This window comes from Treponema sp. OMZ 788 (genome assembly GCF_024181245.1).
Lineage (GTDB): Bacteria > Spirochaetota > Spirochaetia > Treponematales > Treponemataceae > Treponema_B.
The window spans coordinates 115,343-173,013 of sequence record NZ_CP051199.1 but is presented as its reverse complement, the minus strand read 5'-3'; the positions used below and the strand labels follow the sequence as shown (position 1 = coordinate 173,013).

50 protein-coding genes and 4 pseudogenes (2 of these 54 running past the window's edge) are annotated in these 57,671 nt (G+C 37.5%); 23 read left to right on the top strand and 31 right to left on the bottom strand.

Annotated features, from left to right (window positions below; genetic code table 11):
• Positions 1-1,474 carry the 3' portion of a urocanate hydratase gene (locus E4O00_RS00750; protein ID WP_253678096.1) on the top strand. 551 nt of this gene lie to the left of the window's left edge, so 1,474 of the gene's 2,025 nt are visible here — the last part of the coding sequence; the start codon falls outside the window, past its left edge; the stop codon is at positions 1,472-1,474.
• Between the two features lie 96 nt (positions 1,475-1,570).
• Here E4O00_RS00750 and E4O00_RS00745 read toward each other — a convergent pair whose 3' ends face one another.
• Both E4O00_RS00745 and E4O00_RS00740 read right to left on the bottom strand, forming a co-directional pair.
• Positions 1,571-3,730, bottom strand: coding sequence for a methyl-accepting chemotaxis protein (locus E4O00_RS00745; RefSeq protein ID WP_253678095.1), 2,160 nt, complete (start codon positions 3,728-3,730; stop codon positions 1,571-1,573).
• A 55-nt stretch (positions 3,731-3,785) separates the two neighbouring features.
• Positions 3,786-5,948 (bottom strand): methyl-accepting chemotaxis protein, encoded by a 2,163-nt coding sequence (locus tag E4O00_RS00740; protein ID WP_253678094.1) that lies wholly within the window; start codon positions 5,946-5,948, stop codon positions 3,786-3,788.
• A 171-nt stretch (positions 5,949-6,119) separates the two neighbouring features.
• Here E4O00_RS00740 and E4O00_RS00735 point away from each other — a divergent pair, with 171 nt between their 5' ends.
• The 6 genes and pseudogenes from E4O00_RS00735 (at position 6,120) to E4O00_RS00705 (ending at position 13,281) form a co-directional block, all read left to right on the top strand.
• A complete protein-coding gene (locus tag E4O00_RS00735) occupies positions 6,120-6,788 on the top strand; it encodes a LolA family protein (protein WP_253678093.1) in 669 nt (222 codons plus the stop codon).
• A gap of 34 nt (positions 6,789-6,822) precedes the next feature.
• Positions 6,823-7,942: pseudogene (locus tag E4O00_RS00730) on the top strand (helix-turn-helix domain-containing protein).
• A 26-nt stretch (positions 7,943-7,968) separates the two neighbouring features.
• Positions 7,969-9,411 carry a MiaB/RimO family radical SAM methylthiotransferase gene (locus tag E4O00_RS00720; protein WP_253679762.1) on the top strand — a complete coding sequence of 481 codons (1,443 nt, stop codon included), beginning with the start codon at positions 7,969-7,971 and terminating at the stop codon, positions 9,409-9,411.
• 148 nt (positions 9,412-9,559) lie between these two features.
• The gene (locus E4O00_RS00715) at positions 9,560-11,686 is read left to right on the top strand and encodes a hypothetical protein (protein ID WP_253678090.1); all 2,127 of its coding nucleotides are present in this window, start codon (positions 9,560-9,562) and stop codon (positions 11,684-11,686) included.
• On the top strand, positions 11,667-12,884 hold the full coding sequence (locus tag E4O00_RS00710) for a M15 family metallopeptidase (protein WP_371922701.1): 1,218 nt from the start codon (positions 11,667-11,669) through the stop codon (positions 12,882-12,884). Before E4O00_RS00715 ends, E4O00_RS00710 begins: the two co-directional genes overlap by 20 nt.
• Positions 12,877-13,281, top strand: coding sequence for a Holliday junction resolvase-like protein (locus E4O00_RS00705; RefSeq protein ID WP_253678088.1), 405 nt, complete (start codon positions 12,877-12,879; stop codon positions 13,279-13,281). Before E4O00_RS00710 ends, E4O00_RS00705 begins: the two co-directional genes overlap by 8 nt.
• Before the next feature lie 190 nt (positions 13,282-13,471).
• Here the strand turns inward: E4O00_RS00705 and E4O00_RS00700 are convergent, their stop codons facing one another.
• From E4O00_RS00700 to E4O00_RS00685, 4 genes are read right to left on the bottom strand one after another with little or no spacing between them, the layout of a single operon-like run.
• A complete protein-coding gene (locus tag E4O00_RS00700; protein WP_253678087.1) occupies positions 13,472-14,581 on the bottom strand; it encodes an FAD:protein FMN transferase in 1,110 nt (369 codons plus the stop codon).
• Between the two features lie 16 nt (positions 14,582-14,597).
• Positions 14,598-15,119, bottom strand: a complete 522-nt coding sequence (gene lspA, locus E4O00_RS00695) for a signal peptidase II (protein ID WP_253678086.1) — start codon at positions 15,117-15,119, stop codon at positions 14,598-14,600.
• Between the two features lie 11 nt (positions 15,120-15,130).
• Positions 15,131-15,790: a Crp/Fnr family transcriptional regulator gene (locus E4O00_RS00690; RefSeq protein WP_253678085.1), complete on the bottom strand. Its 660-nt coding sequence runs from the start codon at positions 15,788-15,790 to the stop codon at positions 15,131-15,133.
• Between the two features lie 3 nt (positions 15,791-15,793).
• A complete protein-coding gene (locus E4O00_RS00685) occupies positions 15,794-16,795 on the bottom strand; it encodes a cyclic nucleotide-binding domain-containing protein (RefSeq protein ID WP_253678084.1) in 1,002 nt (333 codons plus the stop codon).
• A 95-nt stretch (positions 16,796-16,890) separates the two neighbouring features.
• On the opposite strand from E4O00_RS00685, the pseudogene E4O00_RS00680 reads away from it, so the two are divergent.
• The 8 genes and pseudogenes from E4O00_RS00680 to E4O00_RS14020 all read left to right on the top strand — a co-directional run bounded on the left by E4O00_RS00680 (position 16,891) and on the right by E4O00_RS14020 (position 23,141).
• Positions 16,891-17,761 (top strand): annotated as a pseudogene (locus E4O00_RS00680) (PHP domain-containing protein).
• A 23-nt stretch (positions 17,762-17,784) separates the two neighbouring features.
• Positions 17,785-18,969 carry a class I SAM-dependent RNA methyltransferase gene (locus tag E4O00_RS00675; protein WP_253678083.1) on the top strand — a complete coding sequence of 395 codons (1,185 nt, stop codon included), beginning with the start codon at positions 17,785-17,787 and terminating at the stop codon, positions 18,967-18,969.
• 55 nt (positions 18,970-19,024) lie between these two features.
• The gene (locus tag E4O00_RS00670) at positions 19,025-19,228 is read left to right on the top strand and encodes a type II toxin-antitoxin system VapB family antitoxin (RefSeq protein WP_253678082.1); all 204 of its coding nucleotides are present in this window, start codon (positions 19,025-19,027) and stop codon (positions 19,226-19,228) included.
• Entirely contained in the window at positions 19,225-19,626 is a 402-nt protein-coding gene (locus tag E4O00_RS00665; protein WP_253678081.1) for a type II toxin-antitoxin system VapC family toxin, read from the top strand. The genes E4O00_RS00670 and E4O00_RS00665 overlap by 4 nt, the downstream gene beginning before the upstream one ends.
• A gap of 125 nt (positions 19,627-19,751) precedes the next feature.
• Positions 19,752-20,681, top strand: a complete 930-nt coding sequence (locus E4O00_RS00660) for an SPFH domain-containing protein (RefSeq protein WP_253678080.1) — start codon at positions 19,752-19,754, stop codon at positions 20,679-20,681.
• Entirely contained in the window at positions 20,674-21,591 is a 918-nt protein-coding gene (locus tag E4O00_RS00655) for an SPFH domain-containing protein (RefSeq protein WP_253678079.1), read from the top strand. The genes E4O00_RS00660 and E4O00_RS00655 overlap by 8 nt, the downstream gene beginning before the upstream one ends.
• Before the next feature lie 79 nt (positions 21,592-21,670).
• Complete coding sequence (locus tag E4O00_RS00650; protein ID WP_253678078.1) at positions 21,671-22,723, top strand: hypothetical protein; 1,053 nt, start codon at positions 21,671-21,673, stop codon at positions 22,721-22,723.
• Positions 22,724-22,859: 136 nt separating this feature from the next.
• On the top strand, positions 22,860-23,141 hold the full coding sequence (locus tag E4O00_RS14020) for a CC/Se motif family (seleno)protein (protein ID WP_305880171.1): 282 nt from the start codon (positions 22,860-22,862) through the stop codon (positions 23,139-23,141).
• Positions 23,142-23,180: 39 nt separating this feature from the next.
• Here E4O00_RS14020 and E4O00_RS14065 read toward each other — a convergent pair.
• The 9 genes and pseudogenes from E4O00_RS14065 to E4O00_RS00600 all read right to left on the bottom strand — a co-directional run bounded on the left by E4O00_RS14065 (position 23,181) and on the right by E4O00_RS00600 (position 32,747).
• Positions 23,181-24,348, bottom strand: a pseudogene (locus E4O00_RS14065) (ABC transporter permease).
• Positions 24,335-25,390: an ABC transporter permease gene (locus tag E4O00_RS00635; protein ID WP_253678075.1), complete on the bottom strand. Its 1,056-nt coding sequence runs from the start codon at positions 25,388-25,390 to the stop codon at positions 24,335-24,337. The pseudogene E4O00_RS14065 and the gene E4O00_RS00635 overlap by 14 nt, the downstream one beginning before the upstream one ends.
• Entirely contained in the window at positions 25,390-26,322 is a 933-nt protein-coding gene (locus E4O00_RS00630) for an ABC transporter ATP-binding protein (protein WP_253678073.1), read from the bottom strand. The genes E4O00_RS00635 and E4O00_RS00630 overlap by 1 nt, the downstream gene beginning before the upstream one ends.
• Positions 26,323-26,530: 208 nt before the next feature.
• Positions 26,531-27,340 (bottom strand): bifunctional hydroxymethylpyrimidine kinase/phosphomethylpyrimidine kinase, encoded by an 810-nt coding sequence (thiD, locus tag E4O00_RS00625; RefSeq protein ID WP_253678072.1) that lies wholly within the window; start codon positions 27,338-27,340, stop codon positions 26,531-26,533.
• 79 nt (positions 27,341-27,419) lie between these two features.
• A complete protein-coding gene (gene mnmA / locus E4O00_RS00620) occupies positions 27,420-28,517 on the bottom strand; it encodes a tRNA 2-thiouridine(34) synthase MnmA (RefSeq protein WP_253678071.1) in 1,098 nt (365 codons plus the stop codon).
• Complete coding sequence (mtnK, locus tag E4O00_RS00615; RefSeq protein WP_253678065.1) at positions 28,517-29,725, bottom strand: S-methyl-5-thioribose kinase; 1,209 nt, start codon at positions 29,723-29,725, stop codon at positions 28,517-28,519. The genes mnmA and mtnK overlap by 1 nt, the downstream gene beginning before the upstream one ends.
• A gap of 27 nt (positions 29,726-29,752) precedes the next feature.
• Positions 29,753-31,150 carry a hypothetical protein gene (locus E4O00_RS00610; protein WP_253678063.1) on the bottom strand — a complete coding sequence of 466 codons (1,398 nt, stop codon included), beginning with the start codon at positions 31,148-31,150 and terminating at the stop codon, positions 29,753-29,755.
• A gap of 170 nt (positions 31,151-31,320) precedes the next feature.
• Positions 31,321-31,800: a phosphoribosylaminoimidazole carboxylase gene (gene purE, locus E4O00_RS00605; protein WP_253678062.1), complete on the bottom strand. Its 480-nt coding sequence runs from the start codon at positions 31,798-31,800 to the stop codon at positions 31,321-31,323.
• On the bottom strand, positions 31,797-32,747 hold the full coding sequence (locus E4O00_RS00600) for a phosphoribosylaminoimidazolesuccinocarboxamide synthase (protein WP_253678061.1): 951 nt from the start codon (positions 32,745-32,747) through the stop codon (positions 31,797-31,799). Before E4O00_RS00600 ends, purE begins: the two co-directional genes overlap by 4 nt.
• Positions 32,748-32,902: 155 nt before the next feature.
• On the opposite strand from E4O00_RS00600, the gene E4O00_RS00595 reads away from it, so the two are divergent.
• Positions 32,903-33,703: an SDR family NAD(P)-dependent oxidoreductase gene (locus E4O00_RS00595; protein WP_253678060.1), complete on the top strand. Its 801-nt coding sequence runs from the start codon at positions 32,903-32,905 to the stop codon at positions 33,701-33,703.
• Positions 33,704-33,753: 50 nt separating this feature from the next.
• Here E4O00_RS00595 and E4O00_RS00590 read toward each other — a convergent pair whose 3' ends face one another.
• Positions 33,754-34,149 carry a single-stranded DNA-binding protein gene (locus tag E4O00_RS00590; protein WP_253678058.1) on the bottom strand — a complete coding sequence of 132 codons (396 nt, stop codon included), beginning with the start codon at positions 34,147-34,149 and terminating at the stop codon, positions 33,754-33,756.
• Positions 34,150-34,373: 224 nt separating this feature from the next.
• On the opposite strand from E4O00_RS00590, the gene E4O00_RS00585 reads away from it, so the two are divergent.
• The 4 genes from E4O00_RS00585 to secF all read left to right on the top strand — a co-directional run bounded on the left by E4O00_RS00585 (position 34,374) and on the right by secF (position 39,062).
• Positions 34,374-35,474 carry an ISAs1 family transposase gene (locus E4O00_RS00585; protein WP_253677274.1) on the top strand — a complete coding sequence of 367 codons (1,101 nt, stop codon included), beginning with the start codon at positions 34,374-34,376 and terminating at the stop codon, positions 35,472-35,474.
• 116 nt (positions 35,475-35,590) lie between these two features.
• Positions 35,591-36,004, top strand: coding sequence for a preprotein translocase subunit YajC (gene yajC / locus E4O00_RS00580; RefSeq protein ID WP_253678056.1), 414 nt, complete (start codon positions 35,591-35,593; stop codon positions 36,002-36,004).
• Positions 36,005-36,055: 51 nt separating this feature from the next.
• Entirely contained in the window at positions 36,056-37,837 is a 1,782-nt protein-coding gene (gene secD, locus E4O00_RS00575) for a protein translocase subunit SecD (RefSeq protein ID WP_253678054.1), read from the top strand.
• Positions 37,821-39,062, top strand: a complete 1,242-nt coding sequence (gene secF, locus E4O00_RS00570) for a protein translocase subunit SecF (protein ID WP_253678048.1) — start codon at positions 37,821-37,823, stop codon at positions 39,060-39,062. Before secD ends, secF begins: the two co-directional genes overlap by 17 nt.
• A 68-nt stretch (positions 39,063-39,130) precedes the next feature.
• On the opposite strand, the gene E4O00_RS00565 is transcribed toward secF, so the two are convergent.
• The 3 genes and pseudogenes from E4O00_RS00565 to yedF form a co-directional block, all read right to left on the bottom strand.
• Positions 39,131-40,282, bottom strand: a complete 1,152-nt coding sequence (locus tag E4O00_RS00565; protein ID WP_253678047.1) for an aminotransferase class V-fold PLP-dependent enzyme — start codon at positions 40,280-40,282, stop codon at positions 39,131-39,133.
• On the bottom strand, positions 40,269-40,538 hold the full coding sequence (locus E4O00_RS00560; protein WP_253678045.1) for a putative Se/S carrier protein: 270 nt from the start codon (positions 40,536-40,538) through the stop codon (positions 40,269-40,271). The genes E4O00_RS00565 and E4O00_RS00560 overlap by 14 nt, the downstream gene beginning before the upstream one ends.
• 42 nt (positions 40,539-40,580) lie before the next feature.
• Positions 40,581-41,175, bottom strand: a pseudogene (yedF, locus tag E4O00_RS00555) (sulfurtransferase-like selenium metabolism protein YedF).
• A 119-nt stretch (positions 41,176-41,294) separates the two neighbouring features.
• On the opposite strand from yedF, the gene E4O00_RS00550 reads away from it, so the two are divergent.
• Positions 41,295-42,395: an ISAs1 family transposase gene (locus tag E4O00_RS00550; protein WP_253678042.1), complete on the top strand. Its 1,101-nt coding sequence runs from the start codon at positions 41,295-41,297 to the stop codon at positions 42,393-42,395.
• An 84-nt stretch (positions 42,396-42,479) separates the two neighbouring features.
• Here E4O00_RS00550 and E4O00_RS00545 read toward each other — a convergent pair whose 3' ends face one another.
• The 12 genes from E4O00_RS00545 to sufC all read right to left on the bottom strand — a co-directional run bounded on the left by E4O00_RS00545 (position 42,480) and on the right by sufC (position 55,226).
• Entirely contained in the window at positions 42,480-43,523 is a 1,044-nt protein-coding gene (locus tag E4O00_RS00545) for a DMT family transporter (RefSeq protein ID WP_253678041.1), read from the bottom strand.
• Between the two features lie 153 nt (positions 43,524-43,676).
• Positions 43,677-44,081, bottom strand: a complete 405-nt coding sequence (locus E4O00_RS00540; protein WP_253678040.1) for a type II toxin-antitoxin system HicB family antitoxin — start codon at positions 44,079-44,081, stop codon at positions 43,677-43,679.
• A 102-nt stretch (positions 44,082-44,183) separates the two neighbouring features.
• On the bottom strand, positions 44,184-44,657 hold the full coding sequence (locus E4O00_RS00535; RefSeq protein ID WP_253678039.1) for a hypothetical protein: 474 nt from the start codon (positions 44,655-44,657) through the stop codon (positions 44,184-44,186).
• 173 nt (positions 44,658-44,830) lie between these two features.
• Positions 44,831-45,556, bottom strand: coding sequence for a hypothetical protein (locus tag E4O00_RS00530; RefSeq protein ID WP_253678038.1), 726 nt, complete (start codon positions 45,554-45,556; stop codon positions 44,831-44,833).
• A gap of 46 nt (positions 45,557-45,602) precedes the next feature.
• Positions 45,603-46,643, bottom strand: a complete 1,041-nt coding sequence (locus E4O00_RS00525; RefSeq protein ID WP_253678037.1) for a C45 family autoproteolytic acyltransferase/hydrolase — start codon at positions 46,641-46,643, stop codon at positions 45,603-45,605.
• Between the two features lie 157 nt (positions 46,644-46,800).
• Positions 46,801-48,216: a HEPN domain-containing protein gene (locus E4O00_RS00520; RefSeq protein WP_253678036.1), complete on the bottom strand. Its 1,416-nt coding sequence runs from the start codon at positions 48,214-48,216 to the stop codon at positions 46,801-46,803.
• A gap of 110 nt (positions 48,217-48,326) precedes the next feature.
• Positions 48,327-48,557 carry a tautomerase family protein gene (locus tag E4O00_RS00515; protein ID WP_253678035.1) on the bottom strand — a complete coding sequence of 77 codons (231 nt, stop codon included), beginning with the start codon at positions 48,555-48,557 and terminating at the stop codon, positions 48,327-48,329.
• Between the two features lie 54 nt (positions 48,558-48,611).
• On the bottom strand, positions 48,612-49,301 hold the full coding sequence (locus E4O00_RS00510) for a dihydrofolate reductase family protein (RefSeq protein ID WP_253678034.1): 690 nt from the start codon (positions 49,299-49,301) through the stop codon (positions 48,612-48,614).
• 180 nt (positions 49,302-49,481) lie between these two features.
• On the bottom strand, positions 49,482-51,857 hold the full coding sequence (gene lon, locus E4O00_RS00505) for an endopeptidase La (RefSeq protein WP_253678033.1): 2,376 nt from the start codon (positions 51,855-51,857) through the stop codon (positions 49,482-49,484).
• A gap of 47 nt (positions 51,858-51,904) precedes the next feature.
• On the bottom strand, positions 51,905-53,020 hold the full coding sequence (gene sufD, locus E4O00_RS00500) for a Fe-S cluster assembly protein SufD (protein WP_253678032.1): 1,116 nt from the start codon (positions 53,018-53,020) through the stop codon (positions 51,905-51,907).
• 2 nt (positions 53,021-53,022) lie between these two features.
• The gene (gene sufB / locus E4O00_RS00495; protein ID WP_253678031.1) at positions 53,023-54,489 is read right to left on the bottom strand and encodes a Fe-S cluster assembly protein SufB; all 1,467 of its coding nucleotides are present in this window, start codon (positions 54,487-54,489) and stop codon (positions 53,023-53,025) included.
• Positions 54,486-55,226 carry a Fe-S cluster assembly ATPase SufC gene (sufC, locus tag E4O00_RS00490; RefSeq protein WP_253678030.1) on the bottom strand — a complete coding sequence of 247 codons (741 nt, stop codon included), beginning with the start codon at positions 55,224-55,226 and terminating at the stop codon, positions 54,486-54,488. Before sufC ends, sufB begins: the two co-directional genes overlap by 4 nt.
• Positions 55,227-55,378: 152 nt before the next feature.
• Between sufC and E4O00_RS00485 the strand changes: the two genes are divergently transcribed.
• Positions 55,379-56,563 carry a dicarboxylate/amino acid:cation symporter gene (locus tag E4O00_RS00485; protein ID WP_253678029.1) on the top strand — a complete coding sequence of 395 codons (1,185 nt, stop codon included), beginning with the start codon at positions 55,379-55,381 and terminating at the stop codon, positions 56,561-56,563.
• Between the two features lie 163 nt (positions 56,564-56,726).
• A protein-coding gene (locus E4O00_RS00480) for an MFS transporter (protein ID WP_253678028.1) crosses the window boundary here: on the top strand, positions 56,727-57,671 show its 5' end (the start). It continues 954 nt past the right edge of the window; 945 of the gene's 1,899 nt are visible here — the first part of the coding sequence; it begins with the start codon at positions 56,727-56,729; its stop codon lies off the right edge, out of view.

Sequence of the window (57,671 nt, the reverse complement as noted above, 5' to 3'; positions counted from 1 at the left end):
GATAGGTATGTTCGATAATTACAAGGACTGGGAAATTGCAGAAGAAATGGGAGTTGCAAACTACGGCCAGATGACAGCCGGAGGATGGATGTATATCGGCCCTCAGGGTATCGTTCACGGAACATTTAATACAATCCTCACAGCCGGCCGCAAAGAACTCGGCGTTGCAAGCGACGGCGACTTAAAGGGAAAACTCTTTATTTCTTCCGGCTTGGGCGGAATGTCCGGTGCCCAGCCCAAGGCTTGCGAAATAGCTAATGCCGTCGGTGTTTTTGCCGAAGTCGATAAATCGAGAATCAACACCCGTCTTGAACAAGGCTGGGTTCACGAAATGTCCGATAACCTTGATGAAATCTTCAAAAAGGTTGACGAGTACATCAAAAAGAAGGAGCCCATCTCAATCGCCTATCACGGCAACATTGTAGACCTTCTTCAATATTGTGTAGACAAAAATGTTCACATCGACCTCCTTTCGGATCAAACCTCCTGCCATGCCCCCTATGAAGGAGGTTACTGCCCCGAAAAGATGACCTTCGAAGAAAGAACAAAGCTCCTCTACGAAAACCGCGAAGAATTCTGCAAGAGGGTAGATTCTACATTAAAGCACCACTTTGAACTTATCAAAATTCTTTCTTCAAGAGGAACCTATTTCTTCGACTACGGAAACTCCTTCCTCAAAGCCGTATTTGATGCAGGAGCAAAGGATGTTTCCAAAAACGGAATCGACGAAAAAGACGGATTTATCTTCCCCTCTTACGTAGAAGATCTTATGGGCCCCGAACTTTTCGATTACGGTTACGGCCCCTTCCGCTGGGTATGCTTGTCGGGAAAACCTGAAGACTTGGATAAGACTGACGCTGCCGCAATGAGCTGCATCAATCCCGACCGCCGCGGACAAGACAGAGACAACTACTACTGGGTACGCGATGCCAAAAAGAACAAGCTCGTTGTAGGAACTCAGGCCCGAATTCTTTATCAGGATGCCGAGGGAAGAAGAGACATAGCCTTAAAGTTTAACGAGATGGTCCGCAAGGGCGAAATCGGCCCTGTTATGATGGGACGCGACCACCACGACGTAAGCGGTACGGACTCTCCCTTTAGGGAAACCTCCAATATCAAGGACGGAAGTAACGTAATGGCAGACATGGCCGTACAGTGCTATGCCGGAAACGCAGCCCGAGGAATGAGCCTTGTAGCTCTCCACAACGGCGGCGGTGTAGGTATCGGAAAATCCATCAACGGAGGCTTCGGCCTCGTGCTTGACGGAAGTGAAAGAGTTGACGAGATTATCAAGTCAGCAATTATGTGGGACGTAATGGGAGGAGTCGCCCGCCGAAACTGGGCCCGCAACGAAAACTCCATCACCACCAGTATCGAATACAACAAAAACTATTCTAACGGCCACATCACTATTCCCTATGTTGCTAAAGATGAGTTCGTAAAAAAACTTGTAGAACAAAAATATAAAAAATAAAAACATATAATACGAAAAAACGCAGGACTTTTTAATAAGCCCTGCGTTTTTTTTGCCGATACAGTTTTCTGTCTATATCTGCGAATAATTAAATTCTTATACCTTGAATTTACGCATTTCTTCTGCAAGACTGTTTATACTGTCTTGATGGGTTTTGCTCATAGAATCAATTTCGTGAACGGCCTTATTTATTTCATCAGCATCAACTGCCATATTGTTTATTCCGGTTGTAATAACTTCGCTTATTTTTGATATAGTCTGCATTTCTTTCGATACAGTATTACTACTCATAAGCATTTCGCCGGAGCTTTCTTTTACGGATGATGTAACTTGAATAAAGTCAGAAATAGCTTTTAATACTTCCTCACCTCTGGATATTTGCTCCCTCATAGCCTGCATTATTAAACCTTCCTGTGTTTTTACGGCTGAAGTAAGTCTGAAATTTTCCATAAATATTTCTTGAGACTTAACTGCATCAGATGCAATCTTATCGATTTTTGCTTTAAGATTTTGCAGGACTGTTGTTATGGTTTTTCCTTGTGTACTTGACTCTTCAGAAAGTTTCCTTATTTCGTCGGCAACAACAGCAAACCCCTTTCCCGATTCTCCGGCATGAGCTGCCTCAATAGCGGCATTCATGGCAAGAAGGTTTGTCTGGCTTGCGATATGCTGAATAATCTTTCCGGCATTTAATAAGCCTTCAGATTCTTCGCTCATTTCTGCCGTAAGTTTTGCAGAATCAACTGATGATTGTTTTACATAACCGGAGGCTTCTTCCAATTGTGTAATTAAGTTTCCATTCTTTTCTAAAATATCGCCTACACTGCGGATATCCAATATGAGCTGCTCCATTGCCGAAGATGAAACAGTCATGCTGGCAGCCTGATGTTCAATATGGGAATCCAGATTTGTTATATTTTCAAGGAGTGTCTCGATTGATGAACCTGTTTGATCTATACTTGAAAACTGCTTTGAAATTTTATCTTTTATTTCTTCAATGTTAGCGGTAATTTGATTTACCGAGCCTACTGTCTGAGCTATACTTCCTACAAGCTCTTCACTGAAATTCCGCATTATATCAGTATTTTCTGATGCCGTCTTAATGGAAGAACCTATCTTTGATATTGTCTTGTTAAAATAGGCTGATAGTTTTGCCGTTTCGTCTTTCCCCTTTATAGGCAGCCTGACCGTCAAATCACCTTCACCTTCAGAAATATCTTTTAGTACATAAAGCAATTTTTTTATCGGATCGGTAATTCTAAGAACGATTATTATAAAAGCAATAAGGAATATCGACAACACAACTAAACTGATACTAAGTATCGAACTTATAACGGAATAGTATTCTGCATAAACCTCATCTTCTTGAAGCAATCCTACAATCTGCCAATCCAAACCTTCGATAACCTTAGTGTAAGTCAGCCAATATTTATCATCCATAAAGATTTTCTTATTTGCCGGATTTTTCAGTTTTGCAAAATCGGGAATTGAAACTTTAGAAATATTTTTAAAATTAAAATCCGTATGCTTAGGATCGGCCAATATGGTTCCATCGCCTTGGATGAGCATAAAGTAGCCGGTTGTCCCCAATTTAGACTTCGAGATCATGTCGGTCAAAGTTTTAAGGGTAACTTCGATACCTGTAACGCCTAAAAAATCATTCTCTTGTGAAAAAAAGCTCTTATAAAGACCGATAACGGTATCTCCGACAGTAGATTCAAAGGCTTCTGCTATGATTATTTCCCCATTAGCGGCTGCTGCTCTTTCATACCATTTTCGTTTACGGGGATCAAAAAAGGAAGGCATTTCTCCGTCATAGCTCGTGACTGAACCGCCCCATTTTGTTCCCATATACACTTCAACATATTCCGGAAAACTCGAAAATAAGCTTCTAAAAACATCAACTATGTTTTTTTCAATTGTACTTCTGCTTACGGTTTTTAAGTTTGTCTTAGTTTCAGATAGGGCAAACGAATTTATTGAATCATCAGCTGCCCGAACATCCTTATTCTGTGAAACAGACGATAGAACAGATTTTGCATTGTCAAAAAATATCTTAAAAGAATTGGATATATATTCCAAATCCCGAGGTACTATCCTGTCTACCCTCTTTATATTTTCACCCTTAATCTTTTTTCCGACAATATATACAGTCAAACTTGCAAAAACTAAAATAGTAAATACAAAGAACAGTATTATCTTATACCGAATCGAAAAAAGCTTCTCTTTCTTTTCTGTGCTGCTAAAGCTTATCATAATATTTCTCCCTAAATATTTTCAATATATATTAATAACTATATAAAATCAATCTCTAAACCTTAAACTGTTTCATTTCTTCTGCGAGATCATTTATGCTGTCTTGATGGGTTTGACTCATAGAATCGATTTCGGTAATCGCCTTATTTATTTCATCCGCATCAACAGCCATATCATTCATTCCATGTGTAATAACTTCGCTGATTTTTGAAATGTTCTGCATTTCTTTCGATACCGTGTTGCTGCTAATAAGCATTTCGGTTGAGCTTTCTTTAACCGAAGCCGTAACCTCGATAAAGTTTGAGATAGCTTTCAATACTTCCTCGCCCCTTGAAATTTCCTGCCTCATTGCCTGCATTATCATATTTTCTTGATCTTTTACTGCTGCGGTAAGCCTGAAATTTTCCATAAATAGTTCTTCAGATTTTACAGTCTCGGATGCAATTTTATCTATCTTCAACTTAAGATTTTGAAGAACTGTAGTTATGGTTTTACCCTGCGTGCTGGACTCTTCAGACAGCTTTCTTATTTCGTCGGCAACGACAGCAAAACCCTTTCCTGCTTCTCCGGCATGGGCAGCTTCAATAGCTGCATTCATTGCCAAGAGGTTTGTCTGGCTTGCGATATGCTGAATAATCTTTCCGGCATTTAATAAGCCCTCCGATTCCTCGCTCATTTCTGCAGTAATTCTAGAAGAGTCTACAGCCGATTGTTTGACATATCCTGAAGCTTCTTCAAGTTTAGCTATAAGCTCCTTATTTTTTTCAAGAATATCACCAACGCTCTTTATGTCCATTATTAACTGTTCCATAGCCGAAGATGAAACAGCCATACTAGCCGACTGAGCCTCTATGTGTTCATCCAACTTGGAAATATTTTGGAGAAGAATCTTTATCGATGCAGCCGTTTCATCAATACTTAAAAACTGGCTTGATACTTTTCCTTTTACGCTCTCAATGTTCGAAGTTATTTGATTTATAGAGCTTGCTGTTTGAGTAATATTTCCTGCCAAATTTTGTCCGATTCTACGCATTGCTTCAGCATTATGTGAAGCGGTTTTTATGGATGAACCTATTTTTGCAATGGTTTTATTAAAGTATTCAGACAGCTTCGAAGTTTCGTCCCTTCCTTTTACAGGAAGCCTAACAGTGAGATCCCCCTCTCCTTCCGAAATATCCTTTAAAACACTTAAAACCTTCTTTATCGGATTCGTAATTCTAAGAATAATTATGGTCGACAGGGCTATAAAAATCAACAAAACAATAATACTTAAAGTCAAAATATATTTTATAAGAGAACGGTATTCTTCAAAAACTTCATTTTCTTCAACAAGACCTATGATTGACCATCCAAGGCCATCGATTACATGAGTTTTTGTAAGCCAGTATTTATCGTCAAAAAACACTCTTTCCATTTTATCGGAGTGAATTTTAGTAAAATCAGGAATACCTACTTCAGAAATGTTTTTAAAATTAAAATTACCATGCTTTGGATCGGCCAAAATAGTGCCGTCCCCCTGTATAAGCATAAAATATCCGGTAGTACCCAATTTCGACTTTACAAGCATATCTGTTAGTGTATTTAGAGTAACTTCAATACTGATATTACCGATAAATTCGTTATTTTCAGAAAAAACACTCTTCGAAAGCCCTACAACTGTATCTCCAACCGTAGACAAAAAGGCATTAGTTATTATCGTTTCGCCCTTTGCCTCAGAAGCCATTTTATACCACATACGCTTGCGGGGATCATAGCCAACCGGCATTTCATCATCAAAACTCGTGGCATATCCGCCCCATTTGGTTCCCAGATAAACCTCTACATACTCAGGAAAATTAGACAAGGTATTTTTAAACTTTTTGACCAGTTTTTTTTCCGTTTCACTTTTAATAGTATCGGAGGCTTTTATCTTTTCTGTGGATGAAGCATAAGAATAAATAGTATCATCTGCATTTCTAACATCTTCATCTTGAGCCAAAGTACTTAAAACAGCCTTCGAACTATCGAAAAAAAGCTGAAAAGAATTCGCTATATAGGCAAGGTCTCTAGGTACAATCCTATTAAACCTTTTAATACTGTTTCTATTAAGAGTACTGCCTATAAAAGCGATTGTTACTCCGCTAAAAACAACCGTTATAACCACCAAAATTAAAATTATCTTCCATCTTATAGAAAATATCTTATCATCTTTATTGGATTTTAAAACCTTATCTTCCATAATGATTCTCCTTCAGAATATCAATCTATAATAATTTATCTATATACTTACAGATAAAACACACCTTTCATAACAACAAAAAAGTAGGTATCATGTTACAATATACTAGGTATATTTTTTAAAAAGACTCTACTTGACTTTATACTTTTTTTTTGCTTTACTGTAAGGTAAATGAAAAAAAATATAGGTATTATTTTATTTATTCTAGTAGGTTCGCTTTGTTTTTCTCAAAATATAACCACCGCCGGAGACCTTTTTTCTTCAGTTTCTGAACGGTATGCTCAAATACAGGATTATCTTGTGGATATGAATATAACCGTCGGAACTTCGACACAGCAGGCTACTGCAATGTTTAAAAGACCGGACAAGCTGCGTTTGGACTTTAAGGCTCCTGAAGAACAATGTATAGTCTTTAACGGAAGCACTCTTTCAATTTATTTACCTCAATATAGAACAATTTTGACTCAGGATGTAGAGCAAAGCAATGCAGGAGGCTCTTCACTGGCAACCCCGCAAGGCCTTTCACTTATGAAAAGAGGCTACACAATTCAATACGATGCAACATCTGCACCTCAACCGCTGGAAGAAGGCTCATCTGAGAATGTTATAATCTTGCTTATGAATAGAAAATCGGCGACAGAGACATTTAAAACCCTCCGGGTTATGATTTATCCTGAAGGTAAATTAATACGCCGAATTGAAGCAGTACCTGTTTCAGGCGGTAAAATTATATTCGATTTTTATAATTACAGAATAAATGCAGGAGTAGGAAGCAAAAACTTTGTTTTTGATGCCCCCTCTACAGCAAAATCCTTTAACGATTTTCTTTTTGTCGATTAATTTAGTGCAGATTATTTAATATGGGAGATAAATAATGAACGAAATCGGAAAATTACTCACCGAAACAAGAATAAAAAAAGATCTTGAACTTGATCAGGTTGCAAGAGAAACAAATATAGCCAAAAGATATTTGGAAGCCCTGGAAAATGACGATTACAGTGTTTTCCCTGCCGAGCCTTATGTTGTAGGCTTTTTAAGAAACTATTGCGAATATCTGGATCTTGATCCGGACGAAATAGCCAATCTTTATAAGCAGATTAAAATACAGGAAACCTCTTTACCGCCGGATGCCCTATTGGAAAGACGGGGCTTTGCCTTATCAAAGCCTCTTATAATAGGATTTGGAGTCATCGCTGCCGTTGCCGTAATAATTGTTGCCGTATTTTTTGCATTTAAAAGTATTATACCGGCCATACAGCAAAAACGGACTGAGGCAAATGTCAAAACCGAAATAAAGGAAGCCCGTGAAGCAAAGATACATGAAATAAACAAGGAAAAATATGAGCAAAGAATATTTGAAGGCGATACTTTAAAACTAAACATAAAAGAGAAAGAATTCACTCTCGAAGTTGAAAAAATCAGTCCTAAATTAAGCCTAAAAACAGCTCTTGGAAGTCAAATAATAAGCCTTGGACAAACCGTGAAAATAGATCTCGACAATGATTTAACTCCCGATATAGAAATTACTTTAGAAGATATAGATAAAAACAATGCGGATTCAGGAGCCCTGGTATCCATAGTTAGCGGAACCGGTATTGCACAGGGCTCACATTCTGCAGAAACAGATGTAGTTGTTTCCGAAGAAGATTCTCAAGCCTCGGCAGCCTACAAGGTTTTATTTGAAAGCGGTTCTGCCTATCCTGTAACATTGAATGCAACATTTAGGGGTTACTGTCTTTTTTAGACATGAAGCAGACAGGGCAAACCGGGAAGAAAGATATTATCAAAAAGCGGAACAGCTTACCGTTCAGGCCAACAACGGCTTAAGAATTTGGGCATCAAACGGAAATGCCGTAAAACTTCAAGTAGTTGCAGGCGGTAAAACAGTCGATTTGGAAGTCAGCCGTCCGGGAGAAGTTATCGTAAAAGACTTAAAATGGATACGCGATGATGAAACCAAACGCTTTAAATTCATTGTTGTAGATGTCGATTAACATAAATGCTTCAAAATAAATTTTTTATAGACTTGCACGGCTGTGCAAAAAACCAGGTAGATGCAGAGCTTATAATAGGGATAATGGAAAATTTGTCATGGAAAAACACATCCAATCCCGGCGAAGCGGATTTGATAATAGTCAATTCATGCGGATTTATAAATTCTGCAAAAGAAGAATCTATAAATGCAGTTCTGCAGGCCAAGGCCGCCCACCCAAAGGCCAAAATTCTATTGGCAGGATGCTTGGCAGAGCGCTATGCCGAAGTTCTTAAAAACGATTTGCCTGAAGCAGACGGTATTTTTGGAAACGGAAACCTTTCTCTTTTACCTCAGCTAATAGAAACCATGTTTCCTCAAAAGCCGTCAAACGGAAAAAATATAGACCGAATCCTTCTTGCCCCGCAAGTAGGTGTCTGCGGAGGAGAAAGGCCTACAATCCTTAACTTTCCGCGGTCGGCCTACATAAAAATAACCGAAGGCTGTGATAATTTTTGCAGTTTTTGTGCAATCCCGCTTATAAGAGGCCGCTTAAGAAGCCGATCGGTAAAAGATATCTGTGATGAAATAAAATCTTTTTTAAAAAAAGGATTTTATGAGTTCAACCTGATAGGGCAAGACTTGGCAGCCTATCAAACAGGAAAAGATGACTTAAAAGAAGCGGAGCAAAATAAAGAAAAAAGTTCCGGTCTAGCCCTTCTTTTAAAAAGTATTTCGGAAATAAGCGGAAACTTTAAAATCAGATTACTTTACATTCATCCTGATCACTTTCCTCTGGATATTTTGCCAATAATGACGGCAGATAAAAGATTTTTGCCCTACTTCGATATTCCCTTTCAATCGGGTGCAAAAAAAATCATAAACGCAATGAACCGAAAAGGCTCAGCAGACTTTTACCTTCATATTGTAAAGAATATAAGGGAAGCTTTTAAAAAAGCAAATAGTCCTTATGGTGAGCCGCAAATACGAACAACATTTTTGGTAGGTTTTCCCGGCGAAACGGATGAAGACTTCAATGAAACTATTAACTTTTTAAAAGAGTTAAAACCTCTTTGGTCAGGAGGCTTTACATATTCACGGGAGGAGGATACCCCTTCATACTCCTTTAAGGGAAGAGTTCCGAAAAAAACAGCGGAGCTCCGCCTTGCCGAAATACAAAAAACTCAAACTTCAATCACCGAAAAAAAACTTGATTCCTTCATGGGAAGAGAGACCGAGGTCTTGGTAGAAGAGCTTATTCCTACGGATCAATTCATTACAGAAAATGAAGATGGAGAGCTTGAAGAGGATAAAACATTCTTAGCTCTTGGGCGGGCCTGGTTTCAAGCCCCGGAAGTTGACGGAGCTGTTGTTTTAAGTTTTAACTCCGGCACAAAAGACTCGGACGGAAATCCTATAGCCCCCGGCTCCATTGTAAAAGCAAAAATTTTAGCCAGAAACGGTTTTGATTTGGAAGCCCTAGCCCTTTAAAACTTCTTTATAAAACCTGTCATAATTTATAAAGCCTTATAAAAATATGCCGATATTGTAATGAGGTATAATTAATTCCGTCTTAGAATATTATAGAGGGTTTACTAATCCTTAATAAATATGATAAAATAGGTATTGGAGATTTGAATTGCGTACGGGTTTAAAAGTTCTTATAAGTTTAGTTATCTCTTTGGCTGTATTTGCCGGGCTTTTTTTATTAACGGCCTCGGATTATGAGTCTTTTACGGAAACAAAAATATATAAGCCTGCCATCGTAAGGCACATCAATGACAATCTCTCAGAAATTGAAAGAGTTTTTATCTCATGGAATGACACAAATACCGAATTATTTAAAAATTTTATCCGTGAAGAATCATTAATGTCAGCAGTAAAACAAGAGCAAGACCGCTCAGACATAGAAAATAGAAATAATCTTATTTCAAAAATAATATCTACTGTCCCGGGATTTTCAGGCTTAAGGATAATCGGTTCACAATACCAAAAAATTCACTTTAGTACCTTTCCTGAAGACATTCTAAACAAAACAGACTCAATGCTCTCATATAAAAGGTACAATGATGCCGGTAATTCAATTCCATTTCAACATATAGAAGCAGAAGACAAGTCTGAAGTAAAAATTACGGCTTCAACAGATCTTAATATGATTTTATATTGTCTGCCTTTTTACGATAACTATGAGGTATATAGGGGAACAGCCGTTTTTTATATTTCAGGCAACAGCTTTTTATACCATTTGGTTTCGCAAAATATCCTTTCAATAAGTGACGGCCTGGCCCTTTTATCCGATCAGGCACATACGATTATGGGAATTTTAACGGGTACTCACAATGTAGCTTCTCCCGAATTAAAAGATGCTGTCCTAAGCGACTGGGAAAGACTCCCTCAAAATTTGCGTATAATAGGTCTTGAAGGCGAGGACCGCTGGGTTCTTATTACAAAAAAATCCGACTTTGGCTATATAGGCAGAATCACCGAAAAAAGCGTTTTTATGTTCCCTTCAGCTGTCAAATATTTTTTGGTATTTACAGTTTTTATAACGATGTTTTTGGCATCATTTTTATTGTTAAATTTAAAGAGAAATAAGCTGTTTATTGCACAAAATAAAATTCAGCAGCTCCATTGGTCCATCCTAAAAAGCTATTTAAAAACATCCCAAAAAGAAAACTGGGCAGAATTACAAAAAGAGCTTGAATATCATAGACATGAAGTAAATGCCGAAATAAAAAGCGGCCTAGGAAAAAAACTTCTTGAAACTAAGGGAAAAGAAATAGATGATTTCTTACAAAATAGCTGGCAGGAAATATTTGACATTATAAACAAGACTGCAATAAATAAGTCTTTAAACCATGACCTAAAAGGAGTAAATGCAGAAGAACTTATAAGCCTTTTGATGGAAGCTGTAAAAGATCAAAAGAATGTTGCAGATAAACCCAAGTCAACGCCAAAAACTCAAACTTCAACCGAAGAAGCCGAAGCCGTCGAAGAACTCGATGAGATAGAAGAAGCCGAGGCCGTCGAAGAACTTGATGAAGTAGAAGAAGCCGAGGCCGTCGAAGAACTCGATGAGGTAGAAGAAGCCGAGGCCGTCGAAGAGCTTGATGAAGTAGAAGAAGCCGAAGCCGTCGAAGAACTCGATGAGATAGAAGAAGCCGAGGCCGTCGAAGAGCTTGATGAAGTAGAAGAAGCCGAGGCCGTCGACGAGCTTGATGAAGTTGAAGAAGCCGAGGCCGTCGAAGAACTCGATGAAGTTGAAGAAGCCGAGGCCGTCGAAGAGCTTGATGAAGTTGAAGAAGCCGAGGCCATTGAAGAAGATAAAAATTATGAAGAGATTTACGAAGCAGAAGCGGCAGCAGTTTTTGACAAGATAGAAGAAGAACAAGACGAAGAAATTATCGATGAAGAAAATATCGATGATCCTATGCTCCGCTTAAATGATTTAGGATATACTATTTCAGGCTTGGATTTTTCTGAACTCGATGTTCCTATTTCAGAATTGGAAAAGGTTGAAGCCAAAAAGGTTGAATACATTACTGACGATTATAGCCCAATACGCTCAATGTGGGGAAAATATGATGACAGCCCCATCTTGGGAACTCTGGATGTAGTAGGAGAAAGCGACCCTGTTCCTTTACTGGATTTAAATGAAGAACAAACAATTGTAAACGAGGATGGAGTATTTATTATCCGTAAGACAGAAACGGTGAAACCTGAAAATAAAGATTTTAAGGCTCTTGTTGACTCGGTACTTCGATAGCACCAAAATGCAAACAATTTTAGAAAATTTCAAAAAACTTTTTTTGATTTTATTTTTTTTTATAGCAAACTTAAATTTTTCTCCATGTCAGGCAAAAGATAAATTTGATCCGTTTAATTTTAATCTTGATAATCCGTGGCTTAGTTTAAAAGCCATTCAAACAGCCTACCCCGATCTTATAAAAAACATATCTTTTGATTCGGAAGTAAATGATTGGTTTATAACTATAAGAAATCAAAATTTATATTGGGCAGAAGGAAGGCTTTTACTAAGAAAAGATCTTAAAAACCGGCAAAATTGGGCACCCATAATTTCTTACTTTTACTCCGATGAAATCCAAAATCCTAAACATTTTTCTGAAGATCATATAAGAGCATTAAAACCCGAAAACCTAATCAAGAACAGAAAAAAAGCTCCGCCGCCAAATTACACATTTTTTATGCTTTTATTTAATGGAAAAAACCGCAGCGAAATTATAAAGCAGCTTCGCCGGTCGCACTTTTTGGGTTATGAAGTATGGGTGCACCAGCGTGTTGTCGAACCCTTACGGAGAGTTCAAACAAAAATATATCAAGCACAAAAAACAAATAAAGAAGTTAAAAAATTTTTAAAAGAGCTAAGCCAATGCTGGAGTTTTAACTGGAGGGTTATCGCAGATTCCGGTAAACTAAGTAATCACAGTTGGGGCTCTGCGATTGATCTTTTACCTAAAAACTACAGAAATAAAAAAATTTATTGGTTTTGGGAAGCTGTCCGGGATGACTATTGGATGAAAATAATGCCCTACCGCCGATGGATACCTCCTAAGGCCATAATAGACGCTTTTGAAAGTGAAGGATTTATCTGGGGAGGCAACTGGACCCTATGGGACAATATGCACTTTGAATACCGTCCCGAAATTCTATACATTAGAAATTTTGTTATGTATCCCGAATTTAACGCCTTTATAGCAAAGTATTCCGAAAAAATATACCAACAGAAGAATACCGAAATAGTTCAAGCAGGAAAAAAAAGACCTCAACGGCTTGAAGATATCTTCAGAATTGCAGAATTACTCAAATTCACTTCATTTTTCGCAAAGAATGTGATGCCTTTTTACGGCATAAGCGATAAAAACATATTTGAAATGAATGAGTATGAGGAAGAAAATATAGAAACACCTCAAGAACCTAAGTATCTGGAGGAAATGATTGATTAAGATTGCCATAGGAATATTTGTCATTGTAATAGCTTTTTTACTCGGGATTATTATCGGTAAGTATAAAGAAAGGAGCTTAAATCTAAAAAAATTAAAAGAGGCAAGAAAGGACGCCGTAAAACGCTCAAGAGCCGTTTTAAACGGACAGCTTTCAGAGCAGCTCGCTCCATTCCTTCCCGATTTTCCGGCCGATCCGACAGAAATTCAGTTTATAGGAAAACCTGTAGACTACATAGCTTTTAATGGAGCATCTCAAGGAACAATCAAAGATATAAGTTTTATCGAAATAAAAACAGGCTCATCAACTTTGAGTCCTGTGGAAAAAACATTAAAAGATGTAATCGAAAAAAAGAAGATAAGGTATATCGAATATCGGGTAGATTTCGGCAAAAAATAGAGTTTTTAGATTAAACCGCATAAAAATACAATAAAAATCATAAAAATACATATTTTTCGCAAAAACTATTGACACTTTTTATTTAATTTGATAAATTATTGTCACACACAGAAAAGATACACATACTACTTCAAAAGAACCCCCGTATCCTCCTTTCGGGGGTTCTTTTCTTTTTTAGAAGAAAATTAATCTACTTTTTTATAAAAAAATCGGAATCCAGAACTTCAACAGAAGCGGAATCCTTCCCAAAAACGGATATGGAATTATCTTTATAAAACAAAAAATAGGCAGGCCTTCCGGGGTTTCCGATGAGGGGAAAATCCTCCGTTATCAAACTTTGCAAAAGAGTCCGTGCTTTTTCTTCTCCCAGAACATAGCAAGATGTAGAAAGAGCATCGGCAAGGGCAGAGCTTTCGCTCATAATTGAAACAGCATTTAAATCGTTTTGTACAGGATAGCCGGTTTTCGAATCAAAGATGTGATGATAAATTATTCCGTCTTTTTTGATAAATCTTTCATAATTACCTGAGGTTACAAGGGATGCATCCTGAAGATCTATACCGGCAGCAGAATTATTTTTGCCTATTATAGGATTTCTCAAAGCAACTTTCCAAGTTTTTCCCGACGGATTTTTACCGGAAGCTAGGATGTTTCCTCCAAGATCTATTAAAAAATCCTTTATGCCGTAATTAAAAAGTATTTTTGCAATCTTATCGGCAGCATAGCCCTTGGCAATCCCGCCAAGATCCAGCCTCATACCTTCTTTTTTTAGAAAAACCTTATTACCGTCACTTAGGATTATATTTTTATAGTCTAAAAGGGGCAAAACCTTTTTGATATCTGAGGGAGAAGGCACGGCCTCATTTTCAAAGCCGATGTTCCAAATTTTGACCAAGGGTCCGATGGCAGGGTTAAAGGCTCCATCGGTTAATTCAGCCATCATAAGGGAAATTTGCAAAAGCTCATATAATTCAGGCGAAACTTCTATAGGAGAATTGCCCGCAGCTTTGTTAAGACGCTCCAGCTCAGACTCTTCTGTAGAGGTTAATCCTTTTAGGTTATTATTTTCTGCCGAAATCTTATCGGTGTTTGCATTAAAGATTGAATCAAGCCGAAGCAGTGCCTCATGTGTTTTTTCCAAAACTGCTTCAGCATTTTTTTTAGGCTCATAAGTCAGGATACGCACCCTGCAAACAGTCCCAAGAGCAACCCATGTTTTTGAATACTCGGCCCGTTCAGGTTTACAAGAAAAAACAAGAAGAATTAAAAAAAAAGGGAAAAAATTAAAATGTTTAAGCATAAATCAAGGAACTAAATCAATTATCTTGTTCTTTTTTTTGTTTTATTCCGGTTAAAATCAAATTTATACATAGACCTATTCCGCATACAACAATAAAAGAATCGGCAGCATTAAATGTAGGCCAGCGTTCCATTCCCAAAATACCAAAAAATTTTACATCTATAAAGTCGACAACGCCTTCAGATCTAAAAAAGCGGTCTATAATATTTCCGAAGCCTCCGCCTATTATTCCGCATATAAACCATCTTTGAGCTTTTGTCAATTCCGCAGATCTCATATATGCCCCGGTAAGGGCTAGCAAAAGTAAAAATGGTAAAAAAACCAAGAATATCTTTCTTGGAATTTCTCCGAAACCGGCTCCAAGGCTGAAGGCTGCCCCGGTATTGTATACAAACCTTAAATTTAAAAGGTCCCCGATTAACGGAATCACTTCATTTACGGACATATATTTTACAACCAAAATTTTGGTAACTTGGTCTACAATAATAACTATTGCAGTAAGTAAAAAAGGAAGATAATAATCTTTTTTATTGTTCACAGGATCCTGCCTTATAATACATATAAATTTTGTTCTTTTGATCGGCGTGTATTAACATACCGGGTTAAGTCTGTCATGTTTTGGACTATGATTCTGTCATCATAAACCGATATACGGCCTTGATCGATAAACTTACGCATATTGTCTTCGGTTTCTTCTTTTGAAAGACCCGCCCAACGGGAAACCTCTTCAATTGTGGTATCAAAGGTTCTCATCTCCGTTGTTCTGTCAAGACTAGGCTGGGTTTCATCCAACATGAGAAAGACATCAGCTATTCTTGCAGGCTTGTCTTCAATAGTTAAAATCATAAACCTCCGTCTTTGTGCATAGATTCGCCTTACAAAGGTTTTTAAAAGACGCATGGCAATGGCCGGATTTCCCTTCATTAATATTTCAAAGTTTTCTTTATTGAATTCGAGGGCCATCACATCGTCATAAGCTATGGCTGAGGCCGAACGCGGAGAGTTATCCAATATGGCCATCTCTCCGAAGATCTCCCCGGGCTGCAAAATATCAAGATTCTTTTCAAATCCGTTTATAATCTTTATAAGCTGAACTCGTCCTGACTGTATCAAGTAGAATGATGAGCCGGGCTCAAATTCTGCAAATATAACAGACCCTTTAGGAAATTTTTTTGCAAATCGTGAAAATGAAGAAAAAAGATCCGACATAGTTTACGCTCCTTGCAGGCGGCTGCTGCATTCTTTTTGCAGTTCCCGAATTTTACCTATTATACCGGCACCCGACAAGATTGCAGCCTTATCAAAAAAGGCTATTGCCTTATCGGGTCTTTCCATATCCATATAACACATACCAAGATACATTAGGGCATCTCCTATTTTTACAGACTTGGGATGTTGAGAAATAAAGCCCGTTAAAAGCTGTAAACAGCGTACATATTCTTTTTTTGCATACAAACTTTTTCCGGCACCTATATAGGCATTATCTGTAATTTCTTCTCCGGCACCGGCTTCAATTACTGCATGGTATTGATCATAAGCGGCTTCATACTCTTCTTTTTCAAAAAGATCTTCAGCCTTATTATACGCAAGATGAACGGTTCCGTCAGAAACAGGAGCCGGTTTTTCGTGCGGCATGATAACAGACTCATTATTATGTCCTTCTGCATTTCCAAAAGAGCGGCCTGTAACTTCTGCTGTGCTCCTGATAATTTGCTCTACTTGCGAAATATATTTCCCTCCGGGATAAATAGTCTTATATCGGGCTCCTACCTGTCCTGCAGCCTTATAATGTTGGGAGGAATAAAAGGCATTCATAACATTGAAAAGGCCCTCTTCAGGATTTGTTTCTTCTTCACTATCCAAAAGCGAGGCCAGCTGTCTATGGATAGTCCTTAATTGACGGGAAAAAACCTTTATCATCTGTAAAATAATGCGGGTATTTGTCTGTGCAAAGGCTTCAAATTCCTTGCTTGTAAAAGAATAGACTATGGAGTCTGTTAGAACCATTGCACTTTCTTCCCTTGGATAATTACCCAATGCGGACTTTACTCCAAAGAATTCTCCTGTCTTTATATAGTCGGTAACCTGTTCTCCCGTTTCAATGTCTATAGATGTAAGAGCTATGCTGCCCGTGTTTAAAAGAAAGACACGCTCATCAAAGTCTCCCGAGAAATAAACAACTGAATTTGCCTTGTAATTAATAGCCTTAGGCATTACGGCCTCCCAATATAAAACTTGCGTTCTAACATTCTAACATATTTTTTAAGAAAAACCTAGTCCTTCTTTCTTTTTTTTGATATAATCTTTTTATGGTGGATTTACACACTCATTCAACAGCATCCGATGGAACATTTACCCCCTCAGAACTTGCAGCTGCCGTTAAAAAAGAGGGAATTTCGGCCTTTGCATTGACGGATCACGATATTTTAAGCGGCTTAGATGAGGCTGCGGAAGAAGCTAAGAGGCATGGCATAATTTTTATACGAGGTGTAGAAATAAGCGTTAAGTGGAGCCCCGGAGAGCTTCATTTATTGGGGCTTGATTTACGCAAAGATTCTCATGAGCTGAATATGCTCTTACAGGATTTGCAGGATGAAAGAATCAACAGAAATCAAAGAATGGCCGAAAAATTAAAAAAAGCAGGTTTCGATATTTCATATGAAAAGGTGAGAGACTTTGCAGGCGGAGATAAGGGCTTAGGAAGACCCCATTTTGCGGCCTACATGGCAGCCCATAAAATGGTCAAAAAAAAATCAGGAGGCCTTTGATAAGTATTTTGCCAAAGGGCGGCCTTTTTTTGAAGAAAAAGAAAATGCAGACCTTGCTGCAGCAATTTCGGCCGTAAAATCGGCAGGCGGAATTCCTGTCTTAGCCCATCCAATGTCCCTATATTTATCTTGGTCTTCTCTCCCCGATGTTATAGCCGATTTTAAAAGGCAGGGCCTTGTAGGACTTGAAGCGTGGAATTCTTCGACAAAGTACAATGATTGTAAGCGGTTAGAAAAACTGGCGGCCTCACTTGATATGCCCGTAACTGCGGGAAGCGACTTTCATGGAACAATCCGAAAAGACAGAAAACTAGGAGAAAGCTCAAAAAACGGCATAAAGATTGAAGACCGCTTTTATGAAAATTTAAGAGCTATTCATCCTGACCTTCCGCCTCTGCCTATAGCTAAATAGGCCTTTATTAGAAGATTAAAATTATGCAAAAAGAAATCGTAAAAACAAAAAAGATGGTTTTCGGTGCCTCATGTATAGCGGACTTAAAGGACGGCAAAACCGTTTTTATTCCTTATTCCCTCCCTGATGAGGTCTTGGAAATTTCAATCGTAAAGGAACATAAAAATTATACCGAGGGAAAAATCGAAAAAATTTTAGAAAGATCTCCCCATAGGGTAGAACCGAAATGCCCTCACTTTTATACTTGCGGCGGCTGCAATCTTCAAACAGCTGATGACGAGTATCAGCACTTTTTACGCAAGTCAATGGCTCTTGAAGCCCTTGACAGGGCTTTAAACTCTAATTTTAATTCTAGTAATAGTATTTTTGTAAGCGGCCCGGATTGGGAATATCGATCCCGCTTTCAGTTTTATGTTGACAAGGACGGCTCTCTTTCTTTAAAAGAAAATAAAAGCTCCGATTCGGTAAAGATAAGGGACTGCCCTGTTGCGGTAACTGCAATAAGAAACCTTTTAAAATCCGATTTAAAAGAATATGAGCCGAATTCCAGAGTCCACATTTTTTCGGACGGAGAAAAAATTTTTACCGAAAAAAATGCAAAAGACTGCGAGGTGCAGATTGCGGGGAAGAAGATTAAATTTAACCCTTTGGGCTTTTTTCAATCGAATTTAAAAATGACCGAAAAACTGATAAACATGATTTTTGAACATACGGAAATTGCAGGCCGTATTTTAGATTTTTATTCTGGTGTAGGAACCTTTTCTCTCTTTGCTTATGATAAGGCAAAAGAAATTCATCTTGTCGAGCATAATAAACACGCCCTCGCCTATGCTAAGGAAAATTTTGAAGTAAATAAAACTTCTGCATCAAAGGGAATTGAAGGAACCTTCAAAGATAAAAGCTCAGAGCCTAAAACTTTTTATCATGGCTTGGACGGAAAAAACTGGGCAAAGACTAAGGAAGCAAAACTCAAATTCGATACGGTCTTTATAGACCCGCCGAGGAGCGGCATAGACAAGGAAGCCCTATCTTGGCTTTGCTCAAGCGGCACAGACCAAATTTCTTATATTTCCTGCGACCCGGTAACCTTCGCCCGTGATACTGCGAAGCTTCTTTTGTCAGGCTACAAATTAGAAAAACATTTTTTATTCGATTTTTATCCTCAAACACACCATATCGAAACTTTAGGTGTTTTTAGGAAGGCTTGATTAAACCTTGACAAAATATATTATATACATTACCATGTGTATGAGGAGGTGTATTATGCGAACAAATATAGTTTTAAATGATGCCTTGGTCGAGGAAGCTTTTAAGTATTCAACTGAAATTCATACAAAAAAAGAACTTATCGAAACAGCTTTAAAAGAATATGTCCAAAATCGTAAAATCAAAGATTTGAGAGAGTTAAAAGGTAAAATATTTTTTTCGGAAGATTATAACTATAAAGAAATGCGGGCAGGAAAATGATTTTAGTTGATACCTCTGTTTTGATAAGCTATTTGAAAAATCAAAATAATGAATCAAATTCCAAATTTGAATATATTTTAGAAAGACGACTCCCCTATGGTATAAATCTATTTATTTATCAAGAAATTTTACAGGGTGCCAGAAATATTAAAGAGTATAACTTGCTCAAAAAGTATTTCGAAACAATTCCCCTATATCACTTGAGATATGGTCAAGATTCCTATGAAAAAGCTGCAATGATAAACTTAAAATGCAGACAAAGAGGTATAACCATTAGAAATACGATAGATTTGCTTATAGCAGAAACAGCAATTGAAAATGATTTATACTTATTACATAACGATAATGATTTTACAAATATGGCAAAAGTTATAAAAGAGTTAAAACTATATAATTAAGATTTTACATTATCAATTCCCTCATGCCCGACTATAGACAAATCTTACAAAACAAGTTACAATCAAAATGGTCATTAAAATATAAATTTTTTATAGCCGAAGAATTAAATTAGGAGGTCGCTCTGATGATAGCTTTATACATTGCTCTGGTCATAACGGTTATTATTTTATTTTCTATAGCCGTTGTAGTTCCGGAACAGGAAAGTTATGTTATTGAAAGACTTGGAAAATATTCGCGGACTCTCACCGCAGGTTTCCATATTTTAGCACCCTTTATAGACAGGATTGCCTATAAGCAAAACTTAAAGGAAGAAGCCTTGGATGTAGATCCGCAAGTTTGTATTACGGCCGATAATGTTCAGGTACAGGTAGACGGAATTCTCTACCTAAAGATTTTTGATCCGGTTAAGGCCAGCTACGGAATCGACAATTACCGCTATGCAGTTGCTCAGCTTGCAAAGACAACTATGCGAAGCGAAATAGGAAAGCTGGAACTTGATAGAACCTTTTGCGGAAGAGAAGGCCTAAACGACAATATTGTAAAGGCTTTAGACGAGGCTTCCGACAACTGGGGCATAAAGGTTACCCGTTACGAAATACGGGATATCACACCCACCCGCACAATCCTCGAAGCTATGGAAAGACAGATGAGGGCCGAACGCGAAAAACGGGCCAACATTCTTTCGAGTGAGGGAAAACAGCAATCCCGCATAAATATTTCTTTAGGTAAAAAGCAGGAAGCCATAAACAAGGCTATGGGCGAAAAACAACGAAGGATCAATCTCGCTGAAGGACGCTCAAAAGCTATCGAGATAACGAGTAATGCGACAGCCGAAGGCTTGCGTTTAATTGCAGAGGCTCTTTCTCAGCCGGGAGGAAAAACAGCTATGGGAATCCGCCTAGCCGAAAACTATATTCAAAGATTTGAACACATTATCAAAAAATCAAATGTTTCTGTTTACCCGGAAAATATTGCAGGCCTAGCAGCTTTTACCGATATTATTAAAAATTCCGGAAAAGAAATGAAGAACTTAGAGGGAGGTAGAAATGCTTAATTTTATAATCCCGTCTGTTATTACGGCTGTCATTGCAATAGTTTTTATTGTTGCTCTTTTTAGAAGCATCCGAATTGTTCCGCACAAGGTTGCTTTAATTGTAGAACGCTTAGGAAAATACCACACAACCTTGGATGCAGGCTTCCACATTCTGTTTCCATTTTTGGATAGGGTAAAATACAAGCAGAATTTAAAGGAACAGGCTATCGATGTTCCGGCCCAAGACTGTTTTACCAAGGACAATGTTCAGGTACGGATTGACGGTATCCTCTACCTTCAAGTATTCGATCCGATCAAGGCAAGCTACGGTATAAGAGACTACCGCTATGCAACAATTCTTCTTGCACAGACAACCATGCGTTCGGTGGTAGGACAGCTTGATTTGGATGACACCTTTGAAGCCCGCGAACAGATAAACGCTCAGGTCGTAAAGGCCGTGGATGAGGCTTCAGATCCTTGGGGCGTAAAAGTTACGCGCTACGAAATTCAAAACATAAGAGTTTCCGACTCTATCATGGATGCAATGGAAAACCAGATGAAGGCCGAACGCGAAAAGCGGGCCGAAATAGCTCACTCCGTCGGAGAGATGGAAACGGTTATTAACCTTTCGAGAGCCGCTTATGAAGAAGCCGTAAACATAAGCGAGGGCGAAAAAGAGAGAATGATAAATGAAGCGGAAGGACAAGCCCGAGAAATTGTTGCCGTTGCCGAAGCTACAGCTGAGGGTATTAAAAAGATTGCCGCTTCTACCCAAATTCAAGGCGGTATGGAAGCTGCAAAGCTCACCGTTTCTCAGGAATGGATAAACGCTTTAAGTTCTATAGATGAAAAAACAAAGATTATTATGTCGGCAGATCTCACCGATATAAAGAAGATGACCATAGACATGGCCGAAGAAATAATCCAATAATTTTTATGCACTGCAGGACTTCTGCAGTGCATTTTCTTTTTACCTGCACAAAATTTTATAAGAGTCTTATGGGGGCAAAATGTTCAATCTAAAAAAAAGCAGTTTTATTTTTTTTACATTAATTTTTATAATATCTTGTTCAAATAAACAGATTGAATTTACCGGAAAATATTTAACATACACAAACACACAAGAAGGTTATGACATCGATTACCCTTCAGAAATTTTAAAACCGGTAGAAGGCTCTCATCCGCAACAAGTATTTATAAGTGATGACGGAACCGTAAACTTATCTGTTTCAGTTTTGAATATAGAAGAATCCGGCCCTGAGTTTATTTTTAAAACAGCCGAAATTCTTGAAAAAAAAGAAGCGGAAAATTTTACGGTAAGCGATAAAAACATAGGCCGCGACGGATTTATTTTAAAAGGCTACTCAAAAAACAAAATGTTTTTTTGTCAGACTCTTGCTATAAACGAAAAGTTTTATACAATCAGATTCGAATATAACAAAAAAGATTATGACACATATTGGGATATTTTAACCCATATAATAGACTCTTTTGAGTTGACTTCAGCTTCTCTCACTCATACAAATACTTACGATGAAGGAAAACTGATTTCATTTGCGTTTTCGTTTTTATCGAATGTGTACTGGGAAAACAACTTTAATCTTCTATTAAAAAACTCAAGTCCCAAATTAGCTGATTTTATACATCCGGAATACGGAGTAAGGCGTTTTTATAATCCGGGCCCTCAAGTCTTACTTTTTTCGGCAGAAGAAAATTTCGGCTTTGATGAAAGCACCGATTTTTCTACAACACCCTCAGCAAATAAGTTTGGAGGCTCAATTCCTTTTTATGACAAAATGCCAGGCGGAGGCCTTTGTGAAAAATCAAACGATAAAGACGGAGTATATTGTGCAGTCGTAAAAGAGCTCCCTAAAGCTGTTGATCCTAAAAGTTTTCAAAACGGAGAAATAAAAGAATTAAAAATAAGCCTCCCCAAAAACTACAAGGCTGTCTTAAAAATCGCAGTTTTGGATGAGGGTTTTATAAAAAACACATTTTATTTTTTCGACATTGAAGATAAATGGTTTTTGCTATTTGTAGATGACAGTGACTGCTCGGCTTAGGGTAATTCCCAAAATTCTTTTATAGTTTTCTTGACTTTTACACTAAAAAACCTTATTTTAATTCTGTAAGAGCCTTGAAACAGTTCACTAAGGTATTGATAAAGGCGGATTGCAATTAATTTTTTGGAGGCCCAACATGAATGTTAGAGTTGAAGATTCTGCGAGAGATAAAATCAAAGAAAAAAATACCGACTCGGTTTATTGTGCACTTCAAATGTGCGCTTCTTGAGGGGGTACGAGATTAGAACCGACCGTGTATGTCGGCGTGCCCAATAATTTAGGTAATTTCGATAAATTTGAGGACAACGGAATTACCGTTTACGTTAAAAAGGGAACACCCTCTGTTAACGGAACATTGACGATTACAGTCGGATCATTTTTATGGTTCGAAAAGCTAATGGTTGACGGAATGATCTAAGAATCAAAAATCGGTAAGATAAAAATCTTACCGATTTTTTTATTGTCTGCTAAATTCAATTCTACTTTGAGACCTTCCTAACTTTGAAAAGTAAGTCCCTATCGTAAAATAAAGAAGAAGAAATAAGAAAAGCATTCCGATATTTTTCCAATCAATAGACAAATTAATTTGAGTAAATTCGTTTGAACTTACATAATAGTATGTCGGGAAAAGGCGGGAAATATTTACAATAAAATCCGGCAGCAATTCTTGTTCGACAAAAACGCCCGAAATAAAAGCCAATGAAAGAGGAAGAACTGTACCGATTATACCCATAACCGAACCCTTTTTTAAAAAAGAGTTAAACATAAAAGTTAGAGCCAAAACAACGGCAGTATATATTAGAGCATTAAATGCATAGAATAAAAGAGGGATATTTTCTAACCTGTTAATATTTGTAATAACTGCAAAACCTATCAAAATTGAAAGAACGGCAACTACTACAGTTAATTGAGCCAAAAAATTTTCACAAACAAATCTTAATGTAGAAAGAGGTGAAACATTATTTCTAATCTTTAAGCGTTCATTATTTAACTCGAACATAGCCCAGCCCACCGAATTAAGAATAACGGAAAAAACTATCCATCCGAAAAAATTGAAAAAAACTTTAAACCAAATATTTACCGAAAGATTTTTTTGAAAGCTAACCTTATTTACCTTTGTGTTCACTCTAAGAGCATCTTCGATTTTTTGAAAATCAAAAATACCTTGTGATTTTTTTTACGCTGGCCGCAAATGTTAAATACATATTTACCTGAAGATCTATATAGAATCCTGACTTTTTTCTGTCATCCTTGAAACTTATAAGAGCTTTTTTACCATTCATTATATTTTCTTCCATATTGTTATTTAGTATAAGGCCTGCATGTATTCTTTGTAAGGAAATTCCTTTTTTCATTTCCCGTAAAATCTCTTCATCAGTTTTGTTTTTTCCGTCGATTATAGAAACATCATGTTTTGACTTCAAATAAGAAATTAACTTTTTTGACAGTTCAGAATCATCATTGTCGACTATGCTAACGCTAAGAGGAGTTTCAGCAAATTCGCTTACCTGAGAGTCTTGAGATTTTAGCGTCATAAAACTTATAAACAAAAAAATCACAACATAAATCATTGTACTGATTTTTTTTGTCCAAACTAATCTTAGAAAGTTTTTATAAACTATCATATTGCACCTTCCTTGAATTAATAAATGAAAGCGATAAAAATATTATAATACCTATTGTGTAAACAATAAAAAATGCAGGCATAGAACTATATTCTCCCAAAATATTTATATTGTAAAGATTGGTCGTAAAAAGAGCTATAGGATTTATTGTACCTAAAATAGGCACAGCATTTTCAAGAGACATTTTTATTTCAGGCCCCATCATGCCGGATAAGAAGGCTAAAAAAAGACTTGAAAAAACACAGATCATACTTTTTGATTGTGTATCGCCTATAGGAGCAGAACCTATAAATAAACCTACAACCGATCCAAAAATATTTGCATAAACCAAGAGTAAAAGCGTAACCTTAAAATCTGTTATAAATGGTATCTTTAAAACAAAGAGCACAAAGGAAATATATATGAGATTGGCTGTAAGATTAAAAACGATATAAAATATAATTCCTGCAAGATAAGAGTAAAAGCGTTTAATGGGAGTCGTACAAATTCTTGCCCCCAGTTTTGAAATATTTCCCTGTATCTTTAAAGCAACATCTATTGATCCGAACATTGTGTAAATTGAAACCATAGCCAAAAGAGAATAGAATAAGATAATACTCAAACTCATTTTTTCATTTTTACTTTCAATATAATTTTTACCGTATTGAAAAGAATTTATTGGAACATTGAGAGCTTCAATTTGTTTTATTTGGTCGATTACGGTTTTTGTTATTGTCTGTGATAAACCATCCTCGCTTACGCGAATTGATTGGCCGGCTTCAATAAAGGTTTTTATTTTTTTTGTTCGGAGCATTTCATTTGCATCAGCTTCTGCAATTATTTTTGTATCAAACATTCCGGTAAATTCGAGAGTACGATAAATGGGATTATTTTTTTCGATACCGATTTCTATTTTACCGGCATCATAATTACCTACAGCCGAAAATATCGTAAAGTAGAGTGAAGACAAAAGTATCGGATATACAAGAGTCCAAAACATTCCGTCTAAAGAATGAAGCATATCTATACTATAATATTTTATTTCGCGTAAAAAGAATTTCATCAGTCTCTTAACTCCTTTCCCGTAAGCTCCAAGAAAATATCGTTTAAGCTGGGTAATTCCGAATATAACTTGGTATAAGCCAAGTTGTTATTGTTTATAAATAAGATAAGTTCATTTAAGTTGTTAATCGAATTTTCAAAACTGATTAAAAATTCGTTTCCGTTTTTGCTAACTTCCAAAACGTGAGGGATTTTTTTTAGATCTTCCTGGAGGTTATCCTTAGTTTCGACAAATTCGACAACCATTTTTTCACTTGTGCGGATCAGCTTGTGCAATTCTTCCAAAGTTCCGTTCGCAATATCTCGTCCTTCATCCATTATGATGATTCTATCGCAAAGCTCTTCTACCTCTTCAAGATAATGGGTAGTGTACACAATGGTACTTCCTTTTTTTGCAAGTTCCTTTATTCCTGAAAGAATGAAGTTGCGGCTTTGAGCATCGACGGCAACTGTAGGCTCATCCAAAAAAATCAGCTCAGGTTTATGGGCGATACCGCAGGCAATATTGAGCCGGCGCAGAAGGCCTCCTGAAAGTTTTTTTGTACGGAAAGAAGCATAATTTTTTAAACCCACAAAATCGATTGCTTCATCGACAAGCTTCTTTCTCTCAGCAGTATTGCTCACATAAAGTCCGCAAAAATAATCTATATTTTGTCTTACGGTAAAATTATAGAAAACAGAAACCTCTTGAGGAACAAGACCTATTCTTTTTTTGATATGGAGGGCATTAGGCTTCATCTCTTCGCCGAAAATATTTATTTCACCCTTACCGTGTTTTAAAAGAGAAAGAATACAGTTTATGGCTGTAGTTTTTCCGCATCCGTTCGGCCCTAAAAGACCTAGAATTTCACCTTCTTTGACTTCCATATTAAAATGATCAAGTGCCGTTTTTTCGTTGTACCTTTTTACAAGATTTTTTACCGTTAAAATCATAATGTCCCCCTATAAAAACTTTCTATATCAATTATGAATAGATTATACCTTATTTTTAAAATTTTAAAAGTAAAAACTGTCATTTTTTTTGAGGTTTAAATATGACATTTGTCATATTAAATTGATGATTGATGTCTTTATTGAAGATAAATTTAAAGAGCCGTTTTCTAAGTTATCTTAAAAAACGGCCCATTATAGTTTTTAATAATTAATTAAAGCTCTTTCGCCATGCGGCAGGATTACCGGGGCCAACCCATTTATTAAGTTGGAATCCGTTTTGAAGGCTCAATGTTATAAATTTCTTTGCTCTTCTTACGGCTTCATACGGCTCAAGCCCGACACCTAAACCGGCTGCGATGGCTGCGGCGGTAGTACAGCCTGCTCCGTGAGTCCATCTTGTGCCGATAAGACCGCCTTCTACTTTTAAGAATTGCTCTCCATCATAAAAAATATCTACTGCAGATTGTTCGCCTTCCAATTTAGCACCTCCCTTAATAAAAACATAGGGAACGCCCATTCCGTGAATAATCTTGCAGGCTTCTTTTATTTCTTCGATTGTAGAAGGAGTCGGCATTTTAGCAATTTGTCCGGCTTCAAAAAGGTTCGGCGTTATTACCTTTGCCAATGGTAAGAGCTTTTCGATAATAAGATTATTAAGCTCGGGGTTTAAGGCAAGATCTCCGCCCTTACAAACCATTACAGGATCGAGAACATAGTTTTTTACATCATATTTTTTTAGATACTCTGCAGAAAGTTCAACTGCGTAATTTGTTGCAAGCATTCCGGTTTTTGCTGCATCAACACCTATGCCTTTAAAAATTGTTTCAAGCTGAGCCTTTATGGTTTGCTCGTCAAGAGGAAAAACCTCATGTCCCCATTCTTTGTCGGGATTCATTGTTGCAATTACCGTGACGGCAGCCATTCCGTATACGCCATACTCTTGAAAAGTCTTTAAGTCTGCCTCTAAACCGGCACCTCCGGATGCATCCGATCCGGCAATTGTTGCGAGTTTTATCATATGTCATTCTCCTACTAGTTTATCATCTATAATTGGGAGAGATTATAACATTTTTTTTGAACTTTGTCTTGTAGTAAAATTAATGTTCAAGTCTCTCAACCGATTCTATTATGCCGCCGCCGATAATATAATCCCCGTCATAAAAAACTGCGGCTTGCCCTTCGGCTACGGCTTTTTCGGGCTCTATAAATTCTACCTTAAATTTTCCTGTAGGTTTAAGCTCCTCAGTTTTTAGCGGAATTAATTTTGCTTTTTTCTTTTGTTGGCGGTAGCGTGTTTTTATCTCAATGTCTATTTCTTTATCTATTATTTTTTTTGAGATTAGGTTGACCTTTGAAGCGATGAGGCTTTCGGCAAAAAGTTCTTTGTCCCTGCCTACAGTAACGGTGTTTGTTTTTACATCTTTTTTTACGACATAGACGGGATAGCCCATCGCAATTGCAAGTCCGCGCCTTTGGCCTATCGTGTAGTATTGAAGTCCCTTGTGCCGGCCTATTTCTTTTCCTTGCGTGTCTACAAATTTGCCTTCTTTAAAAGAATCCTTTGCGAGGGCATTTATTACTCTTGTGTAATCGTCATCGGGAACAAAGCAGATGTCTTGGCTGTCGGGGCGGTGAGCATTTATAAGCCCCGCCTCTTCGGCTATACTTCTCACTTTTTCTTTTGTAAAATCTCCTAACGGAAAAATAGAATGGGAAAGCTGCTTTTGGGTAAGAAGAGCTAAAAAGTAGCTTTGATCTTTTTGGCTGTCTTTAGCCTGTCTTAGTAAAAATCTTTCCTCTCCGCCAATTTCGGTTTTTTCTATTTTTGCATAATGGCCTGTTGCGATCTTATCAAATCCGTCCTTTAAGGCTTGTTCCAAAAAAATGCCGAATTTAATTTTGCTGTTGCATATAAAGCAGGGGTTCGGCGTTCTTCCCAATTTGTACTCTTCAACAAAGTAATCGATGATTGCAGTTTTAAAAGTTTCCCGCATATCGTACACAAGGTGTTTTATACCTAGTTTTGCGGCAACTTTTTTTGCGTCTTCAATATCATCAGTCTGCTCTTTATAAATACCGGTTAGATTCGGTAAAAGCTGCATCGTAACGCCTGTAACATCATACCCCTGATCGATTAATAATTTTGCCGCAACAGCGGAATCAACGCCTCCGCTTAAACCAACAAGAACCTTCATCAGGCTTCAAGACCTCTTAAAACTTCTTCGGGGTTTAAAATCATGGCACAGCCTGTTTCGGCCAATTCTCTTTCGAGAAGGATGCGGCTTTCTATTTGTTTTATGCTCGTAATTTCAGGCGTTTTTGCAGAGCCGATTATCCGCCTGTTTAATTCGGTACCGCAAAAAGAAATTGTATCTATCTTTATTTTTTCGATATAATCATCAATAAAAATTTCACTTTTATACATCGGGTCTTTTATGTTTTTAGAAAGGCAGTCTTTTGCAAAAATATAAAAGAATTTAAGCAAATCTTTTTTTGCATTTTCAATCCAAAGTAGGAAATCGGCTTTTTGTTTTTGCTCATCAGCAAAGAGAGTCGAATACTTTGCATAGCTTTCAGCAAAGATAAAATGAGCAAGAACATTTCCAAGATCATAGGCTATTGGACCGTAAAAGGCGAATTCCGGATCGATTATTTTTATCTTTGTTTTTTCATTTTCGGTTTTTACAAAGATAGAACCTGAATGGAGATCCCCGTGAATAAGTCCTTGAGGATAATTATTGAATTTCTCTTTTAAGGCTGCAACTTTTGCAATGAGCTTGGAGTCCTCATAAAACTTTTTTTTCAACCACTCGGCATTTTCGGGGAACAAAATATTTCTTCCCCTTACATCCTTATAAGGATGAGTGAACACCAAGTCCTCCGTAATTTTACAAAGATCGGGATTATAAAATTTAGAGGCTGTTTGAGATTTTTTTTGATAACCCAAGCATAAATCGGTTGAAGACAAAGAAGTATCTACAATAAAACCAGCAATTAGCTTTTCGAGTCCGTAAAAAATTTTACCGGTCATCAGCTCCGTTCTTAAATTGGAATAAGAACCTATGTCCTCCATTATGATTGCTGCCATCACCGAATCGGTATAAATTAGTTTCGGAGAACAATCAGGAGAATATTCGTTATAAAGTTTTAAAACCTCGGCTTCGCGGGTGCTCCTGTCGGGATTCAAATACCCGTCGGGACGCACCCTTGTTTGAACATCAGCTTGTTTTAAAATAATCGATTTCTTTGTGTTATTGTCAAAAATGCGGTAGACATAGTTTATGTTGCCGTCGCCGATTTCTTCGCAAACTAAATTTTCGTTTGAATCGAAAAAATTGGTATGCTCAAAAACATAATCGATTATATCATCGCCTTCCATTTTATAATGGGAACTAAAGCGCATCTTGCCTCCGTTTTAATAACATCTTTTTTAATAGTGAAGTCCTATACCGATAAAAATTTCTGAAACAGGTTTGCCGTCACGCTTTGCATAACCTGATTCATTTTTTATTTCTCTTAGGTCATGACCGTAGCTTATACGGGCATAAATGCTTCTCATTTTTATAGGATACATTATGATTTCTAAGCCGCCGGAATACCAGCCATACTTGGGATTATAATAAGTGTTTGATGCAGGATCATGAACCAAGGCCGTATCTATAAATGGAGATATGTGCAGTTCAAAGCCGAAAAAGCGTGTCCATGCCACTCCGGTAATTTCTTCCCATTTAAAAACGCCTATTTTTATTGGTACATCAAAGTTAAAACTCATAGCCGTATCTGTAGAAATTCGGTTGTTTAAAATCCCGCGTAGAAAACTTCCGCTTCTTTCTGAATGTTTATCAAATAAATTATAATGAAAATCAAACCGTCCATAAAGGCCGACTCTATCCACGAAAGAGTAAAAGCCCTTTGTTTCCATACCAAAAGAAACATCTACATTTCCTTTTTTATATGTATTATAATCATAATTATTATTTAATTCTAAATCAAATCCTTGTCTGAAATTATTTACCCAGTTTACATTTTCCATTGAGAGCTTATGTGACCACTTAATATTGAGCCCTTTGTGATCATCATTGGTAACTTTTGCAAACTTCCAATCTCCCTCTATTCCAAAATAAGGAATCCATTTAATCGTACCTAATGTTTGATTTTTATATATATCAAATGCCAATGATGTATATAATCCGTTTGTAAGATAATAATCTTTTTCTGACGGAGAAGCAGATACCTTTATACCTTGTGTAACACCTGCAGTTAAAGTCAGCCAATCAACACCTAATTTATATGAAGTACTTAGACCGGTTGTAAAATCAAATCCGAATTTTTTATCTTGATCTACCTTCATTCCTAAATCATTACTCCAAACCAATTTAACAGGATTAATATAGAAAGGTAAAGCGAATCTTGAACCAATCTCAAAAACCGATTTTCCATCATTGTTTCGTTTATATATCAAATCCATTGTAAAAGGTTCAAGAGTGCCTAAAAAATTAAAATCTTTTAATTTTATTTTAAATTCGAATCCCTCATTCGAATCAAAACTTGGATATGGAAGAGCAATCATATTCCAAGTGTCTTTAACATATATTTTAAGCTTTACAGGAGTAATGTTGTTTTGAGGCTCTAAAAAATCGAAAGTAATTTCATGTTTTTCAATTGTACGGATATTTTTAAATTCCTTATTAAGCTCTGCAATATAAACATCAAACTCTTCTTTAGAGGTAAACACCCGATTTGTATCTACAGGAACTTTAGCCGATAGCGGTTTCACCTTAGTAAAGCCTTTTACGATGTATTCAACACTTTCAATCTTATAAGCCATAACAGCATGCGGCTTATCGGTTTCGAGTTTTTCATCAGTGTTTTGAGTATAAAGATTAGTTATAAAAAGGCAGCATAGTGCAGCCGTTAAAAAAAAATCTTTTGAGCATTTTATTCCACCATAACGTTATTTAGGCAGCCTAATATTACAAGACTGCCCTTTTATAAATTTTATTTTTTTAATTTGGAATCGTCTTCGATTATTCTTTGAGCATTTGATTCCATATAAGATTTGACTGCACCTGCTATTTCCTTATCATAAAGAGAAAAGATTCTTGCAGCGAGGAGGGCGGCATTTTTAGGCTCCAACACCAGTGCCGGAGAAATACCCGAAGGCATCCTAAGAGAAGAATAAATGTCTGCCCCTGCAAAGCTGTCGGAAGGAGGAGGACAGGCAATTGTCGCACTCTTTACAAAACCGTCAACAAAACCTGAAAGAGCATTACTCCTTCCGGCAATTGTGATATATAGCTTCGGCCTATCAAGAGCCTCATATTCTTTTAACATAGAAACAACATGCTCTGCCGTTTTATGAGCCGAGCCGATTCTGATAGCGTACTCTATTCCAAAAATCTTTAACTCTGAGGCTATTTTTTCTGCATGGCCCATATCTGAGGACGAGCCCATAAGTATTATTACAAGAGGTTTCACATTAGACCTGCCTTTTTTAAGTTTTTTGCTATACGTTCTTCAGCCGGATATTCTCCCGGAACAAATTTCGATTTTGTCAATTTTTCGTAGGCCGTAATATAAAGCTGAATAGCCTCGTTCCAGACCTCTTCATCGAGTTCGGGGATTTCGCCGTCGCCGCGGTAGCCCTTTGCTGCGTAGGCCATTCTTACAAATTCCTTATCGAAGTTTTCAGGCTCCTTACCTTCTTTTAATCTTTGCTCGTAAGTGTCGAGCTTCCAATAGCGTGAAGAATCGGGGGTATGTACCTCATCTATCAAAAGAATATTATTATCCTTATCTACACCGAATTCGTATTTTGTATCAACCAAAATTAAGCCCGCTTCTTTTGCACTTTTTTGACCTCGCTCAAAAAGGGCAAGGGCAGCTCTTTGCACAAAGTCCCATTGTTCTTTTGATAGATAGCCTTGCGAAACAACCTCATCGCAGGTAAGCCTTTCATCGTGCCCCGTGGGACCGCCCTTTGTAGTAGGAGTTATAATAGGCTTAGGCAGGGCCTGATTTTTTGTCAAACCTTCAGGAAAATCATACCCGTAAATATTTCTTTCGCCTAAGGAATATCTATACCATAGAGCCGTTGAAGTTACACCGGTGATATACCCCCTAACTATTACCTCTATGGGAAGGGGTTTAACCTCCGTTACGATAATGCAGTTAGGATCGGGACAAGATATTATGTGATTTTTGATTATATCCTTGGTATTTTCAAACCACCAAAGAGAAAGCTGGTTTAAAACCTGCCCCTTATACGGAAGAGCCGTTAATACCCTGTCAAAGGCAGAAATTCTATCGGTTGTTACAATCAAGCGTTTGCCTGTTTCAGGTGAATACCAATCCCTGACCTTTCCGGTTTGCTTTGCGGGGAGAGGTAAATTAGATTCTCTAAAAGCTGCATTTCGTGAAATCATTTTAAACTCCTTAGGATAATTTTTACCCGCCAAGTATATATGAAGATTTATAAATTTTCAAGTATCCGTGCAATTTGCGAGTATTCCGATAGAAGAAAAATATAATTTTATCTATAATGGGGGTAAATTGCAATTAAATAAAAGAGGGTATAGTTGTGAAAAAAATAGCGGTGGTAAGCGGAGGTTCAAGCGGTATAGGTCTTGAAATTACAAAGGCCTTGATTTTAAAAAATTATTTTGTATACACCATGAGCCGCAGAGAATTTTTAAGTTTGCCTCAAGATCAAACTAAACATATTTCTCTTGACATTACGGATGAAGAAAAACTGATAAGGGCTTTTGCAGATATTTGGGAAAAGGAAGGGAGGATTGATTTAGCCGTATGTGCCTCAGGATTCGGCATTTCGGGAGCCGTAGAATTTACAAGCCTTGAAGAGGCAAAAAGACAGATGGATGTAAATTTTTTCGGTGCTTTTTTGTTTATCAGGGCAGCAGCCTCATATATGAGGCCTCAGTCTTTCGGAAGGATATTTGTGATCAGCTCTATAGCAGGAGAAATAGCCATCCCCTTTCAAGCCTTTTATTCTGCATCAAAGGCTGCTTTAGGAAAACTCTTAGAAGCTTTTAAAGCGGAACTTCAGCCCTTCGGTGTAGACTGTGCCCTGATAATGCCCGGAGACGTTGCTACCCCCTTCACGGCTGCGAGGGACAAATCAAATTCCGGAGACGATATTTATAATGGAAGAATTTCAAAAAGCGTTTCCAAAATGGAAAAAGACGAACAAAAGGGAATGAGCCCAAAAAAGTTAGGAAGATTCGTTGCCTCCCTCGCAGAAAAAAGAAAAATAGCATTTTTTTATCCTTATAATTGGACTTATACCTTTCTTCTTTTTTTATATAGGATTTTACCCCGCAGGCTTGCACTTTTTATTGTACAAAAACTCTATGCGGAATAAGGAGCTATCAAGGCCTTAAGCCTTGATAGCAAAATGGAGATTGTTATGTTTTAAAATGCCATTACTTTTTCTTCAATAAGCACCTCCTCCCTTGCCCCAGCCTTATCTCCCGAATTTTTAAAGACGGGTTTGAATTCTACATGTTCTGCAACAACCTTTACCTTGCTGTAGCTTTTCCCGTCAGTACCGACCCACCTATCCTGCTTAATTCTGCCTACAACCCGAACTCCCCTGCCCTTAGCCCCGTTTTGTTCGCATAATTTTGCAAGACTTGACCATGTTTCCACATCAAAATATGAAGTTTCCTGAACAAAGGCATCATCTTTCTTGTAGTTTCTGTTTGAAGCAATAGAAAAAGTACATAGAGCTGTTCCATTTGCTGTAGTTTTCAAAACAGGTTCCCGCACCATGTTTCCCTCGATGATAAGCGAATTTAATGATTTCATTTCATACCTCCAAAAATCAAAAAAATAACCTAAATGTGAACGATTGTTCAAAACATTACTAAAGCTGAAGGACGGCGCCGCTTCCTTGCTTTCAACTAATTATAGACCTGTAAACGCAATTTTTAGTAAAATTTTAAAAATATTTTTATAAAATTTAACGAAAAAAAACTATTTTTTAAAAGCTCACGGCTTACGCACGAAAAAAAATAGCCGATATTTAAACTATGAAAACATTAAAAGAATATTTTAACGAACTTAATGATAATCGTCAGTCTGGCAAAGTAAAACATCTAATCAGCGAAATATTGGTAATAGCACTGTGTGCTGTTTGTAGCGGAGTTCAAACTGTATTTGAAATAGGGGAATTTGCCGAAGTAAAAAAGGATTGGCTAAAAAATGAGATAGGACTATTGTTAGAAAATGGAGTTCCTTCGCACGACACCATAGGAAGAGTCCTTGCGATGATTAATCCCAAACAATTTCAAAACCTTTTTATCTCGTGGATTGAACAATCCCTTAATATTCCGACAGGTTCATACATTCACATTGATGGAAAAACATTACGTGGAAGTGCAAGTGAACAAAGTAGAGGTATTCATTTGGTAAGTGCATTTGCTCACGAAGCGGGAGTTGTACTAGGACAAATAAAATGTGCTGAAAAATCGAATGAAATCACAGCAATTCCTGAACTCCTTAACCTTTTAAAACTAAAAAGCTCGATAATTACTATAGATGCCATGGGTTGTCAAAAAGAAATAGCAAAAGAAATCACAAAGAAAAAATGTGATTATGTATTGGCTCTAAAAGAAAATCAACCGGCAGCGTATAATGATGTAAAAGATTATTTTTCTATAGAAGATAAAGACTTTCAAAACACACTTTTAAGATTTGAAACCTTGGATATAGGGCATGGCAGAGAAGAAAAAAGAGAATACTTTCTTTCTTCTAATATAAACTGGTTTGCAGATAAGAATAAATGGGCAAATTTAAAGAGTTTTGGAATGGTCAAAAGCACTGTAAGGTGCAAAGGCAAACAATACAGTGAAAAGCGTTACTTTATTAGCAGTATAGAGGATATAAATGAGTTTGTAACAGCTGTAAGAACACATTGGACAATAGAAAACACCTTACACTGGTCGCTGGATGTAATATTTAGAGACGATGAATGTCAAATTCGAGAAAAAAATACTGCTGAAAACATAGCAATTTTAAGGAGGATTTGCTTTAATCGAATGAAAATGTATCAAAACGGTAAAACTCTGAAAAGGAAGAAGATGCTTTGTACTTTTGATGATTCATTTAGGTTTAATGTTTTATTTAGCTAAGGAATTCATGCGTAAGCCGTGTTAAAAGCTGACCTCTTATTGACTGAATACATAAAAATATGGTATTGTGTTTCACTATATTTATATTTTAAATTAATTTAAAAAGGATGGGTTTTATGAATTTTATACCTTTATTGCAAGGAGCCCCTCAAGGTGCTTTCGGCTCCTTCGGTTTTTTAATACCAATGCTTTTGGTTTTCGTAATTTTTTATTTTTTGCTTATCCGGCCGCAAAAAAAGGAACAGCAAAAAACTGAAAGAATGATCTCCCAGCTTCAAAAGGGAGATAAAATTATCACCATCGGCGGTATTCACGGTGTTGTGAGCTCCACAAAAGAAAAGACTATTATTATAAAAGTTGATGATAACTGCAAAATCGAAATTAACCGCTCTGCAGTAGGTGCTGTCTTAAAAGATGAGCCTCCCAAGCCCGATTTCGGCGGAGATGGAGAAAAGAAAAGATCTTTATTCGGAAAAAAATCCAATGATTCCGAAAGCACCGATACTTCAGCACAAAACGAATCAAAATAAACTATTTGCGGTTTTAAATTTTAAGTTTAGAACCGCAAAGGGAGATAAATAATGAGTAAAAGATTTAGGTTTATCGTAGTTCTTCTTGTTATCGCCTTATGCTTTGTTTTCTTACATCCTACTCTTAAATGGTATTTTTGGACAAATCAAGAAGATAAAGCATTAGCCTTGGCATCAAGAGAAAAGATTAAAGATTATTCCGAAAACATGGCCAGAGCTGATGTTGACAAGCTGATAGAAATGGCTGTTTCAGGCTCAAAAGAGCCCCTTTCGGAAAAGTATGCTCCTATAATTAAAGAAGCTAAGGCCCGCAGAAAGACCTTGGGTATGGAAATTCCCTCGCAATGGACGGCTCAAGATGTAGCAGCAAGTTTTAAACTTTCTTCAAAAGAAAAGTTCATTCCGGTAGCCCAGCCTATTTTAGAAACTGCGTATAGGGATTCGATTTTAGGCATAAAAAAATATCAAACAAATGCCGTAAAGTTGGGACTTGACTTGTCGGGCGGTATGCTTGTTATTATCAAAGCCGACTTAGATGCAGCTATTTCTGCAGACGGAGCAAGCAGCGAAACAATAAGCGATTCCAAAAAAGCGGCCATGGATTTGGCTATGGATACTCTTCGAAGCCGAATAGATAAATTTGGTCTTACAGACCCGGTGATCAGACGGCAAGGAGATGACCGCATTTATATCGAAATGCCGGGAGCAGCCGATGCCGATAAGATCAACTCCATTATCATGGGACGCGGTATTTTGGCCTTTCATATAGTGGATGATGAGGCGACTCAGGCTTTTAGAGAATATTACAGAAACAACCCCGGGAAAACCTTCGATGCCGAATACAATCTTTTAAACCCCGAAATTATACCTGAAGACTGCATGGTCTTAGGAGTATACCACAAAGATGCCTACGGTATAGATGAAAGGGATGATAGAGAACCCTTCCTCGTCGTAAAAAAACAAGCAGGTCTTGAAGGCAAGCACCTTGTAAGCGTAGACACCTCAGCAGATCAAAGATCCAATAACCCGCTTGTAAACTTCTCACTTGATGCAGAAGGAGCAAAAATCTTTGCGGAATTAACGGCAAACAACGTAGGCAAACGCCTTGCCATCGTTTCGGACAACAAGATAAAATCTGCCCCCAACCTTAAAGAACCCATTACGGGAGGAGCGGGAAGCATCAGCGGAATGTCTGCAACGGAAGCAAATAACCTTAAAACCGTTTTAAGAACTGCATGGTTAAATGTTCCTCTACAGCTTGAAACACAGCAGGTTGTAGGAGCCAGCTTAGGTGATGAAAAAATTAACGAAGGCATCATGGCCTTACAGTGGGGCTTAATCGCCGTTTTGATCTTCATGCTCGTATTCTATAAAGAAGCCGGAGTCAATGCCTGTATTGCCCAAATCTTAAACCTTTACATAATGTTCAGTATTCTTTCGGCATTCAACCTAACCCTAACCCTGCCCAGTATTGCAGGTATGATTTTGACTATAGGTATGGCAGTCGATGCTAATGTTGTGGTTTTTGAAAGAATAAAAGAAGAACTAAAACTCGGTAAAACAAGGGAAGCGGCCATAAACGCCGGTTTTGAACACGCTTTTTCTGCTATCATGGACTCGAACATCACAACCTTTATAGCAGCCTTCTTCCTTTCCATCCTAGGAACAGGACCGATAAAGGGCTTTGCATACAGCTTAGCTATAGGTGTTGTTTCCTCAGTCTTTACCGCCTTGTTTGTGTCGCGCTTAATATTCGACTTCGGAACTCAAACCCTAAAATTCAATAAGATTCATATCAGCTGGAGGAAGTTAGAAAATGAAAAAAATAATTAGGTTTTCAAAATTTTTCGTTCCGGGCATTATTCTAAGTATAGGGCTCATGGTTTTTGGAATTGCAGGTTATTTTACCAAGGGTATCAATTTCGGTATCGACTTCCAAGCAGGTTTTATCGAAAAGGTAAAAATAGCACCTACAGCCTTAGAGCTTTCCTATCAAGGCCCTTTAACAGTTTCCTTTTCACAAGGTATATCCGACATTTCAATTACGACCACCTCTCTGGATGCAGAAAACAAATCTTACGTATTTAAGTTTGCCGATAATCCGACTCTTAAAGACTTTGCTGACGGTATTGCTTCTATCGAAGGTCTAAAGGTTAAAATAAATGCATCTGCAAACACACTGCTCAAAGACTTATTTACGAATTCAGAGTCCTCACCCCGTCTTTCTCAAGAAATTTTTAGACTCCATTATTTGGATAAAAGTCTTAAACCCATAAGTACTGACGAGGTGCGCCATGCTCTTTCTTCCATTCCTTCGGTTTCCGTTCAGCAATTGGGAACACCTGAAGACAGATATTTTCAGATAAGACTTGCAGATGACGGAAAATATGAGAATGCAAACAAAGAGCTTCGCTCAATTATAACCTCTGCTTTAAATGCTGCCTACGGTACTGAAAACATTGCGGTTATGGGTACGGACTTTGTGGGCTCACGCTTTTCTTCTTCTTTGGCAAAACAGGCAATTTTGCTTGTAGGCGGAGCCTTGGTTTTAATCTTTGTTTATGCAATGTTCCGATTCCAGTGGAACTTTTCTGTAGCTGCTATCTTAGCCCTGCTTCACGATACAATGATAATGGTTATGTTCATTTCATGGACTCAAATGGAATTTAACTCGACGACCATAGCTGCAATCCTTACGATTATCGGTTACTCAATAAACGATACAATCGTTATCTTTGACCGTATCCGTGAAAAGATTCATCTTGAGCCAAGGCTTGAATGTAACGAAGTTTTGGATAAGGCTTTAACTGAAGTATTTACCAGAACAATTATTACAACAATGACGACAATGGTTGCAGTTGTAGCTCTTTATGTGTTTACAACCGATGCCATGAAGGACTTTGCTTTAGCCTTAATTGTAGGTCTTATAAGCGGTACCTATTCGTCAATTTACATTGCTTCTTATTTTATCGCTGCAACATCCAAGGGTAAAAAAGCCGGAGAGATGATTACCAGAGGCAAAAAGGCCCCCGGCGAGCTTTCAGGAGCAGTTATCTAAAAAGAAAAATAAATCTTTGTATTGTAAGGTTTTAGCAAGCGGCCGGTTTGAAAAATCGGCCGCTTTTTTTATGCCCTGTCGGCTATTTCTTTTAAAGCGGCAGCAGCTTGCTTGCTTTCTTCAAGGGTATTAAACGAAGAAAAGCTGAATCGGACTATGCCCTGCTCTTCGGTGCCGAAAGTCTTGTGTACCAAGGGAGCACAGTGAGCTCCCGGGCGGCTTGCAATACCGTAGTCCTCATCGAGGATGCGGCTTATTTCGCCCGAAGGGATAGAGCCTATGTTTAGGCCTACAACAGATCCCGTTTTTTCGCTCCAAGGGTTTCCGTATATTTTGATACCGGGAATGTTTTTTATTTCTTCAATAAAGTTTAATTTTAAATCGGCCAATTTTTTTTGAATTGAATCAATGCCTGTTTTTACAACATAGGAGGCTCCGGCATTTAACCCCATAAAGGAGGGAACATTCATGGTTCCCGCTTCAAAGATATCGGGCATTTCGGAAGGATGGACCTTATCGAAAGAATGAACCCCGCTTCCCCCCGAAAAGACAGGTGAAAAATCAAAGTTTCCGTTTACGATAATTCCGCCTGTACCCTGAGGCCCGTAAAGGCCCTTGTGCCCCGTAAAGCAAAAAATGCTTTGTCCGTATTTTGAAACATCTATAGGAATTGTCCCCGCACTTTGAGAAGCATCCACAATCATGATTAGTCCGTGTTTTTTGCATACGGAATGAACCCTGTCCAAATCACAGATTGAGCCAATGACGTTTGAACAGTGGTTTACTATAATCGCCTTGGTGTGCTCTTCGATTTCTTTTTCGATTAGATCATAACGCAAAAAGCCTTCTTCGATGGGAATAACAGAAAGGCTAGCCCCTTCTTTTTCAAGCTGGTAGAGAGGCCGCAAAACAGAATTATGCTCAAGGGCAGAGGTTATGATATGGGAATCTTTTTCTTTGCCCCAAAAAAGGCCTTTTATTACAAGGTTTAAGGCGGAAGTAGCATTTTGACACAAGGCAACATTTAATGGATTTTTTATGTTAAAAAGCCTTGCCAAAGTTTGCCTTGTTTTAAAAAGCTCTGTGAGGGCTGCATGAGCCGAAGAATGAGCCCCGCGGCCCGGATTCCCGAATCTGTTTGAAGCAAGGCCTCTAAACACCTCTTGAGCCACACTTTCGGGCTTTTGAAGGGTGGTAGCGCTATTGTCAAGATAGATCATATTTTTCCACAAACCTCTCACTTTTTTCTGTTTTTAAAAGATAGGTTCCCGTGTAGGGAATTTCGGCCTCAGCTAAGAGGCGGGAGGCTTCTTTTATTCCGTCTTCATTTACTCTTAGAACAAGCCCGCAGCCCGCCGAAATCTCGGGCGGCAGCGGAATAAGCCTCGCATCAGTCAGCGACCCGCCGGAAGTTACGGCTTCGGCGGCGATTGCATGATGAGAAGACGAAAACGAAAAAACGCCGTAGGTTTTCAAATCTTTTACCTCGATATCTTATTAAATTATAATTTGATGAACTTAGGGGCGTACTACAAAATGGGTACGCATAATTTCGGTAATGCGGTACATATTTGTGGGAGAACCGACTTGAAGCTTTTCTTTAAGCCCGTAAAAGTCCAGACAGAGCCCGCAAGACAAAACCTCGCAGCCTTGAGAGGCAAGGGCCTTTAGGTCGTTTACGGTTTTTTCGTTTTCGGTTGTAAGCCGTACACCGGAATTATAACAGATAACGAACTTGGGAAGCACATCCTGTTCCGTGAGGGCATAGATAAAGCCTTCCAAAAGTTTTTTTCCGAAACCTTCATCTCCCGATCCCATCTGATCCGAGTTTATCACAACGGCATATTCGGTGTTAGAAGTTTGAGGCACCGCAACAGGATTTAAACTTACTCCTTCCGCGGCTTTTAAAATAACGGTAAACTCTTTTTCATTTATCTTGCTTACTTCAACTCCTATACCGATCTGGGCAGCCATCTTCGAAAGATTTTGAGTTGCAACTTCATTGTCAACCTTGACCAAGATATTTTCTTTCCCCGTATTTTCCCTTACAGCCTTTTTTTGCCATAATAACGGGAATAGGACAAGCCTGTCCCATAGCATTTACTTCTATCATAATGACCTCTCTATATATTAATTTTTTAGATATATTATCATAAATGATTATAATTAGTCAATGATGAAGATTGGAATATCACGGCTTACGCATGAAAAAAAATAGCCGATATTTAAACTATGAAAACATTAAAAGAATATTTTAACGAACTTAATGATAATCGTCAGTCTGCCAAAGTAAAGCATCTAATCAGCGAAATATTGGTAATAGCACTGTGTGCTGTTTGTAGCGGAGTTCAAACTGTATTTGAAATAGGGGAATTTGCCGAAGTAAAAAAGGATTGGCTAAAAAATGAGGTAGGACTATTGTTAGAAAATGGAGTTCCTTCGCACGACACCATAGGAAGAGTCCTTGCGATGATTAATCCCAAACAATTTCAAAACCTTTTTATCTCGTGGATTGAACAATCCCTTAATATTCCAGCAGGTTCATACATTCACATTGATGGAAAAACATTACGTGGAAGTGCAAGTGAACAAAGTAGAGGTATTCATTTGGTAAGTGCATTCGCTCACGAAGCGGGAGTTGTACTAGGACAAATAAAATGTGCTGAAAAATCGAATGAAATCACAGCAATTCCTGAACTCCTTAACCTTTTAAAACTAGAAAGCTCGATAATTACTATAGATGCCATGGGTTGTCAAAAAGAAATAGCAAAAGAAATCACAAAGAAAAAATGTGATTATGTATTGGCTCTAAAAGAAAATCAACCGGCAGCGTATAATGATGTAAAAGATTATTTTTCTATAGAAGATAAAGACTTTCAAAACACACTTTTAAGATTTGAAACCTTGGATATAGGGCATGGCAGAGAAGAAAAAAGAGAATACTTTCTTTCTTCTAATATAAACTGGTTTGCAGATAAGAATAAATGGGCAAATTTAAAGAGTTTTGGAATGGTCAAAAGCACTGTAAGGTGCAAAGGCAAACAATACAGTGAAAAGCGTTACTTTATTAGCAGTATAGAGGATATAAATGAGTTTGTAACAGCTGTAAGAACACATTGGACAATAGAAAACACCTTACACTGGTCGCTGGATGTAATATTTAGAGACGATGAATGTCAAATTCGAGAAAAAAATACTGCTGAAAACATAGCAATTTTAAGGAGGATTTGCTTTAATCGAATGAAAATGTATCAAAACGGTAAAACTCTGAAAAGGAAGAAAATGCTTTGTACTTTTGATGATTCATTTAGGTTTAATGTTTTATTTAGCTAAGGAATTCATGCGTAAGCCGTGTTGGAATATTAAGATGTTGTAAACATTTCTTTACATAAAATTTTTCTATCTACAGACATGGCTTTATTTCTCTGACTCAATTTTCAATTCATTCTCTAATTCCTCAATGCTATGATGATGACCATGTTTTGAATCAGAAATAAAGTGATTATGTAAATGAGAATGGGATATTGTATGGGTATGCGTTATGCCGTTATGTGTATGTGTAAATGTATGTCTATGTCCGTGCAAATGTTTTCTAATTAATGTGTCATACACGGCAAAGGCAGTACCTATAATCATTACGAATAATGCCGATATATATTTAGTTGATATTTTTTCTTTTAATAATACAAAAGCCAAAAATGTTCCTATGAATGGTGCAATCGAATAATATGCACTTGTTTTAGCTGCACCCAAGTATTTTTGAGCACGAATGTATGTAAAAATACTTAATCCGTAGGATACAAATCCCAACAATAATGCAAAAGGAATATATTTAAGAGTAAAATCGGTTTCACCGGAAACAAAAGCTACAATTATCGAACCAAATCCTGAACAAAGTCCTTTTATTGTTACAATCTGATATGTACTTTTATCTGACATTCTGCGGGTACAATTATTTTCCAATCCCCAGCAAATTGTTGCTCCAAGAACAAACAAAGAGCCTATGGAAAAATTTAATCCTTCAATGTTCTCAAACGAAAGAATTATACTTGAAGCGGTAATAAAAAGAATTGCAAGCCATAATCTCCATGTCACTTTTTCCTTGAATATAATCAATGCAATTAATGCTGTAGCTGCTATTTCAAAATTTCCAAGCAAAGATGCATTTGATGAAGTTCCGTATTTCACTCCAAGCATTAACAAAATTGGAGCGGCAATATCAAGAAAAATCATTCCAATAGTGTACGGTAAATAATTTTTATCAAGCCGTTCAGATTTTTGCTCTTTTTTAAAATTAAATAAATACAAAATTCCTACGCCAAGCCCTGCTCCAATATAAAGAAGTCCGGCCATAAATACAGGTGAAATATTTTGAAGGAGTATTTTGGAACAAGGAACATTTAATGCATAAAAAACTGCTGCAGCAACTGCATAAATAATTGCGATTATATTTTTATTCATTTTCAATTAAAACCTTCTTAAATTATTATATTTATAGTTTTATATACTTCAGTTGATTTCATTTTTTATCCTGCGCTGAAGGTATGTCATCATAACTAACGCTTAACCTGCAACAAGGCGGTATTGTCAGGTTGAAACGGGGGTTAGATGCTTTTACATAACACCTGCATATTTTTCTACTATCGTGTTCTGTAATAATTGTGAAAAATTTACATTATTTTTTTCTGCAAGCGTATTCACCCATTTTGGGAGTGTTATATTCTTTCTTACACATTTGCTTGAATATTTTTCACTATACGAATCCATATCTAAAATAAGCATATTTATGAAACTTTTATTATCAGGTAGTTTTATTTTTGTCGGATCACTTGCTTTTGGAACAGCATTTCCCTCCTCGATTTCCGTTAATATCCATCCTGATGCTGCATCTATTCCCATCTCTATCGCTTCTATAAGAGAAAAACCTCCGGAAACACAGCCTTGCAAATCGGGAAATTCTATACTATAACTATTATCTTCTTCACAATATGTTATTATTGCCGGATATGCTAATTTCATTTTATATTCCTCCATATATCCTTATTTCAATCCTGCCTGCTTTAGAATTGCTTTCACTGTCATTGTATATCTAATCTTATTATACGCATTATGTGTATAATTTCAAGTGCTTGATACTTTTTGTTTTTCCAATTCTTTAATCAAATCCGAAATATATTTTTTTTGCATCCTTTTTAAATTCATACATATATATGAAAGTATTTCCATAATAGGATTTTTTATATTCAAGATTTCTGTGAACACTATTTTTGTTTCTTTTTCTGAAAGTTCATAAAAATGACCAATCCAATGTCCTCTAAAATATTTATTTTCCATATCAAATTCATACAAACTATATGGTTTTATTGCTGTTATTGTAAAAACTATTTGCGTGCCATTTTTTGATACTTCTATAAATTTATGATAAGGCTCAATAATTTTTATTCGTGCGGAGGGTTTAATACCCCGATGCTTTGCGTCGGGGGTGTTGATTTCTGAAATATCACTCCGCCACGAATAATGTTCATTATCGGTTATTATTTTCCAAATATTTTTTATGTTACTATGAATTATAGTTTCAAATATTGATTTTCTCATATCCCTGCACCAATGTTGACGGCATTGCCGTCAATCAATCTAACTACCGCTTAACCTGCATTTGCGGCTCCGTCCGCAATGTCAGGTTGAAGCGAGTGTTAGGTCAAATTTCTTATCTCATGTTTATAGTAATCAAGCAATTCCACAATAATCTGATTGTCCGGATGTCCACCTCATTTACCAAATAAGCCCAGGCTATATTCAAAATATTCGTAAGGTAATATACTGGTAAAAACTTTTTTAAAAATATCCTTGTTATTACTTGTATTAATCAAAGAGTACATTGTGCTAAAAATAATCCAGAATCTTCTTTCAAGTTCTTTAATCTCTTTTTCTTTTCTTTGAACAATCTCACACTTATGATCTTTATACCAAATTTTATCTCCGACATTACAATGGATAAATTCTTTTGTTTCGTAAATATCTCCATCTAGGATTGTTGCCGATCTTTTAATAGCTTTTCCTGGATTGATAAGATGCAATTTTAATTCATTTATAAGATCGATTTTTGTGAGCATTTCATCAGTTGTTGATGAGTAATGATTTTCTACTCTAAGACTTGAATCTGTATTAAACTCTTTAATTTCTTTTAAAACCAAGGAAAAGTTAATATTCTGAATATTAAAGTCATTTGATTTAACAAATTCAGAAAACTCATCTCTTTGAAGTTTAATTGATTCCTTCTGAGCGAGAAGTGATGAATAGAAAAGGAATGCGGCGATTAATGAAACTAATGGACCAAATATTGCTACAAATAAGGTAGCTAAAGCTGATAGCGCATCATAATTATACTTGCCAGAAAATATTGTCAACCCACTAAAAAACATGCCAATTACAAATGCAACAAACACAATTAACGATAAAACTGAAGAAACAATAATTGCTGTTTTAATATTCATTTATTCCCCTTTTCATGACAAAGGCAATGTCAACTTGAAGTGCTTGTCAGTGTAAATCCATTTTTAATCGCTTGTCTGGCACAAACTTGCGCTTTAAAGGATGTCCTTCAGCCCTTAATATATTACCGTCAGAAATATTCATTAAGGATGCCCATATTGTAGTAAAATTCCCATCATCTGGATATTGACACATAAAGCCATACTTACCCATGAGTATATCTTTTGCATATTGAACGGCATCCGTAATTTTGTAAGCATCAAATGCTAACTTCACTGTTTTAAATCTAGCATCTGACATAAAAATATCACGATTACTTTCATCATATTTCCACATAGATTTTGAAGTAAAATGATTTACTGTTACAATATATTTACCATTTATACTACTTATCGTTGGCATTCTTTTATTGATTTTTTTCGGATGACATTCAAGCACAACCATATCTCCCAATTTATCCGCAAGCAAAATGTTACAACTTGAAGCAATAGGTAATTCCTCAATAAATTTAACGGCTTCAATTACTGTTTTACATTTTTCTAATACCAATCGAACAATAAGAACAGAATTTATTCCCGGCTTAATTTCTTCAATGATAGGTTTTACAAATGTCATAGCTGCAACCAACCCATATTCATTAATACCTTCTTCGCCATTAACAAATGAAGAAGTATTTAGAATAAAACTATTTCCATTTTCAGGTCTATAATAAATACTTTTACTGATTGGTTCCAGAAATGGGGGTAAATCATTATTTCTTGCATAGTAAACTTTTTCATCATGAATAAAAGTAAAAGCAGTACAACCTCGTATCTCAGTAGATTCATTTTCATATACATCAAGACAACACCCCATACACATTAACCAAGATGTAAATATAGCATTATCTATTCCTATTTGGTCAGTTATTCCTTTAATTTCTGCAACTATCTCTGGAAACATATCATTTAGAATTATACCACTTTCCTTTCCAAATTTCTTTTGAAATGAATCGAGATTTATCGGAAATGAAACATTACTTTGCTTTAATATAGAACCTAGTTTTTGCCCCATTGCATAATGATTGCCTTTGAATCTTGGATGATACATATTTACTCCCTAATATATCCATAATTTTACAAAAACAAATTTTAATGTCAACTAACCAAATTTTTAATACGAATCGCGCCGACAGGCGTCCCCCTAACATTCGCTTAACCTGCAAACGGGCTCAGTCCCGTTTGTCAGGTTGAAGCGGGTGTTAGACTTATTTTATTTCAGGTTTAAAACCGATTTTTTTTTCATTAATTCTAGTTATGTAATTTGAAAATGGATCTTTTTGTTTAAAATCAATATCAGTATCAGTGATAATAATTAGTAGGATTTTTGTATACAAGTACTGACAGTATTCTAAATCGCACTTTCGTGCCGTTCCTTCGTGTGCTACCCCACTACGTGAATTATATAGATCTTGAAATTTCTTTTTGTCTTCTTCATTTCCCTTTGTGAGATAGAGCAAGATATTTGAGATATGACCACCAATATCATCTTTTTTACCTTCGCTGAGTATCATTTCAAAGGCAATACACAAAAAAAGAACTCTATCCTCATAATACTCGGCTTGATAAGACCGAACAAAATACCCTAGCGATCTCCTCATTTTTGTATCATTATCACTAATATTCGATGAGTAATAATTTGTATAGATAGTTGTCAAGTATTGGTATAATTTATCTATTTTTTCTTTATCTGACTTTTTTTTCGACATGCCTATACTAATATTTAAGCGAGTAGTTTCAAATAAACGGCTGAGTTTATAGTGCCTAGGAATACATTCTGGCTTATAACCTTCAGGCGTTTTATTAATTATAAAGTAATGAAATTCATCATATGTTTGGAAATTATTAGTTCTATTAGTATCAAACAGGGAGTTCTTTTCTATTTGATTGTGATCTGAGAGACATTTATACAAATATAAAAGTGATATATGTTTTTCTAATTGTTTAACAATAAAAACTTGATTTTCATAGTATCCTTGGTAAGTTTGAGACATCTTATGTATTATTATTGGGTTTTTTATTAACCATTTTGTATTTCTTGCTCGCTGATAATGTTCAAATAATTCTCGATCTACTTTTTTATTGTCTAGTTTAAAATAATTAATTGCACGCTTAATATTTCTTAATACTTTCTCCAGACTATTAGCTTGCGGAAATATCAAAAACTCTTCATGTTTGAAATAAAAGGTTCTAATTTTTTTTGTAAAAAAAAGCGAAGCTCCAATATTCTTAAAACCAAAATCTGCTAAAGGATGAATTATTAGACAATCATTAAACAACTGATACTTTGCAACATCTTTTGCAACACTCTCTACTAATTCCCAAATCACTTCATCTTTTATTAACTGAGAAAGTTTTGTTTTTATTTGGTAGAAGAATAATTGATAGATACATTGTGATGAAGGAAATAGGTTATATTTATAGTAATGCTTAAGGAATTTGGCCATAATTCTATCAAATATCGAAAAAAACTTACTTTCTTCATCAGAATCAACGAAACTATGATTTTCGGGTATCAAAGTTTCTTCAATATCATTAAGATCAAACGGCTTTGCTATTTTTGATAACAGTAAAATATCTTTAGCAAGACTTGTTTCGGATTTTAGTTCATCTAGTATATCCATATTTTCCTCTGCCCGAAGGGTCAATCTAACAATTGGTTGTACCGCAGCGGGCTCGACCCGCTGTCGGCTACGAACCTTTGTTATACCGTACTATTTATTTTGTAAGATTTTCAGTTACATGTATATTCTGGGTTCTTATATAAAAATTCCTTTTCCGAAATAATTGATTTGTTCCAAACTTCTTCTTTCCATTTTTCTTCTGGGACATCCTTAATTGCTACTGAAACGCTTGAAGTTTTACATCCTAATGTTTCTGCGATTACTTCTGAAATTTTTTTAGCACACAATTTCTTCTGATTTTCTGTTCTTCCAGGAAAACATTTGATTTCTACGTGTGGCATTTATTTTCCTCCGATTAAAGCGGGGTTTGCTGCTATCTTGTTTAGCCCTAAACTTCAGCTGATTACCCTATATCTAAGACGAATGTATGAATTGCTTAAAGTTTTACACTCCAATAACTTCAATACTCCTAATGATGCAAGCTCTTTTTCAGACATTATGGATTTACCGTCTATAAGTGTGGATGTATCTTTTCCGCCTATGAGGACAGGAGCCAAAACTATGTCTACAAAATCAATCAGCTTTTCTCGTAGAAAAATAGAATTCACAGTGCCTCCGCTTTGAACGGTAAGACGTTCACAGCCAAAATCATTTTTTAACTGGTAAAGACCATTCTTTAAAGAAAATTTTTCCTGATACAATATATGAAAATTTTCCTCATTAACTGAATAAGCTGGATGATTTTTGTTAGATGTCATAAGAACAAATTCTTTTGACTTGGCGCAAAAATACTTTATTCCTCGCTCATCCAAATGTGAATTATCTAGCAAAACAAATGAAACAGGTGTTTTTGGAGGTAAAGTATTTTTGTTTACTCCCATCTTTTCCTGAACTCGACCTGTATTAAAAGACCATAAATCAGTAGTTTGTTCGATTTCATAGTATTGATGCAGGCCTTCTTTTAAACCTTTGATTTTAGGAAAATCTTTATCTACATCAAGTTCATCAGTCGAGCCTGTACTTATTTTTCCATCAACTGATACCAGCATAAACAATGTCGTTATTGGTCTGTTCTTATTTTCCATATTTTGATTTCCATTTTACTATTAAGCGCCCCAGTGCGGGCGTCCGTATAACATAATCTTATCCCCATCCATACAATACATCAAAAAAGCTACTCCTCAAGTACTTAAGCAAATAATATCAACTATTTTGCAAATGAGAGCTATTTTAAGTTTTATTTTTGGTGGAGTTACACCCTTCCCCTACCTCTTCTTCTTTGTCAGTGCACCCTTAAAGGCTATTTCCAAGACTTCTTCGACATGACTTACGGGGTGGAAGCTTATGCCCTTTTTAATGTGGTCGGGGATTTCGTCCAAGTCCCTTGTGTTAGCCTGCGGAATGATAACTTCCTTTATTCCGTTGCGGCGGGCGGCTATGGTTTTTTCTTTTAGGCCGCCTATGGCAAGGACTTGGCCGGTGAGTGAAAGCTCTCCCGTCATTGCAAGTTTCGGCTTGATTGTTTTACCCGAAAAAAGAGATAAAAGAGCCGTGGCCATGGTGATACCTGCGGAAGGTCCGTCCTTGGGAGTCGCCCCTTCGGGTAGGTGAAGGTGAATTATATTTTTTTCGAACCAGTCGGCATTTTTTATCTTATGTTTTACGGCAAACATTCTGGTCCAAGAAAGAGCTATACCGGCGGATTCTTTCATAACGTTTCCGGCCTGGCCTGTAAGTTTAAAGCCGCCCTTTCCGGCCATCGATGCCGTTTCTATCAAAAGAGTATCCCCGCCCATCGAAGTCCAAGCAAGACCAATCGAGGTACCGGGAACATCGGCCTTTTTGATATCGTCATCGCGAAAGATAACCTTGCCGAGCATCTTTTCAATATCGGCCTTTGTTACTGTAAGCTTTTCGTCTTCCTTTCTTTTGCCGCTTACAATTTCGGTTGCGACCTTGCGGTGAATCTTATCAAGCTTCTTTTCAAAGTTACGTACTCCGGCTTCCCTTGCATAAGAGTTGGCAATATAGAGGAGCATGTCCTGACTGTAAACCACCTGATTTTTTTTGAGGCCGTGCTTTTCAAGGCTTTTCGGAATAAGGTGTTTTTTTGCTATCTGTACCTTTTCGGCATCGATGTAGCCCGAAAGCTTTATTACCTCGGCCCTGTCCAAAAGAGGACGGGGAATGGAATCGAGGGTGTTAGCCGTGAGGATAAAAACTATGTTGGAAAGGTCAAAGGGCAAATCCAAATAGTGATCTCTAAAGTTTATATTTTGCTCGGGGTCTAAAACTTCGAGGAGGGCACTTGAGGGGTCGCCCTGATAGCTTTGCCCCATCTTATCGACCTCATCAATCATAAAGACCGGAGAATTAGTTTTTACTATCTTTAAGCCCTGGAGGATTTTACCCGGCATGGCACCGATGTAGGTTCTTCGGTGGCCCTTTATTTCGGCCTCATCCCTCATGCCTCCGACCGAAAACCTGAAGAAGGGCTTAGACATAGCACGGGCGATAGACATTCCGACACTCGTTTTACCTACGCCGGGCGGGCCGAGCAAAAGGATGATAGAACCCTTGGTGTCTTTTTTGAGTTTACGCACTGAAAGGTATTCTATTATTCGGGTCTTTACGTCTTCAAGCCCGTAATGATCCTTATTTAAAATCTTTTGAGCCTTTGCAATATCATACTCCTCCGGCTCAGAATTCTTCCACGGAAGGGAAAGAATGGTTTCCAAGTAATTGCGGGTAACTATGTATTCGGAGGAATAGGGATCGAGCATCTTAAACTTTTCGAACTCGGAATCCACCACCTCTTTTACCTCGCCCGTAAACTGAAATTCTTCTATCCTCTTTGCAAAATTTTCTTCTTCATTGGTCTTAGGATCCGATGTAAGCCCAAGTTCCTCTTTGATTGACTTTAGCTCTTCCCTTAAAAAATAGTCGCGCTGGTTTTTCTCGACCCGCATATTAAGGTCTTCCTGAATCTTGCGCTGAACCTGTAAAAGTTCTTGTTCTTTTTTAATGTGAACAAAGACCTCTTCCATTCTCTTTTTTACATTTAGGGTTTCAAGAATCTTTTGCTGGTCTTCTTTTTGAATGTTTAAGATACTTGCGATAAAGTCGGCTATTTTTCCGGGATGGTCAATGTTAATCATATTGAGCCGCATCTCTTCAGAGAACAAGGGATTGTTTTCGGAAAGCTGCTTCATCTCGCTTATGAGGGCGCGGGTAAGAGCTTCCACCTCGTGGCTTTTTTCTTCTTCATCATCAAGGTATTGAACGGCTACGACTATCGGATTTGTATCGTTGACCGTTTTGCGTATCTTAAAGCGTTTTTGCGTTGCGATAAAAACATTGAGTCCGCCGTCGGGCAGATTTATCTTACGCACAATTTTGGCGGCACAGCCCACCTTGTACAAATCCTTGGCTTGAGGATTTTCTATATTGTTTTTAAGAAGGGTAAGCCCTATAAAGCCGTCGCCCGCATAAGCATCTTCAATCGATCTTATGTCTTCGGGTGCATTAATTAAAAGCGGCGTAAAAATGCCGGGAAAAATGGGTCTGCCGCTCAAGGGAATAATATTCAGCTTTTGCGGCAGCAAACTTTCAATCGGAACAATTTCTTTTTTATCACTCATTCTCTAAATATCTCAATATTTGAAAAAAAAGTCAATCGGAAAAGGAGTTATTCCGTTATCTCATCCAGGTTTATCCTAAACTCTTCCAACAGCTTTTCTCTGATCGCTTCATCGTCAATGCGGTTAAAAACGGGCTTAAAGGCTGCCTCTATTATAAGTTTTTTGGCGCTCAGTTCGTCAAAGCCTCGGGTCATAAGGTAGTAAAGCTTATCTTTGTTTACAGCCTCAAAGCTCGCAGCGTGCTCGCCGATAACATCATCCTCATCGCAAAAGATTGTCGGGATTGTAGAGCCGACGGTAGTCTTATCCAGCATAATCGTGTTGTCCGAAAAGCGGGCAATGGACTTTGAGCAGCCCCTGTTTAAAAAGATATTGCCCCGGAACATCTTGTGAGCCTTGTTTTTTAAGGCTCCCTTTGCGGTAATTGCGCCGAGGGAATTTTTTCCGTTGATGATAAAATTTTGCTCCAAGTCGATGCGCCTTGTCTTATCTGCAAAGTAAAGGGGGTATATTTGAACCTCGGCCCACTCCTCCGGCATATAGGTAGAAGTTGACGCTCCGTTTATCTTTGCTCCAAGCTGAATATCGTAAAGAGTAACTTTAGCCTTCTCCATCGCATAAAGCTTTACGGTTTCAAAGTTGATACCGCAATGGCTCAAATTTTGCACCTTTATAAATTCTGTTTGAGAGTTTTTTCCGGCAACTATGCTTAATAAGCCGTTTCTAAAAATATCGGCCTTTGAGCAGTCGTAGGCCTTCACATCATGGTAAAAAAAGATTTTGGCCCTTGCTCCTTCTTCAACTACAATGAGATTTTGATCATAAAGAACATTGTTAGCCTGATCCATTGTAAAATTGATGAGAACATTGGCAACATACTCCTCATCTTCCGATTTTTTTACCCTTACATAAATACCCGAATTCCTTTTATCCTTTACCTCTTGAACATAATTATCCCCGAGGCCGCAATTTTTTTCGCGCCTTGTTTTTGTAAAGTCAAAGAAGTTTTCTATATCTTCAGATGGGGCGGTTTTTAAAAATTGCTCAATCGGCATTTGCTCTATACTTTTATCTTCGGCCCGGCAGTTTAAATTACAAAAAGGCTTTGTAGGAACATCCGCTTTTGTATAGTCAAGCCGTTTAAAATAAGTTCTGTCACTCATATCTATCCTATTGTTCCTTCTAATTCGATTGTAATAAGGTTATTCAATTCAACGGCATATTCCAGAGGGAGCTCCTTGGAGATGGGTTCGACAAAGCCCTTGATGATTAGGGATTTTGCGGCGGCCTCATCCAAGCCTCTTTGCATAAGGTAGAATACCATCGATTCGCTTATCCTTCCTATTTTTGCCTCATGGCCTATGTCCACATCATCGGTATGAGCTTCGATAATCGGAATCGTGTCGGAGCGGGATTTATCGTCGAGCATTAGGGATTCGCATTCAGCTAAAGCCTTAGCCCCCGCTGCATTTGCTCCTATATACAAAAGTCCGCGGTAGTTTGCCTCTCCTCCGTTTTTGGCTATGGAGCGGGAGCGCATTTCCGAAACGGTGTTTTTTCCGATATGGACGGTCTTTGTTCCCGTATCGAGGCACTGTCCTTCCGAAGCAAAGGTAACCCCTGTAAACTCCGAGCGGGAGCGGTCTCCCTTTAGGATGCTCATCGGGTAGAGCATCGTAACCCTTGAACCGAAGGAACCTGAAACCCATTCAATAGCTCCGTCTTCTTCGACTATGGCCCTCTTGGTGTTTAGGTTGTATAGGTTTCTCGACCAGTTTTCGATGGTGGAATAACGCAAGGTAGCTTTTTTTCCTACATAGAGCTCGACGGCTCCTGCATGGAGGGCATTTTTATAGTACTTTGGAGCGCTGCATCCTTCAATAAAGTGGAGGTAGGCTCCTTCTTCTACAACTATGAGGGTGTGCTCAAACTGACCCGACTGTTGGGCATTCAATCTAAAATAGGATTGAAGCGGAAGCTCGACCCTTACCCCCTTGGGAACATAGACAAAGGAACCTCCCGACCAAACAGCTCCGTGGAGGGCTGCAAACTTATGGTCATTCGGCTTTATAAGCTGCATAAAATGTTTTTTTACTATATCCTCGTACTTGTGAACGGCGGTTTCCATATCCAAGTAGACCACGCCCTGCTTTTCCAAGTCTTCTTTTAGGCTGTGATAAACAACCTCTGAGTCATACTGGGCACCAACTCCTGCGAGGGAGTTGCGTTCGGCCTCAGGTATACCCAGCCTGTCAAAGGTCTTCTTGATTTCCTCGGGAACGTCATCCCAGGTCTCGGCCAAGGGCTTTGTATCGGAAACAATGTAGTGGATAATCTCCTGAATATCCAAGTCGGAAATATCTGCTCCCCAGTCCGGCATGGGGCGGGCATTAAAATATGCGAGGGATTTAAGGCGCAAGTCCAGCATCCAATCGGGCTCTTTTTTGCGTTCGGAGATTTTTTTTACGACTTCTTCGTTTAAACCGAGCCCTGTCGAGTATTTATAATCGATGCTGTCCTTTATGTCATAGATTCCGCGTTCTATGTCCGAAACAAAGGTACGCTTTCTTTCTTGAAAGAGAGTTGTCTCCTCTGTTTCTTTATCTGTGTTTTGGTTTATAGGCTTACTCATAGGCTTTCTTTTATGTTTTCGTAACCGTTCTTTTCAATATATTCTACCAGTTCAAGGCTGCCTGTTTTTACAATGCTGCCGTCAACAAGAATATGTACAAAGTCGGGCTTTATATAATCTAAAACCTTGTTATGATGGGTAATAATCAAAATTCCCATATCGGGGGTGCGTATTTTGGAAACGCCTTCAAAGACGATCTTTGTAGCGTCGATATCCAGTCCCGAATCCGTCTCATCGAGGATAGCTAGTTTAGGGTTTAAAATAGCAAGCTGTAAGATTTCGTTTTTCTTTTTTTCTCCGCCCGAAAAGCCGACATTTAGGCTTCGGTTTGCATATGCAGGATTGATTTTAAGCTGCTTCATTGTGTCCGACAAAAGTTTATGAAATTTTATCATGGGTATTTTTTCACCCGTTACGGCTTCTTTTGAAGCCCTCAAAAATTCTTCAATTTTTAAGCCCGGCACCTCTTCAGGTATCTGAAAAGAAAGAAAAATACCTTTACGGGCCCGCTCATATACGGGAACATCGTTTATAAGTTCATCTTCAAAAAAGATTTTACCTTCATCAATTGTGTATCTTGGATTTCCTACTATGGCAGCCGCCAAGGTTGATTTACCGGCTCCGTTTGGGCCCATGACTACATGAACCTCACCCTTGTTTATACTCAAATTAAGGTTTTTAAGAATCTGCTTCTCATCAACCGACATTTGAAGTCCTTGTATATCTAATAGTTTCATCAAAACTCCTATAATCGTCCATATAATATACCAATTTGAGGGGTAATATTCAATAAGAAATAGAATAAAATTATATAGAAGATAATTATCTTATGGACAAAGCGGCTTAAAATTGATAAAATACCTTATCATAAAAATGTGAGGAGTTTTCTATGGCAAAGGAAAAAAAGATTGGGCTTTTACCCAAACTCGGTATCGGTATTGCGGCCGGTATTTTGCTAGGGCTTTTTGTCCCGGCATCTGTTATGGCCGTCATCAACACAATTAAGGCAATCTTAGGTTCGGTTATCTTCTTTATCGTACCTCTGGTTATCTTCGGCTTCATTGCTCCTGCAATCTGCGGCTTAAAGCACAATGCAGGAAAAATGCTTGGAACCTTTTTAGGCTTATCTTATATGTCTGCTGTAGGTGCATCAATATTCTCTGCTATTGTGGGATATATTTTGATTCCATTTTTGCACGTACCCAGTTCTATGAGTTCATTAGCTGACATTCCGAAAACGGCCTTCGTTTTATCTATTCCGCCTCTTATGCCGGTTATGACAGCCTTGGTAATGGCCATCCTTGTAGGTATTTCCGTACTATGGACAAAGGCTGAAACTGTCGAAAAGGTTTTGATAGAATTCCAAGGTATGATTTTGGAAATCGTAAACCGCGTAGTTGTTCCTCTTTTACCTTTCTTTATCGCAACAACATTTGCAGAGTTGGCTTACAGCGGAAGTTTAACAAAACAGCTGCCCGTATTCTTAAAGGTTATCGTTATCGTTTTAATCGGTCACTTCATCTGGCTTACAGTTCTCTACCTTATCGGAGGAGCTGTTTCAAAGAAGAACCCCTTAGAAGTTATCAAACACTACGGCCCTGCTTACACTACAGCTGTAGGAACTATGTCAAGTGCGGCAACCCTTCCGGTAGCCTTGCGCTGTGCCCATAAGTCCGATGCTCTTCCTTCAGAAGTTGCAGACTTTGCAATTCCGCTCGGTGCAACAACCCACCTTTGCGGTTCGGTTTTAACCGAAACCTTCTTCTGTATGACAATAGCTCAAATGCTTTACGGCGCACTGCCCTCATTCGGAACAATGGTTTTATTCTCATTCTTGTTCGGCGTATTTGCAGTAGGAGCCCCCGGTGTTCCCGGAGGAACTGTTATGGCCTCACTTGGTCTTGTTTTAAGCGTTTTAGGCTTTGACAGCACAGGAACGGGCTTACTCATAGCTATCTTTGCTCTTCAAGACAGCTTCGGTACTGCTTGTAACGTAACAGGCGACGGAGCCTTGGCCTTGATTCTCCGAGGTATTTTCTATAAGCCTGACGGAACATTGAAAAATCAAGCCTAAACTATTGACTGATTTTTAGTATAAAACCCCTCTTCGGTTTAAAATCGGAGAGGGGTTTTGTTTTTAGACAAAAGATATTGATTTTATAAAGTTTCGATTATACCTGTGTTTAATATTTAACCTATACTTGCATTCAACTTAAAGCTATTGTATAATAGTTTTTATGTTAAACAAGCAACGAAAGATGACTTGGCGGACTTATCTCGCCTATGGGGCTGCCGATTTGTACGGCGGAGGCTGTTTTTTTATTGTTACTACATTTTCAATGTATTATCTGGTAAATGTAGTTGGGCTTCATCCTGTTTTGGCTGGGCTCATTCCTGCAATAGGAAAATTTTGGGATGCTATATCGGATCCTATGATGGGCTATATAGCCGATAATACGCCGCAAAACCGCTTCGGCAAAAGAAGGGTTTGGTTTTTGGTTTCAATTGTTCCGATTGCACTTTCCTTTATTATAATTTGGTTTCCGGCGGGAATCGAAAGTCAGGCAGGGAAATTTATCTTTTATACGGTAGCCTACATTATCTTTTTTACGGTTTCGACTGTTTCGTACATACCCTATGCGGCTCTTTCAGCCGAAATAACTAAGGACTTTTCCGAGAGAAATAAACTCAACGGTTCCCGTCTTATGTTTTCTTTTATAGCCACCCTTTTGGGCGGACTTTTGGCTCAGCCGATTATCGATGCCTTTCACGGCAGCATGATGGGCTATTTTGTGATGAGTATAGTCTTTGCTCTTATCTTTGCCCTTCCGTGGATTCCTCTTTATTTTGAAACATGGGAGCTGCCCGAAGAAAAACCCCAAAAAAAATCCGAAGCTAAATTTATAAAAAACTTTTTATCCCTTTTTAAAAGCAAATCTTGTAGAATTCATATCGCGATGTATGTCTGCTCTTACGGAGCCTTGGATATAGTCATGTCTTTAGTTCTTTTCTACATTGTAGATTATTTAAACCGCGGCAGCGTTTTTGTAATAGCACAAGGTGCTCTTTTGCTGACCATGATGGCGGCCCTTCCGATTCATAACCGCATAATAAACAAGAGAGGGCATAAGCCCGTCTACGTTACAGCTTTAATCATCTTTGCCGTGTCGGTTATCTTTATG

Excerpts from the sequence above, each read along its gene's own strand:
- mnmA (WP_253678071.1), bottom strand. The coding sequence starts at position 28,517 with ATGAAGGTTCTTGTTGGTTTAAGCGGAGGCGTTGATTCCGCTGTTGCG.
- E4O00_RS00660 (WP_253678080.1), top strand. The coding sequence starts at position 19,752 with ATGATAGCTTTATACATTGCTCTGGTCATAACGGTTATTATTTTATTT.
- lon (WP_253678033.1), bottom strand. The coding sequence starts at position 51,857 with ATGAGTGATAAAAAAGAAATTGTTCCGATTGAAAGTTTGCTGCCGCAA.
- E4O00_RS00565 (WP_253678047.1), bottom strand. The coding sequence starts at position 40,282 with ATGATCTATCTTGACAATAGCGCTACCACCCTTCAAAAGCCCGAAAGT.
- sufD (WP_253678032.1), bottom strand. The coding sequence starts at position 53,020 with ATGAGTGACAGAACTTATTTTAAACGGCTTGACTATACAAAAGCGGAT.
- E4O00_RS00630 (WP_253678073.1), bottom strand. The coding sequence starts at position 26,322 with ATGATTTTAACGGTAAAAAATCTTGTAAAAAGGTACAACGAAAAAACG.
- secD (WP_253678054.1), top strand. The coding sequence starts at position 36,056 with ATGAGTAAAAGATTTAGGTTTATCGTAGTTCTTCTTGTTATCGCCTTA.
- E4O00_RS00550 (WP_253678042.1), top strand. The coding sequence starts at position 41,295 with ATGAAAACATTAAAAGAATATTTTAACGAACTTAATGATAATCGTCAG.
- E4O00_RS00735 (WP_253678093.1), top strand. The coding sequence starts at position 6,120 with ATGAAAAAAAATATAGGTATTATTTTATTTATTCTAGTAGGTTCGCTT.
- E4O00_RS00600 (WP_253678061.1), bottom strand. The coding sequence starts at position 32,747 with ATGATTTCACGAAATGCAGCTTTTAGAGAATCTAATTTACCTCTCCCC.
- E4O00_RS00485 (WP_253678029.1), top strand. The coding sequence starts at position 55,379 with ATGGCAAAGGAAAAAAAGATTGGGCTTTTACCCAAACTCGGTATCGGT.
- E4O00_RS00535 (WP_253678039.1), bottom strand. The coding sequence starts at position 44,657 with ATGAGAAAATCAATATTTGAAACTATAATTCATAGTAACATAAAAAAT.
- E4O00_RS00525 (WP_253678037.1), bottom strand. The coding sequence starts at position 46,643 with ATGTATCATCCAAGATTCAAAGGCAATCATTATGCAATGGGGCAAAAA.
- sufB (WP_253678031.1), bottom strand. The coding sequence starts at position 54,489 with ATGAGTAAGCCTATAAACCAAAACACAGATAAAGAAACAGAGGAGACA.
- secF (WP_253678048.1), top strand. The coding sequence starts at position 37,821 with ATGAAAAAAATAATTAGGTTTTCAAAATTTTTCGTTCCGGGCATTATT.
- E4O00_RS00650 (WP_253678078.1), top strand. The coding sequence starts at position 21,671 with ATGTTCAATCTAAAAAAAAGCAGTTTTATTTTTTTTACATTAATTTTT.
- E4O00_RS00585 (WP_253677274.1), top strand. The coding sequence starts at position 34,374 with ATGAAAACATTAAAAGAATATTTTAACGAACTTAATGATAATCGTCAG.
- E4O00_RS00700 (WP_253678087.1), bottom strand. The coding sequence starts at position 14,581 with ATGCTTAAACATTTTAATTTTTTCCCTTTTTTTTTAATTCTTCTTGTT.
- E4O00_RS00590 (WP_253678058.1), bottom strand. The coding sequence starts at position 34,149 with ATGAAATCATTAAATTCGCTTATCATCGAGGGAAACATGGTGCGGGAA.
- E4O00_RS00635 (WP_253678075.1), bottom strand. The coding sequence starts at position 25,390 with ATGAAATTCTTTTTACGCGAAATAAAATATTATAGTATAGATATGCTT.
- E4O00_RS00610 (WP_253678063.1), bottom strand. The coding sequence starts at position 31,150 with ATGGCTTATAAGATTGAAAGTGTTGAATACATCGTAAAAGGCTTTACT.
- mtnK (WP_253678065.1), bottom strand. The coding sequence starts at position 29,725 with ATGCGCTTTAGTTCCCATTATAAAATGGAAGGCGATGATATAATCGAT.
- E4O00_RS00740 (WP_253678094.1), bottom strand. The coding sequence starts at position 5,948 with ATGGAAGATAAGGTTTTAAAATCCAATAAAGATGATAAGATATTTTCT.
- E4O00_RS00685 (WP_253678084.1), bottom strand. The coding sequence starts at position 16,795 with ATGCCTAAGGCTATTAATTACAAGGCAAATTCAGTTGTTTATTTCTCG.
- E4O00_RS00670 (WP_253678082.1), top strand. The coding sequence starts at position 19,025 with ATGCGAACAAATATAGTTTTAAATGATGCCTTGGTCGAGGAAGCTTTT.
- E4O00_RS00745 (WP_253678095.1), bottom strand. The coding sequence starts at position 3,730 with ATGATAAGCTTTAGCAGCACAGAAAAGAAAGAGAAGCTTTTTTCGATT.
- E4O00_RS00515 (WP_253678035.1), bottom strand. The coding sequence starts at position 48,557 with ATGCCACACGTAGAAATCAAATGTTTTCCTGGAAGAACAGAAAATCAG.
- thiD (WP_253678072.1), bottom strand. The coding sequence starts at position 27,340 with ATGATAAAACTCGCAACAATTGCCGGATCGGATGCATCCGGAGGTGCC.
- E4O00_RS00530 (WP_253678038.1), bottom strand. The coding sequence starts at position 45,556 with ATGAATATTAAAACAGCAATTATTGTTTCTTCAGTTTTATCGTTAATT.
- E4O00_RS00540 (WP_253678040.1), bottom strand. The coding sequence starts at position 44,081 with ATGAAATTAGCATATCCGGCAATAATAACATATTGTGAAGAAGATAAT.
- E4O00_RS00545 (WP_253678041.1), bottom strand. The coding sequence starts at position 43,523 with ATGAATAAAAATATAATCGCAATTATTTATGCAGTTGCTGCAGCAGTT.
- E4O00_RS00520 (WP_253678036.1), bottom strand. The coding sequence starts at position 48,216 with ATGGATATACTAGATGAACTAAAATCCGAAACAAGTCTTGCTAAAGAT.
- E4O00_RS00510 (WP_253678034.1), bottom strand. The coding sequence starts at position 49,301 with ATGGAAAATAAGAACAGACCAATAACGACATTGTTTATGCTGGTATCA.
- yajC (WP_253678056.1), top strand. The coding sequence starts at position 35,591 with ATGAATTTTATACCTTTATTGCAAGGAGCCCCTCAAGGTGCTTTCGGC.
- E4O00_RS00690 (WP_253678085.1), bottom strand. The coding sequence starts at position 15,790 with ATGTCGGATCTTTTTTCTTCATTTTCACGATTTGCAAAAAAATTTCCT.
- E4O00_RS00655 (WP_253678079.1), top strand. The coding sequence starts at position 20,674 with ATGCTTAATTTTATAATCCCGTCTGTTATTACGGCTGTCATTGCAATA.
- E4O00_RS00675 (WP_253678083.1), top strand. The coding sequence starts at position 17,785 with ATGCAAAAAGAAATCGTAAAAACAAAAAAGATGGTTTTCGGTGCCTCA.
- sufC (WP_253678030.1), bottom strand. The coding sequence starts at position 55,226 with ATGAAACTATTAGATATACAAGGACTTCAAATGTCGGTTGATGAGAAG.
- E4O00_RS00665 (WP_253678081.1), top strand. The coding sequence starts at position 19,225 with ATGATTTTAGTTGATACCTCTGTTTTGATAAGCTATTTGAAAAATCAA.